Source organism: Anditalea andensis (assembly GCF_000714815.1).
GTDB classification, from domain to species: Bacteria; Bacteroidota; Bacteroidia; order Cytophagales; family Cyclobacteriaceae; genus Anditalea; species Anditalea andensis.
This window is the reverse complement of sequence record NZ_JMIH01000014.1, coordinates 1-57,671: the sequence shown is the minus strand read 5'-3', so window position 1 is coordinate 57,671 and position 57,671 is coordinate 1. Positions and strand designations below refer to the sequence as shown.

Sequence of the window (57,671 nt, the reverse complement as noted above, 5' to 3'; positions counted from 1 at the left end):
TAATAAAAATATCAGGAGAGTCATCAAAATTAACCTTTTGGTAACCCTTTGACTCGAACATCCTGCTGATCGTAGATGTCTCTGAATAATTTAATTTACAGCCAAGTGTATAAAATGCTACCTTCTTCAAATCTCTTTCTAAGCTTAATTGTATGTGCAAAGATAATAGGAATACTTGTGGATATCAATATTCAAAATATATAGGCTGTTTTAATAAAAAAACGAGAATTGGAAGAAATTTGCCCTTATTTTGCATGAAATGATGTATTTTTTTTAAAAGTTGGTTGAAGATTTAGCCGTTTTTGCTATTTTTAAATATAATTCTTTATTTTTGAATATAAATAAATAACCACATCTATAAAAAATGGCGACTTTAAGACAAGAAGCACTAAAAATGGTGCAGAACAGAGAACGAGTAACTGCGGTAGCTCCTTCTTCTAAAATATCAGATTATTTTGGATCACAAGTTTTTACGCTTGCAGAGATGAAAGAATCTCTAGCTCCTTCCGTTTATAGCAAAATAAGTAATGCTATAGAAAAAGGTGGAAAGATAGATAAAAACACTGCGGACGAGGTGGCATCTGCAGTAAAAACATGGGCCCTTTCTAAAGGTGTAACCCATTATACCCATTGGTTTCAACCATTGACTGGATCTACTGCTGAGAAGCATGATACTTTTTTTGACGCTAATGCAGGTATAGAAAAATTTAAAGGATCTGCACTTGTTCAGCAGGAGCCAGATGCATCCTCTTTTCCTAATGGAGGGATAAGATCTACTTTTGAAGCAAGGGGCTATACAGCCTGGGATCCTACTTCTCCCATCTTTATTTTTGATAAAACCCTTTGTATTCCTACTATATTTGTAGCCTTTACAGGGGAGGCACTAGATTATAAGACTCCTTTATTGAAGTCAATAGAAGCAGTAAATAATGCAGCCGTGACCACCTGTCAGTTATTCGACAGAAATGTGAGAAAAATCACTCCTTCATTAGGAGTGGAACAGGAGTATTTTGTTATAGATAGAGGTCTTTTTGCTACCAGACCCGATCTGATTATGGCAGGCAGGACGGTATTTGGGCACAATCCTGCTAGGGGACAACAGCTTGATGACCATTACTTCGGATCTATCCCTACGAGAGTAAAGGATTTTATGCAGGATTTTGAAGTGGAAGCATTGAGACTTGGGATTCCTGTATCTACTAGGCACAATGAGGTAGCTCCAGGACAATTTGAAGTAGCACCCTTATTCGAAGAAATTAACAAGGCCACTGATCACAATCAGCTATTAATGGACCTGATGACCAAAGTTGCTGAAAAGCACCACTTAAAAGTTTTGTTTCATGAAAAACCTTTTGCTGGTCTAAATGGTAGTGGAAAACATAACAACTGGTCTTTGATCACGGATACCGGAGTAAATCTTTTTCAGCCTAGTAATTCTGCCAGAGAAAACCTACAGTTTCTTACGTTTTTGGTAGCTACTATCAAGGCTGTGCATGACTATGATGACCTTCTAAGAGCCAGTATTGCTTCTGCGGGCAATGATTGGAGATTGGGTGCTAATGAAGCTCCTCCTGCTATCATTTCAGTTTTCCTTGGATCTACCCTTACCAGTGTTCTGAATGAATTAGAGGAAAATGGTGAACTGAAGATAGAAAAAGGTGAAAACATGTACATGAAACTGGGAATCAGTAAAATCCCGGAAATTATCCTTGACAATACGGATAGAAACAGGACTTCTCCTTTTGCTTTTACTGGTAACAAATTTGAATTTAGAGCGGTAGGTTCCCATGCCAATGTAGCTGGTCCTATGGCTGTATTGAATGTGATAGTAGCAGATACCCTGAAAACATTTAACGCTGATGTGAAAAATGAAATGGGTAAAGGCAAAGAAAAGAAAATCGCCATCGTCAATGTTTTAAGGAAATACATAAAAGAAACCAAAAGGATCCGATTTGAAGGTGACGGTTATTCTGAAGAATGGGCAGAAGAAGCTCAAAAAAGAGGCTTATCCAATTTGAAAAGTACTCCTTTTGCTTTGGATGTATTCAAAACTGATAAAAGTAAAGATCTTTTTGCAAGACATAAAATATTCAATCACCTTGAATTAGATGCGCGACATGAAATTATGTTGGAAAACTATATCATGAAAGTACAGATTGAATCTAGGGTAATGGGAGATCTGGCACTTAACCATATCATCCCTACGGCTGTAAATTATCAAAATAAACTGATAGAAAATGCCAAAGGTCTAAAGGAACTTGGTTTGGATAATGATGCAGCAGTGGAGACCATCAAAGAAATAAGCGGTCACTTAGAATCCATAAAGACAAACATCAATCAAATGACTGACGCTCGAAGAAGGCTTAACAAAATAAGCGATATCGAAGAAAAGGCAAAGGGTTACAGTACAGATGTAAAAGATGCATTCTTTGATAAAATCAGATATTCAGTCGATAAGCTTGAATTACTGGTGGATGATGAGTATTGGCCACTGGTTAAATATCGTGAAATGCTTTTCTTGAAGTAAAAGCATTGCAATAGCAAAAACTGTTTCGAAAGCAAAAGACTAAATCAATTTTTTCTTCTGTTTTTGAAGCAGTTTTTTTATGTTCAAAAAGAATGATGTATTTAAAGGATTGTTTATTATTGTAATTCACTTTTAAAAGAAAAAAATGATAGCACTAGAAGCAGAAGATAAATCGGGTATTTTTACTCTTGTATCTGATTTCTTGGATAAGGAAGGGTATCTTGTCATAAATAAAGATGATAGCCGTCCCTGGGGAGGTTTTTTTGTCATAGATGAAAATCAGCTGATGAAATTCAAAAACCAATTTTTTTCTGACGTCCAGTTGGATACCGAGCAGCTCTCCCAAAAACTAAGTCCCAAAATTTTACTTGTCTCTCCAAATAAACGCCTTTCTTGGCAATATCATCACAGAAGAGCTGAAATATGGAAATTGGTAGCTGGTGAAGGTGGAATAGTCAGAAGTGATGATGATGTAGAAGGGTCAGTATCAGCATTGGAAATAGGTGAAACAATCAGATTAAGACAAGGTGAACGTCATAGGCTGATTGGATTGAATGGATGGGGCATGGTAGCAGAAATATGGATGCATGTAGATCCCCAGCATCCGTCTGATGAGGAAGATATCATCAGGGTGCAGGATGATTTTAATAGGTGATCAGTATGGGATTCATGTCAGATGATTAAATGGGCCTTATGCATTACGAGGAGGTCATACTCCGGGTAATCTATTCTTGGATCCATTTCTATATAGCTAATATGGAATAAAATTATATTACTGATCTTAAAAGTGATAAAAAGTCCCTGATGGTTTATCTGGGACTTTTTAGTTTTAATTATTTCCTCTGGATGATCGGCTGTTGCTCCTTGATGAAGACTGGCCTGCCTGTGGTGTGGCACTTGATCTATTCGACCGTCTAGAATTTTCTACTGAGGTAGGTGCGGCAGTTCTGGCAGCTGACCTTTGACTATTGTTTTGGCGTACATTTGGAGCAGTATTGCTCTGTCTGGTTTGGGCAGGGGCATTGATCTGTCGCTGTTGTGCAGGGGCCGTTTGCCTGTTTTGTGCTGGCTGTGAAGCAGCATTCACTCTTGGAGCAGGATTTCTTTGGCTTGGTTGAGCTGTTTGCTGTCTCGGCGTCGGAGTAGCTTCCCTGTTGTTGACATTGGTTTGTCTTCCAGGGGAGCTTACCCTATTTTGAGCCGGGGCAGATCTCTGCGTATTAGCCGGAGCTTCAGTCCTAGCAGGTGAGGTTCTGGCGGGGGCTGCTGTTCTTGCAGGTGCTGTGGCCTCTTTAGACCTTACTGCGTTCTGCCTTACATTTGAACCGCTAGGCTGAGAGGCACTTCTAGCTTCTCCACTATTACTCCGATTCGCCTCTTGGCGGACATTGCTTTGCCTCTGATTATTGCGAGGGGCCACAGACCTCGCCGTGTTTCTATTATATTCAGTAGAAGCTACTACTCTGCTAGGCCTGGCTTGTGTGACAGTACCTCGCTCTACTTCTGGTCGGTACAGTGCTACGGATCTATTGCTTACAGATGCCCTTCCTGCTCGGTTTGTATTATTTACTTTGTATACGGGTATACTTCTTCTATTTACTCTCTCTAACTCTTTTCTACCGGGGCCGGAGATATAGGTTCGCTGATTATTAACATAAGTATTATTGATAATGGTGGTATGGTTATATACGTTTACCACTTGAGTTCTAGGTAGGTAATACCGGTGTATATTTCTATGTATAAGCCTTCTTTGAGGTACAAATACATAATGATTGTAAGGCATATTAAAACCAACAGAAATGTGCATTCCAGGTCCTAAAGGAGCCCATCCATAGTAGCCGCCACCTGTTCTCCAATTTACCCATGCAGGCCCCCACTCATAGCCTGGTACCCATGCCCATCCATAATAGTCAGTAAAAAACCACCTCCCATAATGAAATGGAGCCCATCCCCAATCATATTGAGATACCCAAGTGTTGCCATAGGAGGTCATTACCCAGTGACCTCTGGTAGCATACGGATGAAAATTTTGCTCGACATAGGGAATCCATACATATCCGTGATGCGGGTCTTGTACCCAGTCACCATACGGCATCAGTTCATCATAGAAGATTTGAAATGACACACCTCTAATAGATTCTGCTTCCGCACTTTTGACTGAAGTAAGGTTAAATATAGTAATCAGGAAAATTGCTCGGAGGAGAGGTGCTGCTATGTGTAAATTTAGAAGTCGAGTTTTCATGATATAGAGATTAAGTATACTATTTCTACGGATATCACGAAAATAATGTTGTTACATAGGAGATGTACAATAAATTATTTTGATTACTATCTTATTATTTATACAGTGTGAATGGAGGTAATTAGCTTTTTACCAGCTGTTTCTATATGATTTTGGTATCCCTTAATAATTGTTAAATTATTAAGGGATACCAATAGAGGTAGGGTTTGTCAGTTTAAATTCTCTTTTCTGAAACAGTTTCATCTGTTAAAGCCCTTGTTTCTACTAAAGATATAGCTCCATAAATAGCAGCGTCTTCCGTGGTGGAAACATATACATGAAGATTATTACTGATTGATTTATAGGGGAAAGTACGTATCATTTGTCTGAGGCTATCTTTAAAAAAAGGAAATGCTTTACTGATGGATCCGCCTAATACAATAGCTTCAGGAGCGTAGGCAAACATGATCTGATTTACGAGTTTCCCTACATGGGTTCCAAATTCTTGAAACACGGCCAGCGCTAAGGGATCATCATCTTGAGCCAGCTTAAAGAGTTCTTTTGAACTTAATCCGCTTCTTTTTCTGAAGAATTTGCCGCTGCAGTAATCTTCATAGGTTTTGTTCAGATAAGACGCACCTCCCCATTCTCCAGCCCCGCACTGATGGCCACCATAGAGTTTTCCGTTTGCTATAATTCCGGCACCGATACCTGTGCCGAGGGTTATGCCTACCAAATGTTGGTATTGCTGTGCCAGTTGGTGTTCTCCCAATACAAAGCAGTTAGCATCATTGTTTATGTGTACAGGGACTTCAAAAATATTCTCTAGATAGGATTTAAGATTAACTTCTTTAAAAGATGGGATATTTGCCAAGTGGTAGATAATGCCTTGGGCAGTATCTACCAATCCCGGACTACCTATCCCTATTTCTTTGAAATCGTAAGACAAATATCCTGAAATATGCTCTACAATTGTTTGGAGAACCATTTCCTGTGAAGACTCAGAAGGAGTAGGTACTTTTTTTTGATGATAAAGTTCTCCGTTTATGCCTATAGCAGAAGCTATTTTTGTTCCTCCTATATCCATTCCCAAAATGGGATAATTATTTTTTTGCTCAATTATTTTTTTCATACAATATTTCAAGATGCTACTACAAAGATCAGGATGTAATTAATGCAATATATTTACAACATTCCCTCTATAGATTTTTCCAGTTCTCTGGCATGTTCCAAAAATTCTTCTACATCCATATCTTTAAAGAAAATCAGGCCGTGGCTGGATCTTACTTTCGCTGTTTCATGTAAATAAAAGTAGTTCTTACCTAATAGTAACTGAATATCGTTGAGTTGGTTCACCCAGGTTCTTTTAGCAATGGTACTGAACTTGCCATTATGAGCATAACTTGGGAAAGATGCATTGACCTGACTGAGGTAACAATTAGCAAAAGAATCTTCCATTACCGCTATGTCTCCTAAAGAAACGGGTACGATGACATTGGCTTCATGAGGTTCAAATTTAAACCATACATTTCTATAACCGATTATTCGTAGGTTACTTAAATCTTTTTCTTTGCCCCATTTGCGGACGGCTTCAGCGGTAGCTTGTAATACCTTATAGTGCGTATCAGGACCGCTGCCTTCTGGATCCAGCGTCAGACTTATCTTGGTAGGGTTGATCTTTCTAAATAGGTCTACTATGGGTTCTACATCCCTATCCTTATCCGGTTGTTCCGTAAATATGTCTCCGGTATAAAACCCAAGCCTCAGATGGTGTACGTTTTTTACCTGCACTCCGAAATGTGCCCATACCAGCTCTTCCTCAAACTCCCTAATCATGCCCTTCAGCTTCTGGATAGTAGCAGGGTTTTTTTCTCCATCATAAGAGTTCCTCAGTATACTGATTACATCATTGATCTTTTCCCTTAGTGCAGTGACAGATTCTATTTTATAAATACCTACCAATGCCCGTACCACTCTGTGGCATAATCCGCGTAACCTTTGTTCGGGCTGCTCGGAAGCTACATTAGTCAAATAATGATAAACATCTTTATCCATTTTCAGCTTATAACCTATCTGGAAGAAGTCTTCAAAATTAACCATTTGAATCCTACCCTGGTCAAGAAGGTTTTTGGTTTCATTGAGGGTATTGATGACAAAGCTGTTTGTGACAGCCGTGAAACCTGATGTCAGTACGGAAAAGTGTGCTTGATTACTGTTTTCCTGTAATTGATTGGTCACATGGGGAAGAATGCCCAATGAAATGTCATCATGGTGAGGGCCTGTATGCAGGAGTACTTCATTTTTTTCTTTTGTAGTACCTCTATTGAGCTTATCTACTACTCTTTCCATTATCTCTTTGACTGTGTCTTCAGAAAGATTAGGGATAAGGGAAGTGTATTTATCATTTTTAAGGTCTTCTAATTTCAGTCTATGTCCATAGGTTTTTAATTTCTTGCACAAGTCTATGATAGCCTTTTCAGTCTTTTCAATAGTCCATGGGCCGGACTTATAAAAATTGTCTACACTGTCTTCTAATTTAGATGCGGCACCTTTTGTAACATAAAATCTTCCGTTTTTCAGTTTTTGTAGAACAGTGGCCGGATAGAGATTGTCCATTGGTATTTCCAGAGAATTTTTGACTATGGGTGCTTTGGCTTCACCGGCTGCAATGATAATGGCTACAGCATCAGGATTATATACGATAGTGTCCAATCCTATAGTAATGACCAGCCTGTTGGCAGAGATTTCTATACCTCCAAGATCACCTGCAGCTACTGCTTGGGTCTCAAAATTTGTTTCTGTAAGGCGGGTGACTGAATATATATGAGATCCCCTCGTATTAAAAGCAATGTGTCCATCAGGACCTATTCCTCCTAGAAAAAAGCCTATCCCTCCTTTATCTCTGATTTTCTGTTCATACTCCCCGCACCATTTATCTATGAGGTATATGGAGGTTTGCTGTAGCTGCTCCAGCTGTGTGGTCGGTTCCCTGAATCTAAGGGAAAGATCTACAGTCAAATTTGGGAAGACTTCTTTAAAGCTCAAATTATCTGCCAATGGAATTTCATCCGAGTTTATCAGTAAAGCCTTTTTGGGGTCTAACCCAAAACCTTCGATGTAATAATTGTTCACATAATGGAAAAAGCTGTTTTTTTGGGTGGAAGATATCGGGTAAAATTCATCTATCTGGACAAAATGCAGACCTGATAATTCAGGTTTCTTAACGTCCATCATATCATATTTTTTTCTGATCTCTTTACCTTTAGGACTGTCCCAGTTCTCCAATAAAAATTTTGTCCATTTAATAAAAAACTCAGGTGTTTTCCCTGTAGGTAAACTGATCACACCTTCAGGGTTTTGGGCTGCCCATTCCAAAAACCTACATGCTGTCAATAGCCCTAGTTTTGGGAAATTATCTACCGTCAAATAAGGGATTAGGGTAGTGATGGTGGGGGTTCCAGATTCTTTTAAAAACTGATTTTCTACTTTTGATAAAGGATAGTTGCTTAGCATAATGAATTCTTTTTCTAGTATAAAAAGGAATAATCTTGATGTAGGTCTATTTTAATTAACAATGTCTTCAAAGATTTTTTCAACCACTACAGCTATCCCACCTAGAAGTCCGACATTTTTACCTAGCTTGTATAGGGCTAATTCGGATTTTTCTCTGGACTTGGCCATGCTGTAGAGGTTTAATGCCTGTTGGATAGGGGTAGTGAGATATTGTTCTGCCTCGGCTACCATTCCGCCTATGATAATCAGATCCGGGTTTAGCAGCTGAATTAAGATAGAAATACCCTGTCCTAAATCCATTCCTGCTTTAGATATAATGGTAATAGCTCTTTGGTCACCCGCCAATGCGGCCTCCACTACATGGGAGGGTTCCACTGATTCTTTGCTTTTACTTACTATCCTGCTCAGAATAGAAGTCCCATCCAATTTGATGGCTTCTTCTGCCATACGGACTATGGCAGTGCCTGATGCTACTGCTTCAAGACAACCTGTCTTACCGCAAGAACAGGTGATACCCCTAGATTCAAAGAGGGGTGAATGCCCAAGTTCACCTGCAAATCCAGCCCCGCCCCTATATAGCTTACCGTCTATGATGATCCCCAGTCCTATGCCCCAACCGATGAAAACGCCCAAGACATTTTTATAATTTTGGTTTTGGCCAAATTTGAATTCAGCAAGTGTCATCGCTCTTGCATCATTCTCTATATAAACTTTAATATTGAACTGTTTCTCAAGCTTTTCTTTAAGGCTTCCTTCCCCAAAGTTTAAATAGCTGAAATTCACCCCCTGCTCAGAATCGATAAGTCCAGGCATGGATATCCCTATGGCTATAATGGTATCTCTATTTAATCCTGACCCTGATATAGTTTTTTCTATAAAATCCGATATGATCTGAAGGGTTTCTTCTTCATTGTTTAAGCTGATTTTAATAGACTCAATATCTGTAACTGTTTCATGTGCTGGGTTATATATGGCTGCACGTACTTTATATTTGCTGATGTCTAAAGAAAGGATGTAAAACGAATCTGCAGCTAGTCCGTATAGATCAGGTTTTCTTCCTCCTTGAGATTCTCCCTGACCTTGTTTCACCACCTGACCACTTTTTAATAAAGAGGTAAGCAAGGCATTTACTGTAGGTAAACTGATTCCGATTTCAGTACCTATTGAGGTAGCCGTATCATGGCTATTAGTGTACAGATGCTTAATTATCTTTATTTTGTTCAGATAATTTTTTATCTCTACTACTCCCTCTTTTTCCCCTAATATCTTACCTGGGTCAGTTAAATTCATTCTCATATCATATGAAAGTTTGAAATTATAAAATTTACACAATTAAACCAATACTTACATAAAAAAATTATTTAAGTCATGGGTTTTAAATTATTATTTTGAAATAATTTGATTTTATGTATTAAATTAACAGATAAAAATTATTTTGTTAACATATATCTACTAATTATTAATAAGAGGCTTCTTTATAGATATAAAATGCATTTAAAATGTAATAGGAGTTTATATTAGCGATATTTCCATGCTTGGTTTGCTATATTGAGTTAGTATAAAGGTATCCGGTATACAAGCATGTAGCCTTTAAAACCACCGTTGCCAATCCCCAGTATAAGTCTGATAAATCAAAAAAAAAAAGCTCCTTTCGGGAGCTTTATGTAGTTTAATAATTAAACTGTTGAAACGGCAGATCTGCTTCCGGCACCTCGAGTGGTACGACTTCGTCATTTTCAAAGATCAAAACTTCGTCCAATCTTCCGTTCCGATTATAATATTTCCACTGTCCTTCTTTCAGTCCATCTACCAGCTGTCCTTCAGAAGCTAACCTACCATTATCATGATAATATCTCCAAGTTCCTTCAGGTCTTCCTGATGCATAATTACCTTCAGATTCTTTTCGGCCGTTAACATAATACGTAATTCGGCTTCCATTTCCATCTGTCAGTGTTCCTTTTTCCAATGTCCTGGAACCGTCATAGCTATAGTATTCACCTATATTTATCAAGCGGCCATTGGACCAGGTTTCTTCTTGGGTCAATTGCTTATTATCATAGAATAACCCCCAATTTCCATCCTCAAAGCCAAAGAAATAAGAACCTACAGACCTTAACTGCCCACCATCATAATAATAAAACCATTGACCATGTTCGCTTCCCAATTGGAATTCTCCCTCTGCAATAAGGATTCCTATCCTGTTGAAAAATTTCCATAAGCCTGATTTCACATCATTTTTGTATTCACCTACACTATAGATTTCACCATCGGGAAAATAATTTGTCCATGTACCAGTCCTCACCCCATTTTCATATTGTCCCCTGACAGAGGCGTTTCCATTGCTGTGGTTTTCGATATATTCCCCTATAGGCATGCCTAACTCGTAAGTTTTGCGTTTTGCTAAGTTTCTGTTGTTATAATATTCTTCCCAAGTGCCTGCCGGTATATCATTTTCATACCTTTCTATCCTGGCTATCCTTCTGTTTTCATAATAATAAGTCCATTCTCCACTTCTGTTTCCTCTGTTGTCATAGTTGGTTTCTGATTCGGGCACACGGGTAAAAGGGAAAAAAGTCCTCCATGGGCCCACTCTTCTTCCCATATCAAACTCACCCTCTTCTTCAACTATTCCGCCGCCATATCTTTTGTAAGTTCCATGTGGCCTGTTGTTACGGTAATTTGCTTCCAAAATCATTTCCCCTGAAGCATCGAACTCTTGGTATGGCCCCTCCAATTTATCGTCTTCATATGTCTGCCTTATGGCCACTTGGCCATTGGCATAATAAGAGATCATAGGACCGGTTTTTTTGCCGTTTCTATACTCACCTTCTGTCTTAATCTGGGGATTGCGTCTTCCGGGAGTTTCGCTGGAAGGGTAGTAGGTCCTATACGGCCCCACTATGACACTATCTTCCAGTACTGATTCTAATATAAGGGAACCATCTCTGTCAAATTCTCTATATGCCCCACTTAGGTTATTGTTTTTGTATTCCGCTTCAATTCGGGGCTGGCCATTGGGATGATAGGTTACCCATCTTCCTTCGCGCCTTCCATCTGAAAAATTACCTTGCTGCAGCACTAATTTGGTAGATGGATTCATGAATTTCCACAGTCCATCCATTTTCCCTGCTTGCATTATCCCAGTACCCATTAGTGTAGAATCAGTATTGTAAAGTGTAACAGCCTGACTGTATACATTTTTATAAGGCAAAACAATTAAAGCTGTTATGATAAAGAGAATCGTGATATTCTTCATGGGTTGATTGTATAATTTATACCTTCAAAATGTTACGTCATTCATTTAAAACATGTTTCCAAATTAAATCTTTTTCTTGAATATTATATTTTAATATTATGAAAATCGAAAATTCGGTTTAATTCTCTTCCCAGTGATTTTTGTAGAGAATCAATTTCAGTGGCGATTTCAATTTTTTTGCACCACTGTAAATAGCGATACTGATGGATATGTTTTTCTATGGTATCCCCTGGATCTTCTGGGCTTATGATAGGTGTATTGGCCAGGTTGCTATAATCCCAGGGCGAACTGCCCTGAGTTAGTTTAAAGCCCTTATGAAGAAAATATTTCTGATTACTTCGGGTTTCAATAGCCAGTTCGTAACCAAAGAAAACCAAAATATATAACCCGTGTCCCCACCAATTCAGGATCCTTATATTATGACCCATTTTTTTATCAAAATTTCTAAATATATCAAGTACTTGATAGGGACATTTTTCGAGTTCATTTCCCATACTTATTTTCAATCCTTTACTTAAAGGATAATACTGTTTGATATTAATATGTGAAAGATCATTTGATAAGGTAGTAAATACTTCCTTGAACTGATTTTTGGTTTTATGTATGTCGTTAAAAATCTGCCTATTGTTCAGCAGTTCATTATTAATCTTCGACTGATCCATGGAAATATAAGTTTACCAATTTAATAAAGCAGATGCCCAGCTGAATCCGCTTCCGAAAGCTGCTAAACATATAAGGTCGCCTTCTTTGATTTTACCCTGCTCCCACGCTTCACTGATAGCTATAGGTATGGTGGCAGCAGTGGTATTGCCGTAATGCATGATATTATTGAAAACTTTTTCATCTGGGAGCCCCAATTTTTGCTGAATAAAATTGCTTATTCGAAGATTTGCCTGATGGGGAATCAGCAGGTCGATGTTTTCTTTTTGCATGCCGTTATACTGTAGCGCTTCTTCTATCACCTCTTGAAACTTGACCACTGCATGTTTAAATACGGTGTTGCCGTTCATGTGCATTTTGAAGCTGGGCTGATCTATTATTTCTTTCGAAATACGTACTTCCCTGCTGCTACCTGGATCTTTTAAGTAAAGCTCTTCAGCATAGTCTCCATCGGCATGTAAATGTGTAGACAGGATTCCATATTGCGAAGGGTCGGTTGCCTGAAGCACTACTGCTCCGGCACCATCTGCAAATATGACAGCGCTGGATCTACCATTATCGCTTTTGTCCAATGCAGATGATTGTATTTCCGCACCTACCACTAATATGTTTTTATACATACCGGTTTTGATAAACTGGTCAGCAGTAGAAAGAGCGTATAAAAATCCCGAACATGCATTTCTAATGTCCAATGCACCTATTCCTTGAAGGCCTAAATCCCTTTGTAACAATACACCGTTTCCAGGTACAAAATAATCCGGTGTGATGGTGGCGAATACTATGAAATCAATATCCTTAGTGGAAATTCCGGCTCTTTCAATAGCCATTTTAGAAGCGGCTAAAGACATGCTATTTACCGTATCTTTACCAGGTGTAAACCATCTGCGCTCCTCTATGCCGGTCCGCTCTACTATCCACTCATGGTTGGTGTTCATAATCTGGGACAGATCTTCATTGGTTACTATTTTATCAGGAAGTGAATGACCTGCACCTATTATTCTTGATTTTTTCATCATTAGCATTGTTATTTTGGGATATTTAAGTCATCCAATCTTTTTGACAGAAAAAATAACCGATCTTTTGTTTTGGTTTAATAACAAATAAAATGCTAATCTGTTAGCTAAAATTTTAATTTACCACTTTTCCCAATCTACTTGGTGGGGTGCAGTGCACTGCTTAATTTCGATATTGCCCGGGCGGAATGATCTATCAGGCATTAAGATTTGATAACAGCTTTTGGGTTTTTACATTGATTTTATCCGGTACATTCAAATTATGTTTGGTAAGGCTATTATCCAAATAAGGTGTAGTTGCCAAATTGATCCATGGGCGAGGTTTTTCGGATCAGGGATGGATTGTCATTTCCCGGCTCATTTACCTGGGTTGAAACAGGGTAACTCATCATTTCTGTATGGGATAAGGGTCCAAGGATATTTAACAGTTCTTTTTCGGAAGTATATTTACTCAGCCAGATTTTTTCTGCATCCTGGGTCAATATGACGGGCATTCTGTCATGTACCGAAGCCAAGAGCTCATTAGCCCGGGTGGTAAGGATCAGAAAGGTATGTTTAATCTCCCCCTTCTCGTTTTCGTATTCATCCCATATGCCGGCAAAGGAGAATATATGATCATTATTTAACGTAAATCGATGAGGTATCTTCGATTTTTTTCCCAATTGCTTCCATTCAAAAAAGCCATCCGCAGGGATTAAACATCTCCTTTTTTGAAAAGCATGCTTAAAAGAAGCTTTCTGAGCAATGGTTTCGGCACTTGCATTGATGAACTTTTGGCTTACCGGTTTGTTCTTGGCAAATTCTGGAGTGACTCCCCAGTAAAAGTGGGAAAACCCATTTGGGCTATCAGAAGTGATAACAGGCATCAGCTGCGTCGGTGCCACATTATATCTAGGAGAAAATGTCTCCAATAGTTCGGCTCTAAACCTCACTTCTAATTCATCTTTTGTTTTGGCAAGAGAATATCTTCCGCACATAGGGTGTTAAATTTAAAATTATGTTTGAATTTACTTATCTGAACTGATAAATTCAAATGCTCTTTTTTCAGACCAGTATTTTTGTTTTGGTCGGTGGGGACTGAATCCTACATGGCCTCCTGTTTTTGGGAACTCCATGAAGACATTTTCAAGTTTTTTGCCCAAGTCTATTGGAAAACATTTTGAACTCAAAAACGGATCGTTTTGTGCATTGATTATTAAGGTGGGGATCTTTATTCCTTCCAGATAATAAAGGGATGAGCATTGGTCATAATAGTCATGGGCATCTTTGTAACCGTGAAGCGGTCCGGTATAAATATTATCAAAATCCATCAAAGATTTTAAGTTTCTTAAACCTTTCACCTGGATGATGTCCGGATAGAGGACTGCCTTTTTTACAATTTTTGTTTTTAAAGATTTGAGAAATCTACGTGAATAGATTGTATTTTCTCTATTGGAAATTTTTTCACAAGAGCTTTCGAGATGGAGAGGGACAGAGATGGTGACTGCTTTTTTAATGCGCAGGTCTCTTTCCCGCCGTTCACCCAAGTATTTTAAGGTCAGGTTGCCTCCAAGGCTAAAGCCGATGAGGAAGATTTCTTCATAACCTTCTGCAGCGTGTTTAATCACTGTATCCAGATCATAGGTGGCTCCAGAATTGTAGAAAATGGACTGTTTATTTATATCATCACTACATCCTCTGAAGTTCCAGCAGAGGACATCATATCCTTTATGACAAAATGCATTGGCCATACCCAACATATAGGGCCTACGACTATTGCCTTCCAGCCCATGGCTGATGATCACTAGTTTACGATTATGGTTTCTGATCCAATCCAGGTCTATAAAATCATCATCTTCAGTGACTATTCTTTCTTTGAAAAATGGAAGCGGGATATTTTTTCTGAACAGGGCCGGGATAATGGTCTGCAAGTGACCGTTGAAAAGCAAGGGCGGATTACTATAAGTAATATTTCTTACTATTGGCATTAATTTACTTTTGTTGATATTATTAGTATTTTGAACCATGAAAATACTACTATTAAATTTGAATAAAGAGTTTTAAAAACTATTTTTGAAATCCTTAACAAAGATTTGCAACTAATAAGCTTATGGCCGAAATAATACGAATGCCCAAAATGAGCGATACCATGGAAGAAGGGGTAATCGCAGCTTGGTTAAAAAAAGTAGGTGACGAAGTGAAGCCTGGCGATATCCTTGCCGAGGTAGAGACCGATAAAGCCACAATGGAACTGGAATCATATGAGGAAGGGACCTTGCTGCATATAGGTGTAGAAGAAAAAGATTCTGTTCCCGTAAATGGTGTAATAGCCATCATCGGTGAGAAAGGCGAAAATATAGACGACTTGCTTAAAGAAGCTGGGAGTGGCGCTGCTGTCAAAGAGGACACTTCAGAAGATCAGCCGAAAGACGATAAAAAGACAGAAGATTCAGGTGAAAAAGAGGTTACTGAAACCAAGGATGAATCGGAAGATGGAAATGATTCAGAGGAAGTAGATACATCCAGTATCAATGCCAATCTGATTACGATGCCCAAAATGAGTGATACCATGCAGGAGGGGACTATATCCAGCTGGTTAAAGAAAGTAGGAGATGAGGTAAAATCCGGGGACATCCTTGCAGAAGTAGAAACAGATAAGGCTACCATGGAGCTTGAATCCTATGAAGACGGTATATTACTTTATGTAGGAGTAGAGGAAGGAGATTCTGTTGAAATCGATGGGGTAATTGCTATTATCGGTGAGGAAGGAGCGGACTATGAGAAACTGCTTCAGTCACATAAAAATAAATCTTCTAAGAAGGCTGAAAAACCCAACGCTGAAGAGAAAAAAACCGAACCAAAACCAGGATCAGATAAAGCTTCTAACGAGGAATCCAGTAAAAGCGGCTATGATCAGCCAGCCAGCACACCTGAAGATCAGACTACTGCGAATGGCACTGGAGACGGAGGAAGGCTGAAAGCATCACCGCTGGCTAAGAAAATGGCTGAAGAAAAAGGATATGATATTTCTTTAGTAAAAGGGACCGGTGAAGGTGGAAGGATAGTCAGAAAAGATATAGAACAGTTTGATCCGGCTAAAGCTAAACCTTCTTCTGCTACCGTCAGCCAGCCGGCTACAGTTCAATCTGCAGTAGGGGAAGAGTCCTATAGAGAGGAAAAAGTTTCTCAAATGAGAAAGACCATCGCAAAACGTCTGGCCGAAAGTAAATTTACAGCGCCACATTTCTATCTGACGATGGAAATCAATATGGACAAGGCGATGGAAGCGCGTAAAAGCATGAATGAAATTGCACCGGTTAAAATATCCTTCAATGATATGGTGATCAAAGCCGTGGCATCTGCTCTCCGTCAGCATCCTAAAGTCAATTCTTCTTGGCTAGGAGATAAAATAAGGTATAACTCCCATATCCATATAGGTATGGCAGTAGCTGTCGAAGAAGGTCTTCTGGTCCCAGTTATCAGATTTGCGGACAATAAATCGTTATCCCAGATTTCACAGGAAGCCAAGACTCTAGGCGGAAAAGCTAAAAACAAAGAGCTTCAACCAAAAGATTGGGAAGGCAATACATTCACTATATCTAATTTGGGAATGTTCGGTATCGATGAATTTACCGCCATAGTTAATCCCCCTGATGCCTGCATCATGGCTGTAGGAGGTATTAAAGAAACGGTGATCGTGAAAAATGGTCAAATGCAAGTCGGAAATGTAATGAAAGTGACCCTTTCTTGTGACCACAGAGTGGTAGATGGAGCAGTAGGTTCTGCATTCCTTCAGACATTCAAAAGTCTTTTGGAAGACCCAGTTAGAATATTAATTTAAAATAAAGATTACCCTGTCAAAAAGTCCTGATTTATCAGGACTTTTTGCTTTAGTATAGCTTTTGATAGATTCCTTAGTACAATAAGGGCTTTTTCATATAGCTGCAAGTCTTATTACAACCAAAAATAAAATTACAATGGAAAAATTGAAGTCGACCACAGTAGTGGCTATCAAACATAATGGAGAAGTAGTCATCGGTGCAGATGGACAGGCCACTTTGGGCAATACTGTAGCCAAAAGCAGTGTCAATAAAATAAGAAAGCTGCAGGGAGGTAAAATTGTCACTGGTTTTGCCGGTTCCACAGCGGATGCCTTCACTCTTTTGGAAAAATTTGAAGAAAAGCTGGGGTCTTTCAATAATAATATGAAGAGAGCCGCTGTAGAACTGGCCAAAGAATGGCGTACCGACCGCATGCTCAGTAAATTGGAAGCGATGATGATCGTAGCTGATAGTGAAGATATACTGATCATATCCGGTACAGGGGATGTGATAGAACCTGATGAGTATATCGCTACGATTGGTTCAGGAAGTATGTATGCGCAGTCAGCCGCCCGTGCCCTGAAAAAATTTGCCTCTCATTTATCGGCAGAAGAGATGGTAAGGGAAAGTTTGGGTATAGCAGCAGATGTATGTATTTACACTAATCATAATTTAGTCATTCAAAAAGTAGAATAGGTAGATAATAAATTTATCGCATATTGATATACTTGAACCTATTAAATCCAGGGATGGCCCTCGTTGCAGAGTGATCCCATTTCTGGATTTTTAGAGTGTATTGGGGGTTTTAACCTTTGTGTTAACCATTATTTTATATACATATTTCTACTCTTTATAAGTATACGAATTTAATAAAACGATCTTAACATCGTTAATACCCCCCATGATATACATGTGGGCTTATGGTGATGTAGGTATAAGCAGATGTTTCAATAATATATTTAAAAGCATTTTTTTATCAAGAGGCTTGGTGGTGTAATCATTCAGGCCTGCTTGGATGCATTTCTCCTTTTCCCCGCTTAGGGCGCTGGCTGTCAAAGCTATGATAGGCAGGGAAGATCCTTCGGTATGTATTTTTCTTATTTTTTGGGTGGCCTCATAACCATTCATGTTGGGCATTTGTATATCCATCAATATAAGGTCAAGCTTTTTCTTTAAAAAAATATTTACAGCTTCTTCTCCGTCTGAAGCCTCGTATAATTTTACTTTGGGTATAAACTGTTTGACCAGCTTTTTGGTAAGCAGCATGTTTACAGGGTTGTCTTCTGCTATCAGTATGTTTACTTCCAAATCGGATAAAAGTAGTGTTGCTTCTTGTTCTGTTAAGTTGACAGGGGTTAACATCTTAACATCATTATGTAAACTTTCAGGTAGAATATCTAATTGCTCAAGTTTGATATCACAAAAAAAAGTGCTCCCTGATCCGATTTCACTCACCAGAGAAAGCTTCGAGCCCATTAGGGCCAATATTCTATTAGAAATAGTCAGTCCAAGGCCTGTGCCCCCGTATTTTCGGGTAGTTGAATTATCTTCTTGGGAGAAGGCTTCAAAAATCTTTTCCTTGTTGTGTTCCGATATTCCGATTCCCGTATCCTTTACTGAGAATCGGATCATGCTGAAATTTCTTTCTAAATCTAGAATCTTTTCAATTTTTAATTCAATAGCGCCTTTATCTGTAAATTTAATAGCATTGCCCAATAAGTTAATCAAAACCTGCCTTAGTCTCAATTCATCTGCCAGTACCATAGCGGGAGTGTCTTTGGTAATGTTAAAATTGAGGGATACATTTTTTTGATAGGCTTGAAATGCTATTAAATCAATGGAAGAAGAGCCAAGTAAATCTAAATTGGTAGGGGATAGCTCCATCTTCATTTTTCCAGCTTCAATTTTTGAAAAATCGAGTATATCATTTATAATATCTATCAATGAAATGGCAGATTGATTGATCAATCCTACATACTGTTTTTGTTCATTATTGAGTGCTGTGGAGGAAAGCAGCTCCGAAAAACCGATAACCCCATTTAAGGGTGTTCGGATTTCATGGCTCATAACTGAAATAAAATCAGATTTGGCTGTATTGGCCATTTCTGCCACTTGTTTTGCTTTTTTTATTCTTTTCAAACTGATCAGGGTAATTATAATAAGGCAAAGCATAAAGCCAGATGCATATACAAATATGTTTCTTTCATAGATTTGCTTTTTGAGCTGTTCGGCAGCTAGAAGTTCTTTGTTTTTAATTTCCAAATTCACTTCTTTCATTTTTTGGTCAAAAGCAAACTTGGCTTCCATTCGCCCCATGTTCTTCGAATTGATCTGGTTGGATAAGGAATCTGACCAAGCAGCATATAGCCGTTGGTATCGGTATGCCTGTTCCCAGTGCTGTTGGTTGGCATGAAGAATGGCCATTTCATTAAATAAGGCCACAATATGGTCTTTATATTCATGCTCCAAGCTAATTTCTATACCTTCTTGTAGATATCGGTTAGCAAGGGAATAGTTTCCTAGCTTTAAATACAGTCTTCCAAGTCTTACGTTACAGGATACCTGATTGGATTTGGACTGGAACTCCTTTAATATTTTGTAAGACTGTAGATAGTGTTCCAAGGCTTTTTCTGTTTCGCCTTTTGCGGAATAAATATCTCCATAAGTCCTATGGGAAAAACCAAGAAACAGCGGATTTGTGCTTTCATCTTTTATACCAGGTATACTGTCTAGAATGCTGATGGCCTTGTCATATTCACCTAACATGTATTGGAGATAAGCCATATTGTTCAGGGCCCGTTTAGAATTATCCAGATCATTTATTTTAAGGCTTTCTTCGTAGGCATAGGTGATATACTGCAATGCTGATAGGTGATCCTTACTCCCGTCACTATATATGGCGCCAATATTGAACGCCGCCCTTATGTTTATTTTAGGAGATTTTAATTTACCTGCTTTGATATAGGCTTCTAATGAATACTCCAAAGCTTTGTCATAATTGTCTTGGCGGTAGTTAATCCACCCTAAGTTTATAAGGGCTTCTGTTTCTCCTTTTTCATAATTAATAGATCTGGCAAGGACCAAGGCATCATTAGATAAGTTACGGCTTTTAAAGATTTCGTTCTCTACATTTTTTTCTGCCCATATGTTCAAACTGTCAACTTGCTGAATGATCTGTTTTTGGAACATAGGGTCTTGATTTTCCCCATTCATTCCTGTGAGAAATACAAAAAGGGAACAACAGGAAATAAAGAGAATAAGCTTCCCTTTCCACTGTTTCAAAAGAAATGATCCATATGTAAAAATGTGCTTCAAGATGATTTTTTATAGTACATATGCATTAATAACATACTCTCATTTTAAAAAATTAGTATTGTTTTCAGAAGGTAAATTATATAAATTAATTATATTAATAATATTTTTTGAGAGAAAAAAATATAATATTTTGAAATGCATATTTATAAAATTAAATAGCATAAAATACACTATTAAATTAGGGGGAAATAATATCCCCCCAAAAAAACTGCTTTCATTTTGATAGGTTAGATTCCACGGCAGGTATGTTAACTTCATTGACGACAATCTCAGTGATGTATTTTTTTGTTCCTTGTTTATCTGTATAGGATCGGTTTATCAATCTACCTTCGATGGAGACTTCTGTTCCCTTATCTGTTTTGGTTTCAAAAAAATCAGCCTGCTTACCCCAGGCTACTATATTGTGCCATTGCGTATCCGTAATCCATTCTCCCTGTTGGTTCTTTCGGCTTTCATTGGTGGCCAGGCTGAGTCTGGCCATTTTTTTGTTCCCTTCGAAGACTTTTACCTCTACCTTGTTGCCTATTCTTCCGGTTAATCTTACACTGTTCCTGATCATGATTTCTATTGTTTTATAGGTTAGGAATAAATTTTAATTAATAGTTCAAAGATGAGGGGTGAAAATAGTTTTATACGGTAATTTTTCGTTTATATCTGATTGTAAACGACTATAATTATTTGTTTTTAAATGATGATTAGTTATATTGAACATATTTTTATGTTCAAATAACTTTTTATTGATATGGAAACTAAACTTTGTCTAAAATGTAAAAAGCCTTTGAAAGGTCGGTCTGACAAAAAATTTTGCGATGACCTATGCAGAAACAGTTTTAATAATCAGGCCAAAGCATCTTCTAATAATTATGTTAGGAATATTTCCAATGCTTTAAGAAAGAATAGAAGTATTCTGGAGGGTTTTCTGCATGATCAGAAAACCTTAAAAGTAACCCGTGAAAACATGATTGACAAAGGCTTTCAATTCAAATATCATACTGATATCTTTATCAATAAGAACCGGACCTCATATTATTTCTGCTTTGAATATGGTTACCTTGAATTAGACAATGATATGTATCTGATTGTCCGGCGTAACGACTGAGTGAAGTTTGGATTACATCCCATTAATCCTAGGTGACATTATCCAGTAAATAAAAGTTGAAAAAATACGGATATGCCGGTGTATAATAGCGTGCATGCGGTTACCTAATCATATGCAGATACCTATACATTTTCCATTCTGGATTCGAACGAATTATCTGATTCATCTTCCAAGTTTCTTTCAAGATAGTCTTTTATGTACAGTTCTCTGATGATTACCTGTATAGCAGCTACGAGCGGTGTAGCCATTATGACACCGAGGCCTCCAGCTAATATACCCAGCAGTATAAGTGAGGCCAAAGTAATGACCGGAGATATGGCCACTGTTTTCTTATAGATGTAAGGAACCAATACATAGCTCTCTACCTGCTGTATGACCAAATAAAATATGGCAACATACAATGCCGTCATTGGTCCGTCCAGAAAAGCCAGGAGGACTGCAGGTAGAGCGGCTATTAAAGGTCCAATATTAGGTATAAAATCTGCTAAGAAGGCCAAAAAACCTAATGCAAAGGCGGCAGGTACACCAAATAGCATTAAGCCAATTGCGGATGCAGTGCCTATAAAAAGCATGGCGATAAATTTGCCCAAAAGCCAAGATTTTAAAGCATGGTAAACTTGTTCCATGACATTTTCCAGCCTATGGCGATATCTTGGAGCCACTAAGACTACCACTCCCTGTACATAAAGCCTTGGTGATACCGCAAAAAATATCCCGATGATTAATATTATCAATATATCTGTAATTACCCCCAGGGTGGTAGTAGCAAATCGCCTGGCCATATTCATCAATTCCTCATCCTCAGGCATCAATTCTTCAGGATCATCTGGGATCCGTTCAAATATAGCGCCTCCTACAGTGGTCTGCTGTATCTCTGATTTGAGTCTTTCCCAGGCCTGGGGTGCCTGTTCCTGTATATCTTCGGACTGCTCCACTACTGTAGGGATGATCAAAATAATGATGCCTGCCAGTATGCCTATAAATAGAAATAGGCTTATACCTACTCCAATACCATCTGAGACTTTAAGTTTATCCTTAAAGAAATTAGTCCCCGCACGTAATAACACACCCAATAATATAGCAGCGAAAATTAGCAGGAAAAATTTTATGGCGTACCCTATCAGCCAGAAACCTAATGATAACAAAATAATTACAAATGCTGCTGCTAAGACTTTACTAATGAATGCGGATCTATCTGGCATATATCGAATAATTGAAAAAGATTAATTATAATGTTTAATACTTCTATATAAAAGGCCTTAAAACAGATTCGAATAATCTTTTCACCTTATTTAATATAAGGCTTATTGATTACAATTGTTTAAGAATAAAACAACTTATCTGATATAAATACCGATTCTTTTGGCCTTTCATGTAATTAGATATGGTGACTTTATAGTTTGGCAAGTTTCTTCTCCCTTTTTCTATCATCATACTGAGGACATCCCGCCCCTGGCCAATAGGCAGTTCAGATAAAAAAAAGGCATACCGATAATGTATGCTAGGCCTGATGGGCATCATGATATCTTATTTATGAAAGGGAAACAAATGGAGCAATAGATTAATATAACTTATTTTATATATTAGAGCTTATTTTATTTGATCCCTGCATTTTATGAATCACAAATATTTATTTGCCACTATTAGCTTTGGATTTTTATTTAATTTATCGATGGCTCAGAATACATATATCCATGCAGGTAAATTTGTAGATGTCCGGGAAAATCGACTGCTGGATACCATGACCATAATTATAGATGAGGATATTATCCTGGCAGTGGAAAAGGGATTTATAAAAGGCAACCCTGGAGATAAGGTAATAGACTTAAGAAGATATACTGTGATGCCAGGTCTGATGGATATGCACGTCCATATAGAAAGTCAGACCAGTCCAAATCAGTTTGCTGAAAGGATGACCAGTAATGAAGCTGATATTGCCTATAATGCGGCAGGGTATGCTGAGACTACACTGATGTCAGGATTTACCACTGTCAGGGATTTGGGAGGTTCTGGGGTTAATATTTCACTTAAACATGCCATAGCCGCAGGCAAAGTGGTAGGACCGAGAATATATACAGCAGGTAAATCTATAGCCCCTACCGGTGGGCATGCTGATCCTACTAATGGTTTAAAGCGTTCAATGATGGGTGACCCAGGTCCTACAGATGGAGTGATCAATGGTGAAAGTGATTCCCGTAAGGCAGTTCGCCATCAGGTGAAGCTGGGGGCGGACCTTATAAAAATTACGGCCACCGGTGGGGTGCTGAGCGTGGCAAGAGACGGTTCTGCCCCGCAGTTTCAGCAGGATGAAATCAATGCTGTCATTCAGACGGCCAAAGATTTTGGTATCCATGTCGCCGCACATGCCCATGGTGATGAAGGAATGAAGCGTGCTATAGCAGGAGGTATCCATTCTATAGAACATGGTACGATGATGTCAGAAGCAACCATGCAACTGATGATATCTCAAAATACTTGGTATGTCCCTACGATCACCGCTGGCATGTCTGCAGCAGCCTATGCACGCATACCTGGATATTACCATCCATTGGTAAAGGCCAAAGCCGAAACAATAGGTGCACAGATCCAAACAACTTTTGAAAAAGCTTATCAAAGAGGAGTTAAAATTGCCTTTGGTACAGATGCTGGGGTATTTCCGCACGGTGAAAACTATCGAGAGTTTATTTACATGACTGAAGTAGGTATGCCTAATCTGGAAGCTATTCAGACGGCGACGCTGAGAGGGGCAGAGCTACTGGGGTTAGTGGACAAAGTAGGCGTCCTGGAAGCGGGTATGTGGGCGGATATAATAGCGGTGGACGGCAATCCCGAAATGGATATACAAGTGATGAAAGAGGTGGTTTTTGTAATGAAATCAGGGAGGATATATAAAAATGAACCATGATATGGGGTCAGAAAATTCATAATGGTAAGACGGTGATAACCTTATAAATTATAATATTTACTTTTCTATCTGTTTCAACTTAAATAGACTACATTTGTAGCGAAATTTGCGAACTGAGTGGAACACCTGATTTTTACATTTTTATTCAGCATTTCCCCATTGGGAGAGGGCAGAGTAGGCATACCTTATGGGATTATAAATGGGCTTAACCCATACCTTGCTTTTGGGGTAGGGCTGATTGCTAATCTATTGGTATTTCCCCTGATGATGTTTTTGATCGATACATTTAACACCAAATTATGGAAATATAGGCCGTATAAAAAGGGGTCGATTAAACTCATGCGTAGGGCGAAAAATGGAGTAGGAGAAAAAATCCAAAAGTATGGATTTTGGGGTTTGATGGTTTTTGTTATGATCCCGCTTCCTATTACTGGAGCATATATGGGAACTATTGCCGCCAGTATTTTTAAGGTTGAAAGAAAGAAAGCTTTACTTGCCATCAGCTTAGGCGTATTGGTTTCCTGTTTTATTATAGCCTTCTTTGGCACTCAGGTCAATAAAATAGACCTTGCATTTTTCCATTAAAACCACCTCTTTTTTTTAAAATAATAAAGCATAGCGATGGTGGTAGTGATAAATATGATCCATATAAGTGGATAACTATATTTCCACTCCAACTCTGGCATGACTTTAAAATTCATTCCATATATACCGGCTATAAAGGTAAGGGGGATAAATATGGTGGCTATAATGGTCAGTGTTTTCATCACTTCATTTTGCTTGATGCTCAAATGGGTCATATATATTTCGACCAATGATGTGATGGTTTCTCTTTGAAGTTCCAGGCTTTCAAGAATTTCTACTGTATGTTCATAAATATCATTTATAAAAACACTGGTTTTCTTTTTAATGAAAGGGTGGTCGGATTTTTTCCAGGCGGATAAAATTTCCCGGAGTGGCCAGGTGCTTTTTCTGATATCTTGAAGAGCTTTTCGGTGAAGATAGATATCGGCTAGTTTGATGTTTTTATTATCCCCTATTATACCGTCTTCCAATACTTCATTTCGTTCTCCTATGAGTTCTATAAGTTTATAGTACTGATCCACCACCATATCCAGCAGTGTATAGGTAAAATAGTCAGTGCCTAGTTTCCTCATTTTACCTGAAGGGTTTTCCAGCCTTACTCTGATAGCATCAAATATATCATCTGGCTTTTCCTGAAAGGAAATGATAAAATGGTGCCCAAATAACAGGCTGATGTGTTCTGTTATGATTTCCTCCAGTCCGCTTTTGGTAAATATCATTTTAGCTGTGATAAATACAAATTCGTCAAATTCCTCCAGTTTTGGCCGCTGATTGGTATTTTGAATATCTTCCAATGTCAATGGGTGTATACTGAAAATTTTAGCGATATCCTGGAGTATAGGGGCGTTGTCTAGGCCACATACATTTAACCATAACTTGTAGGGTTGGGTGATGTATTGACTGATCTGTGAGGTACTTGTTATGTGATGTTTTTCTAGCGTATTTTCACCAAAAAGATACAATTCCATTACAGGTACGGGCTTTATTTGCTCATCCGTATTATTAAGAACCGACATTATAAAACTTTTTTGAGTTTATCTGGAGTGAGTGGTTTTTCTATAAATCCACTGACACAGTTAAATTCCTCGGCCTTTTGTCTATCCTGAAAATCTATCGAGCTGGATAAGACTATGATTTTATCTTTCCTTACATCACAAACTTTTAGATATTGGTTTAAAAAATCCCAGCCGTTCATCACTGGCATATTTATGTCCAATAAGATAAGTAAATGGCCATTTTTACCCATGGCTTGTATGGTGCAGAGAGCTTTTTCTGCCTCTAAAAACTCATCAACTTTGTGACAGATATCTAATTTGCTGATTAATCTTTTATTAATAAGATTATTAATAGGATCGTCATCAATTAGAACAATCGAATCAAATGAATACATCAATCGACAATGCTTAATTGGTTAAATTGCAATACTACTCAGCAGGTAAGTTACTATTATAATTTAAGTATAAAAATACATATTTTTTCATAATGAAGCATAAAAACATGAGTCACAAAAAACAAGATGTAAAGAGATTTATTAGGGATTTGAAAATTTATTATCCTGTAAAAAATATATTAGCTAAGGATTTATTTAAGACATAAATAGGTCTTTTTATATCATTGACGGCTTCTATCATTTTTAAATTGTATAGATAGTATTATAAATTCAAATAAAAAAGGGAAGCCAGAATGACTTCCCTTTTTTATTTTGAAGATGGGGTGTGATTACATCATTCCACCCATTCCGCCGCCGCCCATTGGAGGCATTGAAGCACCACCTTCTTCCTTCACATCTGCGATCACGCATTCAGTGGTCAAAAGAAGTGCTGCGATGGATGCTGCATTCTCTAAAGCAAGTCTGGTCACCTTAGTAGGGTCTACTACACCTGCTTCAAATAGATCTTCATAAACATCTGTTCTGGCGTTATATCCATAATTTCCAGAATTTTCTCTGATCTTATTGATTACAACTGATCCTTCTCCGCCCGCATTAGATACTATGGTCCTTAAAGGGGATTCGATGGCCTGTCTGATGATGTTGATACCGGTATCTTGATCTTCGTTATCGCCTTTTAAGGCATCTAAGGCCTTGGCAGCTCTTATAAGGGCTACCCCGCCACCTACTACCACACCTTCTTGTACAGCAGCTCTGGTCGCATGTAGGGCATCATCCACTCTGTCTTTCTTTTCTTTCATCTCTACTTCAGTAGCAGCTCCTATATAAAGGATGGCCACACCTCCAGAGATTTTAGCTAATCTCTCCTGAAGTTTCTCTCTGTCGTAGTCAGAAGTGGTTTTTTCTATCTGCGCTTTGATTTCACTCACTCTTCCCTGAATGGTGTTGGAATCTCCTGCACCATTTACCACAGTAGTAGTATCTTTATCGATATTTACCTTTTCAGCAGTACCAAGATATTCTACAGTAGCATTTTCAAGTTTATAACCTCTTTCTTCAGAGATTACAGTTCCTCCTGTTAGGATAGCGATATCCTCAAGCATTGCTTTTCTTCTGTCACCGAAACCTGGAGCTTTTACAGCAGCTACTTTCAGTGCGCCTCTGATTTTATTTACCACTAATGTAGCTAGGGCTTCACCATCTACATCTTCTGCTATGATCAAAAGTGGACGGCCTGACTGTGCCACAGGCTCCAATACAGGAAGCAATTCCTTCATGGAAGAAATCTTTTTGTCATAGATAAGGATATATGGATTCTCCAGTTCAGCTTCCATTTTCTCTGTATTGGTAGTGAAGTAAGGAGAAAGATAACCTCTGTCAAACTGCATACCTTCTACAGTTCTCACTTCAGTTTCAGTACCTTTAGCCTCTTCCACAGTGATCACACCGTCTTTGCCTACTTTGTCCATGGCATCGGCTATCATCTTACCGATCTCCTCGTCATTGTTGGCAGAGATGGTGGCCACCTGCTGAATTTCTTTTGAAGTAGAAATCTGCTTAGAAGTATTTCTAAGCTCTTCTACTACTGCTGCTACGGCTTTGTCTATACCTCTTTTCAGATCCATTGGATTGGCACCTGCAGCTACATTTTTGATACCTACATTAAAGATAGCCTGTGTAAGTACAGTAGCAGTAGTAGTACCATCACCTGCATCATCAGCAGTTTTAGAAGCTACTTCTTTTACCAACTGTGCTCCCATGTTTTCGATGGGTTCGTCCAGTTCTATTTCCTTAGCCACTGTCACACCATCTTTTGTGATAGTGGGAGCACCAAACTTTTTATCAATGATTACATTGCGACCTTTTGGTCCCAAAGTTACTTTTACTGCGTCAGCAAGAGCATCTACGCCTTTTTTAAGCCTGTCTCTTCCGTTTGTATTGAAAAATAATTCCTTAGCCATTTTAATTAAATTTTAATTTTTTCGATTAAACTAATGTGTGGGTTTTTGTGATCTGTTTATAGAACAGCAAAAATATCAGCTTCTCTCATGATCAAATAATCGCTGCCTTCCACTGACAACTCGGTACCCGCGTACTTACCATAAAGCACAGTGTCACCTACTTTTACAGTCAATGGTTCATCTTTTTTGCCGTTTCCTACTGCTACTACAGTTCCTTTTTGTGGTTTTTCTTTGGCAGTGTCCGGGATGTAAAGTCCAGATGCAGTTTTCTCTTCGGCTGCAGCAGGTTCTACTAGCACTCTGTCTGCAAGAGGTTTGATGTTCACGTTTGACATAATGTTATTTGTTTTTTAAAGTTAGTTTCTTTTAGACCTTGCATTGCATTTCCTATGCCAAGGTAAAATCGACTGTTTTTCATGACAGAAAGGCGGAATTGGTATACAAGACATGTCATTTCAATATATATGACCAACAGCCACTGCCATTTTTGCAAATTTTTTCTAGTACCTATGTCATATTTTTTGTAAATTTTTAAAAATTTATTTAATATGAATAAACTATCAGAAAACTGGTTTTCAGAAGGACTTATTGATTTTGAATATAAAAAGTACCTTCTTCTGGCTTATTTGCAGGATGTCAAAAAACAATTTGATCAAGTCAAGCTGTATCCTTCATTAGCTGATCTTATGGTTCAACATAAAAAAATGGCTGATTTTCAAGCTGAACATGCACACTTGAGGATGTCTTTTCCTAAGAAGATCAAAGGCATCAGTAAAAATGCAACTAGCCTTGACTATGAACCTCTTATCAGGAAGAGTCAGCTTATGCAAGAATTAGAAAGTATAGTAGACTATGCTCTGCCTCATTTATTAAAGAAAATAGATGAGGGGAAATCCATTTATGACTTTATAGAGGATAATTTAGAGATTGAGCCCATCGGTATAAGGCCCATATACCAACATGAAGGGTACGCATTTTTATCGTATAAAAATGAAAGCGATATTTATATTTATAGGTATAAAGTGAGATTGTTTGAAAATAGTTTGGACGCTTTTAGGGGAGTCAGGTTGAATTTTGTGAAAACCGTTAAAAGCACGCTTTTCGATACGGAAACTAAAATTAAAATGGACTTAAGTAAAAATTATATTGATCTGCCAAATCCGGCCGTATGGAGAATTCATAGCAGGCATCATGTGCCCTTAGAGGAAAGCCTGGTTCCTATCAGCAAAAGGCTGCTTTTAAAATATGTAGCATAAAAAAATCCGGTGATTTCACCGGATTTAGTTTATGGCAAACTTTCTTTTTTCTTCATCAGCGGCTTTTCACTCGGTGTGAGGACAGGTGAAGGCATTTCTCGGGAAGGAATATATGTATCTTTGTGCATCGAAAGTGCCTCTTGCCTGGATTCATTTCTTTTTTTGATCACCTCGTCACCGGGTTTACCAAAAAGTATCTGCCATACTTCCTTTGCAGTCTCTGCTTGTCTGATGTCCTTATATATATCGATAAATTCATGAAATACGAGGTAGACAGGATTATAGGAGTCTACTTGCTTGGTGATGCCATAAGTAGGCCTGGCACCTTCGGGCATAAAGGTGCCAAACATCCTGTCCCAGATGATGAAAGTAGAACCGTAATTTTTATCAAGATAATGCTCATCACTGGCATGGTGAACCCTGTGATGGCTAGGAGTAGTGAAGATATATTCCACAGGAGCAGGGAGTTTTTGAATGTATTCAGTATGGATCCAGAATTGGTAGAGAACTGCCACTTGGTGACAAATAAAGAATACAAATGGATCAAAACCCATCATGACTACCGGTACAAAGAATATAAATTTAATGTGTTGGGTCCAGCTCAGCCTAAAGGAAACTGAAAAATTATATTTCTTCGAATTGTGATGGGTGATGTGTGTGGCCCACCAAAAACGCTGCTCATGGGCCACCCTGTGGGCCCAGTATCTAGCAAAGTCTATGGCTATAAAACACCCGATAAAAGACCACCACGTGGGAGGGATTTTCCAGGGGACTATATTCCAAAAAAATAAAACTATACCGAATATAAAAACTTTGAGGAGGGCACTAATACCTACATTAATAAATCCTATAGTAGAAGCGGCCAAAAAATCTTTTTTGTCGTAAGAATCTTTATTTTGATAAATACTGATACCCCATTCAATAAATACCAGTAAAAACATCACAGGGGCGGCCCATAGTATGACATTAGGCCATTCCATAGCCCCTATTTCTTCCAAAGTGATATAATTTTCAAACATAAATAGTAGTTTAGTAGGTTGGTGTATATTTAATCAAGCTAAAAGTTACAAAATTTGCAGAGGTTTTCCAAGTTTATAAAATCGGATATTTTATTAAAAATAACTGGAATAATTCTAAAATTCCCTTAATTGGAGATTTTTAATATTAACCATATGCCGGAGTGCTGCTTGTGAGAGCGTAAATTTAATTTTTGGAATTTTTTAAATTCAACCATCACAAAAGCCGTGATTTTTTATTTTACCCTATCACTTTTACTGGAGGCAGGAAATCACTATAAAATATACCCTGTATTTTCTCTGTATTTAATAAAAAAAAGAAGGTTACCGCATTCGCGATAACCTTCTCAAGCTTTATTTATATACTGCTTATTCTCCGTCTTCTATTTCTTCCTGTGTTTCTGGTGCCGGTTGCTGCTGAGTAGGAAGCAATTCCTGCTGCTGGGTATCACCATCAAACGTAGGAGTGAGGATTTGCTGTCTTGCTCTATCTACATTTGGCGATGCAAAATCAGTAGTACCGCTAGTGGTATAAAATGCTGTCGAAGATAAAGACAGCAGTAATATCCCAATAGCCAATACCCAGGTAGCTTTTTCAAGAATGTTTCCAGTTTTGGTGACACCCATGATCTGTGAGGCGCTTCCACCAAAAGCTGCACCTACACCACCTTTGGAATTTTGTCCTAAGATAACTAAGATCAATAAAACAGCTAGTATTAAGGTGATGCTGATTATAATAGTGAACATAATGTATATAGTTTATTCTTCTAATTGCTGAATCAAGTCCGCAAAGTAAGCTTTTTTCTCTGGAAATTTCAAAATTAATTTCTTATATATTTCTAATGCCGCAGCTTTTTTGCCCTGCTGTGTCAGTAGTTTAGCATAAGATTCTGATACTAGTCTATCATTTATTTTGGTACTGGGCAGTGATAGGTCCTGAAGTTTATTGACATCTTCATTTTCTTTAATAGCGGCTAATTTGATTGATTTTTTATTAAACGCTTTGATGATGTCATTTTGTTCCTTTTTCTTGGTATCCTTGATTTCCTGTTTTTCCTTTTTCTTGATAGAGTCGATCAGGTCGTCTCCTGTTTTTCTTCTACGATGCTTCGTAGATTTGTTTTCATTTGCATCCTTAGGTTCTGATTCCAAATCAGAAGAGGGCCTGGGGTCTGATTTTAACTTTGCCAGATTTTCTTCCAGTTGCTTTAGGATGTGCTGTCGGTTCGCGATAGGTCCTGATATAGGTGAGCTGCTTGATATATCTATATTCTTTTCTTCATTAGTGGATATACCTTCTTTATCATCTTCTTTATTTCTGTTTGAATCTGTTTTGACAGCATCTGGTAAGATCAAAACCGGCTTGTTTTCCTCTTCTACTTCATTGGAGGAAGTAACTAACTCAGGGCGGGAATTGATGTCCTCAGAGGTGGATGAAGTGACCAGCGAAGTGTCATCCTGCTTTATTTCATCATTGGAATGATTGTTTTCTAAAATTGGTTCTTCTCTATCAAGTGCCGTTTTTTTAATTGCTTTTTCAGTATTTGAATCTGCTTTTTCATGATGTGATCCTGGTAAGGTTACGGCTGCATCTGAACCATTACCCAGGTTAGTCCTCGGTTCAGTATCCGCTTTCTCAGAAGTTTCTACTGGCACAGTTCCTGAAATTATTTCTTTTGTTTCATCATGAGGATGGCCCTCTTTTGCGGTTGGCCCGATTTCAGTGACCAAAATAGTTGTAGAAGGTGTTTCAGGGCTGTTTTCTTGGGTAGTTTTTTTTACACTACTTAAGACTACGTTATCATTTTCTATAATGTATTTTAACCGGGTCCTGTCTGGACTGAGTATGGCAGCCTTATGAAGCATGACAGAAGGAAATTCTTCTTTTTGATTAAATTCATACTTAGCTGCTAAGGCTGCCGGGATCTGAAAAAACGGGAAGGAATCGTGAAGCTTCACCAATTGCTGGTAATCTTCCTTTTGAAGGCCGTTACCTTTTCCAATGAGGGCTATAAACTGGTTTGAATTCACGGTTATAATCTTTTTTAGATTCTAAGATATATTTTTTTTACCAATTGGCCACTGTAGCAGTGAAAATATCCTGTATAATGTTTTCGAAGATGACTTCTATAAGTTCAGTTTCCACTGCCAGCACTGATGTCGTTCTTGGATCATAATCCTGATAGAACGCAAAAGTCCTGTTAAGGCTTTCTTCTTCGTTTTGCAGATTGACAAAGTCCACCTGTACAGAAATACTCAGCCTCATCTGACCGGCCCTGTCCGGAAGGTTAGGGTCTTGGCTGGTGACAGTAGCCTGAGGGTCTATGCTGTACCTGGTAATTGATCCTTCAAACTGCAGATCACCTCCCGTACGGATAAGTTCCAGCTGGGTGTTTCGTTGAAAATATTCCTTCAGTGATTCAGTAAAGAGCTGTCCCATATTGGCAGGACCTCCTCCTGAATCATTGAAAAAATTTTCCACAGAGAAACTCTGGGTGACATTATAATCCAGTGTGGTTCCTGTAAAGCTGTATTCTATTCTACAGGCACTTAAAAGAAATATCGGGATCAGTAGGCAAAGAAAAGCTTTTTTATTCACTGATGTCATACTGTTTGATTTTTCTATATAGCGTACGTTCAGAAATCCCTAGGTCCTGAGCGGCATACTTCCTTTTATTGTTGTGTTTTTTTAACGCTCGAATGATCAATTCCTTTTCTTTTTTTTCAATAGAAAGTGAATGGTCATCTTCTTCATGTATAATATCTTCTATGGCTTCATCGTCATCATAGCTGTCCTGATAATTTTCATTTTCTTTCCTGTTATTACCGTTAGGGTCTATGATCATAGGCAGGGAAGAACTGGGTGCAGGAGCCTGCTCTTCAAATGATACACTGCTTTCTATATCTTCAAATAAATTTGAATGCTTATTAATTATAGATTGGTTCAGACCTCCCGACTGATAGGATTCCAGTACCAGTTTTTTTAATTCCGTCATATCCTTTTTCATGTCGAAGAGTACTTTGTATAAAATCTCTCTTTCAGAAAAATCGCTGGATTCGTTTCCTGTAGCAGATTTTATATAGGTAGAAGGAAGGCGGGACTGCTCTGTAGGCAAATATGACGATAGTGTAATGGCATCTACTTCTTTTTCCTGTTCCAGTAGACTGATCTGTTCAGCCAGGTTTTTAAGCTGTCTGATGTTACCTGGGAAAGGAAATTTTAATAACAATTTTCTAGCCTCATCATTTAATGAAATTGGTTTAACGTGATATTTTTCTGAAAAATCAGTAGTGAACTTTCTGAATAGCAGTGCTATATCATCACCACGTTCCCTAAGTGGCGGGACATAAATGGGTACGGTATTTAATCTGTAGTAAAGATCCTCTCTGAATCTTCCCTTTTCCACTGCCTTTATTAAGTTTACATTAGTAGCAGCGATCACACGGACATTTGTCTTCAGTACTTTAGAACTGCCCACTTTGATGAATTCCCCGTTTTCTAATACCCTTAAAAGCCGTGCCTGTGTCCCTAGGGGCATTTCTCCTATCTCATCCAAAAAAATAGAGCCCCCATCGGTTACTTCAAAGTATCCTTTTCTGGCTTCATGAGCTCCTGTAAAGGAGCCTTTTTCATGTCCGAAAAGCTCAGAATCTATGGTTCCTTCAGGAATGGCGCCACAGTTTATGGCGATGAATTTCCCATGCTTTCTGGCACTTAAGGAATGAATGATTTTCGAAAAGGATTCTTTTCCACTCCCGCTTTCTCCTGTGATGAGCACAGTCATCTCCGTGGGGGCCGCCTGCATGGCTACGCGTATGGCATGGTTGAGCAATGGACTGTTGCCTATGATACCATACCTTTGCTTGACCGTTAATATCTCTGAATCTTTGATCATGCTTTAAATTTATGAAACTATTTCACCGAATAGTGTCGCAGGTGTGCAGTCCGTTATTTTTACGGTGATATAATCCCCGATATTATAGTTGCCCTCTGCCAGTATGACCACTTTATTGGCTGAGTTTCTTCCTTTGTACTGCTGGGTGGACCTTTTGGAGACCCCTTCGATCAGTACTTCCTGTAGTTGACCTACATCTAGAAGATTACGTTCATGGGAATGTATGCTTTGTTTATCTATAATTTCCTGCAGCCTTCTTTTTTTTGTCTCCAGTGGAATGTCGTCAGGAAACTTTTTAGCAGCAAGGGTTCCAGGTCTTTCACTATAATAAAACATGTAAGAGAAATCAAATTTCACTATATCCATTAGCGAAAGCGTATCCTGATGTTCTTCCTCTGTCTCAGAACAGAATCCAGCGATCATATCAGAGGATATGCCACACTCCTCACCTAAGATCTGACGGATCTTGGAAACCCGTTCCAAGTACCATTCCCGATCATAAGTACGGTTCATAAGCTCTAATACTCTGCTGTTTCCGCTTTGCACGGGCAGGTGAATGTATTTACAAATATTGTCATAACTTTTCATCACATATAAAACTTCGTCTGTGATGTCTTTTGGGTGGGAGGTAGAAAACCTTACTCTGAGAGATGGGCTTACCTGGGCAACCATTTCCAACAAATTCGCGAATGTTACAATTTCCGTTCCTTTAGCCTTTTTGTTTAATCGGGCTTTGTTATTCTCCTCAGCAGACCATTTATAGCTGTCCACATTTTGTCCCAGTAAGGTCACTTCTTTATATCCTTTTTCAAAAAGTTCTCTGGCTTCCTTTATAATGGAATGTGGATCCCTACTTCTTTCCCGGCCACGGGTGAAGGGTACTACACAGAAAGAACACATGTTATCACACCCTCTCATGATGGAAATGTATGCAGATATTCCATTGGAATTTAGTCTGACTGGAGAGATATCTGCATAAGTTTCTTCTCTGGACAGGAACGTGTTGACCCCTTTAGTACCTTCTTCAGCCTGTAAAACCAAGTTGGGTAGGTCTCTGTAGGCATCTGGACCCACTACCACATCCACCAGTCTTTCCTCTTCTAACAGTTTTTCCTTTAGCCGTTCAGCCATACATCCCAAGACACCGATGGTCATATCTGGTTTTTGCTTTTTGATCGTATTGAACTGACTGAGCCGTTTTCTTACGGTGAGTTCAGCTTTTTCTCTGATCGAACACGTATTTAAAAATATCACATCAGCATCATTAAAATCTGATGTAGTATCATATCCATTCTCTTTCATAATAGAAGCCACGATTTCGCTGTCAGAAAAATTCATCTGACACCCATAGCTTTCTATGTACAGTTTTTTGTTTTTACCGGTAAATTCATTTACAGTGGTTTTGTAATCGCATGCTTGGGCATCTTCACCACTTATAATATCTATATCTTTTATAATATTGTCCATAATACAATTCGGGTACTGTAAGGATGCAAAATTAGATAATTTGCAGACAAAATGACAGTTAAAATGATTTTAAAAATACTTAAAACAGGATAGTCTTTCAAACATTCATTTTAAAGAACATAACAGGTATCTCCCATGAATTTTAGAATGCTAGTGAAGTATGATTCGAACAGATGTATGTTATTAATCTTTTTTGCAAACGTCCAAAAAGGGGTGGATGGTATAACATTGGATATAATCTTATCAAAATTTAGGTACGAAAGATTATAGAGTGGCATTTTACAAAACCCAAAAATATAGTGCATACCTGTATCGACAGTGAAAAGAAGAAAAATCAATAAATATAGCTGAAGGGTAAAAGATTACTATAGAGGGGAAAATTGATTCCATGAGTGGTTATAATTAATATGTTTGGAATGATAATTCTATTTTATTATGTATTGATATACAGTGTTTTATAACTGAGGTGGTAGATGGTTGTAATTTTTGCACTATTATTGATTATGGAGATAATTATTTGATATTTAATAAAGAATACCTTGAGTAAGGGAAAAATAATAACCGTAAAAATTCTAAAAATTTTTGGATGGATCCTGCTGGGCGTTTTCATTCTGATCATAGGTCTTCTATTATTTATAAGAAGTCCTTGGGGACAGGATATTGTGGTCACTCAGGCAACGGGATATTTAGAAGATAAATTGGGTACCAAGGTAGAGGTAGGCCGACTGTATATCACTTTTAGAGGCGATTTATATTTAGAGGATTTATACCTCGAGGATCAGCAAGGTGACACCTTAGTATATTCAAAATCATTGGAAACAGGGGTATCACTATTACCGCTTATCAAATCGGGCTCCATTAATATATCACGGTTTCACTGGGATGGATTCAGAGCCAATGTTTCGCGGGATGAGGTGACTGAGCGGTTTAATTTTGACTATATACTTGATGCATTTCTTACCGAAGACCCTTCTGAAGATCCAGTAGTAGATGATGGTCAAGAAGGAGATATGCCGGAGGTCAGCCTAGGGCCTGTCAGGCTTACTGATTTTCAAGTCAATTACCTGGATGGGGTAATGGGTATTGACACTTATTTTATAATGGGCAGTCTTTCGCTGGATATGGAGAGAATGGATCTTAATGCCATGGATTTTTATATTAATGACTTCACTTTTGAAAACAGTGATCTATATTATCGTCAGACCAAGCCATTTCAAAATTCTGAAGAGGATACCTTGGTAAATGAATCACCTATGCCGGTTCTGATCATTGATAATTTTGCCGTGAATAATGTCAAGGCATTTTATGAATCTTTACCCGATGGCATGTTAGCGGATATTAATCTTGGCCATTTTCTGGTCAACTTACCAGAAGCAGATTTGGAAAGAAATAATATCATGCTAAGGGACATTAGGTTACATGACAGTGATATTGTATTTAAAACCAGTACAGTTGATATACCAGATACTACAGAAGAAGCTGCTGAAGATGTTGAAGAAGTGGTGGGAGAATTCCAATGGCCCGAATGGCTGGTAGAAATAGGTGAGGTGTCCTTGCAAAATAATAATATACTTTATCAGGATGGAGACACATCGCCACGAATGGGGACTTTTAATCCTGAGGCTATCCACATACAGGATTTGAATTTATTGATCAATAATTTTTATTTAAAGGACCAAAGAGCAGGATTGAGGCTCGATGAGTTAAATTTCAGAGATGAAAGTGGTTTTGTTCTTGATGAATTCACCTTTAAACTGGCGGTTTCCGAAGAACAGTTTACTATAGAAGATCTTTTGATACAGACTCCCAGAAGTTTTCTGGAAGGGAATATAGCACTGCAGTATAGTTCCATACAGCAATTGATAGATGACATGGAACATGCGCAATTTGCGATGAATATTCCGCGAATGGAGATTCATTTGGATGAAGCCTATCTCTTTGCCCCTGAGCTGCGGTCAAACGAATATTTCAGGGAAGCTGCGCGGTTTCCATTAAGCGGTCAGGTAGCAGTATCTGGAGACTTTTCGGCTATAGACATACCGACATTTAGAATAAACTGGGCAAGAGATACCCGTCTTTTGGCTAGCGGAAGTGTGCGCAATCCTATGGATGTGGATAATATATTTTTAAATTTTGATAATATTCTATTTGAATCAAGCCGGAGCGAGCTAAATGGTTTTGTAGATGAAGAAGCAATGGGCGTGAGCATACCTGAATCCATACGTTTGGAAAGCACTGTCACCGGAAGCCTACAAGATATACAGGCAGACGCCGCACTTATTATTCCGGAAGGAAGGGTAATTATTGCCGGTAGCTTTAAAGACACAGATCAGATAGCTTTTAATGCTGTGCTGGATGTAATAGATCTGGACCTTGGTGAAATACTGCAAAATCCAGAAATCGGAGTGATTAGCTTTACTTTGACCTCGCAGGGGGAGGGTAGTACGATAAATGATTTAAATGCTATCCTATCATCAGATTTTAGGGCATTAGAACTATATGGTGAAAACTATGCAGGACTTTCTATAGAGGGGGAAATGCAGGATGGCCGTGGCGATCTGGCAGTAACATTGGACAATGAACATTTGGATTTTGACCTAACGGGATGGGCGATTCTGGATTCTGTTTATACCCAGGCTGAGATAATATTGGACCTTCGAGGTGCAGATCTTTTTGAGTTAGGGGCTACATCTGATGTTTTGAGAACCAGTGGTTTAATGACCCTGACTTTTGAGGGTAATTTAGACAATTATAACGTAACAGCACGATTGGAAAATGCTAATGTTCTTCAAGATAGACGTATATTTCAGCTGGGAGAATTCGGTATCACTGCCAGAATAATGGATGATTCTACCCGGGTAGATATTAATAGTGAGATATTACGTGGGCATCTGAGGTCTAACGGCAGTCCGGAAGAACTTCTCGCAGGTATACAAAGACAGTTTAATACCTACCTCTCAAATGAAGATTTCCAAACATCCATAGATACCATTTCTCTTCCTATTCAGATGGACATGCAGCTATCTGTGCAGCAGACTCCTATTTTGAATGAAGTTTTTTTAGAAGGATTGGAGCAGATGGATTCGATCGCCATATCGGTTGATTTTAATGAATATGAAAGCCGTTTCATAGCCAATATAGCATTGCCTTATTTACTCTATAGTGATATAGAGATAGATAGCCTTAATTTCACAGCTCAGGGAGAAGGGAATGAATTGACATTTAATTTTGGTCTAGCTTCATTGGAAACAGGTCCTGTATCTATGGGAAGGACTTTCTTTGATGGAGAAGTAAGAGGGGATAGACTTTTTATAGACTTTAATTCATTTGATGAAGAGGAAAGGTTAGTACACTTATCAGCAGACATAGGGTATGGAGGGGATACTGTTTCCATTCACCTAGATCCTGAAAATTTAGTTTTTAACCGTTTGCAGTGGAATATACCTCAGGATAATGAAATTATATATGCCGATCAGTTTCTGAATTTCCAAAATTTTATCTGGACCAGAGAAGGACAGGAATTGGCCATACGTACAGATATGTCTGAATACCAAAATGACCACTTAGGAGTAACATTTCAAAATTTTGAACTCAGCACATTTCTAACGCTTTTAAATCCTGACGAGCCTTTGGCCGCAGGTGTATTACAGGGCGCCCTAGTGATTGAAAATCCATTTGGAGGTACCGGTATTATAGCTGATATCAGTATAGATAATCTGGAAGCCATGGAGGTACCTTTAGGCAATCTTGCTTTAAATGCCCAATCTGTGGGAGATGATCAATATGATTTTAATTTAGCATTAAAAGATGGAGGCATTGATATGGACCTAATAGGAGATTATCGTGCACATCCAGATGGTGCCAGGCTTAATCTTAATCTGGATCTGAATGAACTGCAGATGGCGGTATTGACAGGGCTCTCTGGGGACCAGCTTAGAGATGGGGAGGGAAGTTTGTCCGGTTCCATTAGTGTACAGGGTACCACAGCCGACCCTAGTTATGAAGGGAATTTTCAATTTAATGAAGCCGCTTTTACTGTAGCCGAATTAAACAATAGATTTAGGTTGTCCAATGAAGTGTTAAGGGTTGATAACAGCGGTTTTTACCTGAATAAGTTTACAGTCTATGATGAATCCGGGGACCCTTTTATTCTGAATGGGGAGGTTCTGACGGACGACCTCACAAACCCTACCTTCGACCTCAACCTTACTGCGACAAATTTTCAACTCATAAATTCTACTGAAGATGATAATGAGCTATTTTATGGTACTGCTGCCATAAATGCGAATATAGATATCAGAGGGGATTTAAATCTACCGGATGTAAGTGGTACTTTGCGGGTGAGAGATGGGACAAATCTTACATTTATAGTTCCTGAAACGCAGCTGGATCTGGTAGAAAGGGATGGTACGGTTATATTTATAAACAAAACCAATCCTGATGATGTGATGACGCGCCCACTTCAAGAGCCTGCGTCTGGATTTGGTGGGGTAAGGCTTAGGTCTATACTGGAAATTGATAGGAATGCTGTATTTAATGTCATCGTAGATGAAAGAAGTGGTGACAATCTTCGTATTGCAGGTGAGGCTAATCTAAGTTTTGATATGGATCCAAATGGGAGGATGTATCTTTCTGGTTCCTATGAAGTGAAAGAAGGCCATTATGAAATGAGCCTTTATCAATTGGTCAATAGAAGGTTTGAAATAGATGAGGGATCTAGGATTACCTGGTCCGGCGATCCAATGGATGCTATACTGGATATAAGCGCTATTTACAGAATACGGACCTCATCATCCGAACTGATGTCTACCCAACTTAGCGGCACCGATGCAGAGACCCGTAATAGGTATAGACAAGAACTTCCATTCTTAGTATATCTGGATGTACAGGGAGAGCTATTGAGACCTGAAATCGGTTTTAGGCTGGACATGCCAGAGGATCAAAGAGGTGCTATAGGGGGGAATGTATATACCCGCGTACAGCAGGTAAACCAGCAGACGGACGAACTTAACCGTCAAGTCTTCTCATTGCTTGTACTCAATAGGTTCTTTCCAGATACAGGAGGAGATGGAACTGGCGGCGGAGCTTCTGCTATGGCACGATCAAGTGTAAGTCAGGTATTGTCAGGACAATTAAATTCTTTGGCAGGGAATGTATTGGGAGGTACGGGAGTAGAACTTGATTTTGACCTTGATAGCTATACAGATTACCAGACAGGTGCTCCCCAGGACAGGACACAGTTAAATGTTAGTGCTAGGAAAAGCCTGATGAATGAAAGGCTGGTAGTACAGGTAGGGAGTCAAATGGATATAGAGGGTAGTTCTCATAATCAGGAGCAAGCAGGGGCTGTACTGGGTAATGTGAGTGTAGAATATCTGCTTACTTCTAACGGAAGGTATAGACTCAGAGGATTTAGGAGAAACCAATTTGAAAGTATCGTGGACGGACAGCTCATCGTCACCGGAATGTCACTGATATTTAATCGTGAATTTAATAGATTAAGGGAACTATGGACCGGCCGGGATGAGACCGCTGATGAGGATGCTGTGAATCCTATTTCAGAAATCGAAGAGAAGCAACGAGAAGAGGAAGAAAAGAAAGAAGAACAAAGAAGGCAAGAAGAAAGACTGAAGGAAGAACAAAGGCAGGAAGAACAAGAAGAAAATCCAAGCAACCGTTAATCAGTGAAAATAAAATTAAATGAAAAAAATATATACGCTTATATATTCAGTATCGATTTTTTGCCTGCTTAACCAAAGCTGTAGTGTAAAAAAGTATATACCAGAAGGAGAATATCTCTATACCGGAGCCGATCTAAAACTTGTGGAGGAAGGTGATGTCAAAGATAAAAACCAGATTGAAGGAAGGTTGGAATCGCTCCTTCCTAGTGCAAACAGTGCTATTCTAGGAATGAGATTAGGTGTCTGGGCACATTATAAAGGGAGCAAAGAAGGTGCAGGCTGGATCAATAGATTTCTAAAAAGGCAGCTTGGGGAGGAGCCTATTTATCTCAGTGATGTCAATCCCATTAGAACAGAGGAGCTTCTGATGAACAGAATGGAGAACATGGGATACTTTTATGGAAGGACTGATTCAGATGTTAAAAGGCAAGGTAAATTTGCATCTATTGATTTTACCGCTTGGTTGCCGTCTCCCTATGTCATGGAAAACATCACCATAGAGCGGGATTCCCTTAAAATAGAACAAGCCATAAGAGGAGTACTGGAGGGAACGCAATTAAAGAAAGGGGATAGGTTTGACCTCCAAAAGTTAAATGCTGAACGGATTAGAATCGATGATGAATTAAAACTTATGGGTTATTATAATTTTAACTCAGATTTTTTGATTTTTGAAGCGGATACCAGTAAATATGAAGATAGAAGGTTTGATCTATATCTGAGGTATAAAGATGAAACCCCAGACAGGGCGCTATTACCTTATAGGATTCGTGATATTAGAGTATTTCCAAATTATTCGGTTTCTGAATCTGCCGCACTGCTCGATACTACAGAGGTCAATGGCATTAGTTTTATCCAAGGAGTAAAGGTATTTAGACCTGAATTGCTCGAAGAATATATATTATTTGAAGAAGGGCAAAGGTACAGTTCTCAGACTGCAAGACTTACCCGTAACCGCCTCAGCTCAATAGGGAATTATAGGTATGTAAATGTAAGGTTTACTGAACAGGATACATCTTTGATAGAAGGGGAAGGTGTACTGGATGCAGATATCTATTTATCTCCGCTTAACCGGCGCTCTGTAAGAGCTGAAATACAGGGGTTATCTAAGAGTAATAATTTTGCTGGTCCGGGGATACTATTATCATTGAGAAACAGAAACCTTTGGCTCGGTGGCGAAACATTGAATATATCTGCGAATGCTGCATATGAAACGCAGATAGCCAGCGGAGATAGAACAGGTTTGAATTCTATAGAGTTAGGATTGAAAGCAGATTTGATTTTCCCACGTGTGATTTTTCCTATTCCTATAAGTGAAAGATTTGCCTACGCTATACCCAAGACAAAAATCTCAGTGGGTGCAGAATACCTCAATAGGGTAGACCTTTACCGTTTAGTATCCTATAATGCGGCATATGGATATTTTTGGAATCAAAACAGGTTTGTATACCATGAAATAAATCCAATCAACCTGACCTTCGTCAGAATGTCCAATGCCTCTCCTCAGTTTGAAGACATCCTGGATAGTAACCCTTTTCTAAGAAGGAGCTTTGAGCAGCAATTTATAGCCGGAATCAACTATACTTTCAATTATAACCAGATGGTAGATGCATTCAGGACCCACAGTATATTTGTAGGCACCACAGTAGATCTAGCAGGCAATGCATTAAATCTTCTAAGCCGAACATTCAGTGATGATCCCAGTACTTTTTTTGGATTGGATTATGCCCAATATGCCAGGGCTGATGTTGATTTTAGATATTACCTCAGATTAAACCAAAACAATATCATTGCTACCAGACTATTTGGAGGATGGGGCATACCTTATGGCAATTCAGTCTCTCTTCCTTTTGTGAAGCAGTATTTTTCAGGTGGACCTAATAGCGTGCGAGCATTTAGAATCAGATCTCTGGGGCCTGGAACCTATAGGCCTGCCCAGTTTGATATAGGGTCATTTTTTGATCAGGCGGGCGATATAAGACTAGAGGGGAACATAGAATACCGCTTTCCTATAGTTTCTGTATTAAAGGGAGCCGTATTTCTTGATGCAGGTAATATTTGGTTGGCCAATGAAAACGAAGCTTTACCAGGGGGGAAATTTACCTCTGATTGGCACAAAGAATTAGGTATAGGTACCGGGTTTGGGCTAAGGGTGGATATTGATTTCTTTGTTATCAGATTTGATTTTGCCACACCGGTGAGAAGACCCTATATGCCTGAAAATGAAAGATGGGGAAATACATTTGATATAAGAAGCAGAGACTGGAGGAGAGAAAATCTTATATTTAACTTTGCTATTGGCTATCCATTCTAAAAAAAGCGGCTATCTATATGACAGCCGCTTTAAAATAAAAAGTTTTATTTCCTCAATCATGCATCCACATTAGCCTTTGCTTGGGATAAGGTATATAGGTAATATACCATAGCGGGTGTCACCAATCCAAAAACGAGAAGATTTCCGATTCCTTTTACTTTGCTCATCGCTATAGTAGAACCTATTATAGTAAGGGGCACACCATATTTAATTCCAAAGTCAAAATATTTTTGTCCAAGTTTCATATTATAGTTTTTTTTAGTTCAAATAGGATCAATATAAACCATAATCTATGCCAAGCCTTGCTAGAAATTTTTATATTCAATTTTCAGCTGTTTATTTTCTTCTGGCATATTAGGGGGATTATTTAAATTGGAAATCCCTACTCCAAGCAGCCGTACAGGAAATATTACCGGAGCTTGATCTAATAAAGTCTCGACTATTTCTAGAAGTTGCTCAACCCTTATTGTCTGATCATAACTTTTACTTCTTGTCTGCACAGTAAAATCATTGTATTTAATTTTAAGTGTAAGTGTGCGACCTTCTACTTTAGTACGCGCTATTCTAAGCTTTAATTCGTCAACTATTTTAATTAATGCTTCCAATAGATTCTTTCTGTCTTTTAGGTCATGGTCAAAGGTATTTTCTGCACTTAAGGATTTTCTAATTCTATTTGGTTTTACCTCACTCATGTGTATACCCCGGACAATATTGTAATAATGGATGCCTGTTTTACCAAATTGCTTCGTAAGAAATTGTAAAGAAAATTGTTTCAGGTCAAGTCCATTATAGATACCAAACCGTTTCATTTTTTCAGCAGTTTTTTCTCCTATTCCGAAAAATTTCTCAATGGGAAGTTTCTCTAGAAAGGCTTCAGCTTTGGAGGGGTGGATGACGGCCTGGCCGTTTGGTTTGTTTAAATCTGAGGCTATCTTGGCCAAGAATTTATTGTAACTGATACCTGCGGAGGCATTTAGGCCTACCTCTTCTTTAATCCTTCTTCTTATATCCTGAGCTATTATGGTGGCAGATGGGTTACCGACTTTGTTTATAGTAACATCTAAAAAAGCTTCATCCAGAGATAGCGGCTCTACCAAATCGGTATAATCAAAAAATATAGCTCTTATTTGTTGAGAAATTTCTTTGTACCGATCAAATCGGGGTTTTATAAATATTAACTCCGGGCATTTAAGTGCAGCTAATTTGCTGGACATGGCAGACCTTACCCCGAAGCGACGTGCTTCGTAACTGGCAGCGGCGACTACCCCTCTTTCTTTGTTTCCTCCTACCGCCAGTGCTTTTCCTTTTAGTTCAGGGTTATCCAACTGCTCTACAGATGCATAAAATGCATCCATGTCTATATGGATTATTTTTCTGATGTGATTATCATTCATTTAAACACTCCTCTATTGGCTGAAGCTACCGTTTCTTTATTCATTTTTTTGAATTTGACCTTTCAAGGCAGTTAAAGTTAATACAGCATTTAAATTAAGCATTATTTTGGTTTCTACATCCTATAAAAAAGACATGTATAGGGAAATCAAATTATCTTAGTTCTTTTTTTTATTTAATAAAAACCTAGTATATTTCAATCTAATATATCCAATAGGGGTATTTGGTCAAAATAAATCTTTTAAACAAAACAAAAATAAATTATACTTTGTTAATAAAACCTATGGACAGTCAACAGGAAATCAATCAGCATCTAGTAAGAATCGTAGACCTAATGGGAGGTGTAAAAGCCCAAGTAAAAGGTATGTCATACCAGGATTTTGAAGGTAATGAGCAGATAAAGGAAACTGTGTACGAGTATCTTCAGGAAATAGGTCAGGCAGCCGATGAGATAACAAGAATTAATAATTTTCCGGAAGATTTAGATGTTTTATCCAATTTGGCCAATTTTAAGGTAGCCACCTATAATCAGGTTACAGAAACCAATCACCAGATGGTATTCGGTATTATCGAAAATGATTTGGATGAAATGATAGATATAATTACAGATCACCCCTTATACCAAAACAGATTGTCATGATCGAACCCAGCATTAATTTTACAGCGAGTTTCAATGATCCTTCTCTAACTGAACAGGTTAGATCTGTATTTACTTTTGAAAAAAGGGATCTACCGTTTCTGATTGATGTTAATATAGACATAAAAAGAATCATTAGTGAAAACCGGTCCAAAATTGGGCTTACAGTTAAAATCAATATGATACACAATGATTTTAGAGTAGATGTAATCTCAGAATCTTTTTCTATGGCCTGTCTTCAGGCTCGTGAGATTATCAACATTAAGTTGAGTAAGGAATTGCGTTTTAAGGAATTTATAAATTTCGCTTCTATGTCTACTCATCAACCTGAACTTTAATTTTAATTATTAATTAAATAATAAATGATATGAAAAGTACAATAGTATTTCTTTTAAGTATATTGATTTTTACAGCATGTGGTAATCAAGGGGAGGGAGAAGGAAATGTGATTCAAGAAGTGGGTCAGGATATCAGCAGTAGGGTGGCTAATGAATACCTGGTTTTTGAAGGTGAAATACCATGTGTAGATTGTGATAGGATAGAAGTAGAGCTTTGGCTAGAAAAAGACAGTGTTCAGGAGACATCAGAGTATTGGATCAGAACCGTCCACCGTGGTACCCATACCGGTGATATAGAAGATGAGGTAGAAGGTGTGTATACTAAACTGGTTGGGTATAGAGAGGACCCTACTGCTACAGTTTACCAACTTAATCCTGGCACGAACGAGCCCCGTTATTTTTTGCTTAATGAAAATGAAGGTACTTTAAGCATGCTTGGACCTGATAGAAGAATGATGGAGGAGGATGATGATGAAAGATATGATTATAACCTCCGTTTAAAGCGTAATTGATGAGATTGTATTACAGTTGAAAGTATAAAATAATTAAAAGAAAGCTTCAGGATTATTCCCGAGGCTTTCTTTTTTTTTTAGGCATTTAAAACTTCTAAAATTGACCGAACCTTTAGCAAGCATTCTTCATATTCCTGCTCTGGCACCGAATCAAAGGTAATAGCACTACCTACTGCAAACATTATCTTAGAAGAACTGAAATCTATAAAAATGCTTCTGATGATGACATTAAAATCAAAATTACCGTCTTTGTCCAGATATCCAACAGTACCAGAAAACCACCCCCTTTTAAAATTTTCATAATGATCAATCAGTTCCATGCTTTTGATTTTTGGAGCTCCTGTCATACTGCCCATTGGAAAAGTGTTTTGGAAAACCTCTTCTATTGTGCAATTTTCATTTAAGACAGCGCTAATGGTACTTATCATTTGATGGACATGTCTGAATGAATATATCCCAAAGAGCTCCTCTACAGACACACTTCCTGTACTACTGATTTTGCTAAGATCATTACGCATAAGGTCGACAATCATGAGGTTTTCAGATCTTTCTTTTTCGCTGTTTAGGAGAGAATTCTTATATTTTTGATCCTCTAGAGGCGTGCTACCCCTCCTTATAGTTCCTTTTATGGGTTGTGCTATAATTTTACTTTTTTGCCTTTTTATAAACCTTTCGGGAGAAGCGCAGACCAATACTTGATCATTGGCTTTAAAATATGCCGAAAAGGGCATAGGAGAGGCTTCCATGAGTTTTAAAAACAGGGAGGTAGGTGCTATTTCTTTTATATCTGATTCAAAAGCTATACAATAATTTAATTCATAGACATCACCTTCTATAATTCGCTGCTTGATTTGATCGACATTTTGCAGGTATTGCTCTTTATTGGTTAATGCTTTAATTTCATCTAAAAGGATGGGATGGGTTGGCAATGGAGTGTGAAGTATTTCTTGGTATAGGATGTCAGCGGAGGGGTGATCGATAATCAATACATCATCTGATATACTTATTTTGATTTCGGGTAAAAAAAATAGTTGATCAGGATGATTTATTATTGACTTATTGTTACTCCCTAGATCTTCTATCCGATTTTTAAAGTCATAAGAAATGATGCCTACTACTTCTTTGCCACTGCTAGGTATATCATGTAGCAATATGGATTGATTTCCGGCCATCAGCTGGTCCTGAAAACCACTATAAGGATAGTGGATGTTATTGTCTGTAAAGTAGGCTACATAGGTGTATCGGTTCTCAGCCCATTTGATTAGCTTTTGCCGTAAAAATTGTTCTAAAGGTACCTTAAGCTTCATGGTACAAAAATAGCATTTAAAACAAAAGGAGGAGCCATTTAAAGCTCCTCCTTATGTAATTAAAATAAGAAAATCAATTAATTGGCTTGAATTTCAAATCCTACATTTACAGTATTGTAGATGAACTGATCTCTGGCCTTATCAGCTGCACTACTTTCGTCACCATAAGAAACTTTCCATTGGGTCCTGTCGATGTTAAAACCAGCTTTAGCGGCGATAGTTCCGTTATTATTGGTAATTGTCGCAGGGAATTTTATGTTTTTGCTGTTTCCTCTCATGGTCAGATTTCCGCTGATCCAGTGGGTAGGGTTAGCTACCATCTGCTGTGAAGATGAAGTAGGAGTATTGTCGGATTGGAATTCTTCGGTGTCTTCCACTGTATCACCACTTTGGTAAGTTTCTATATTTGTAATTTCAAAAGTGGCTTCTGGATGATTTTGGGTGTCAAAGAAATCAGCCGACTGCAAGTGTCCGTATAATTTGTCATAGTTTTCTTTGTCATCTTTAAGATCTTCGATATCCAAAGCAGTTAAATCCATAACAAACCTGCCGCCAGTTATATTTTCGCCATCTACAGTTAGTTCACCTGATTTAACAGCAATAGTACCGTAGTGTTTGCCTGCTGGTTTATATCCAGTCCAAGTAACTTTACTTGCATTAGGATTAACGCTTAGCGTTTCACCTGATCCTGCTGATACTTCCTGAGCTTCTGTGGTTTCTACTGTACTGCCTTGATTATCGCACGATGCGAGCATGAAACCTGCGGCAATTGCCAATCCGGTAAATCTTAAGAATTTCATAATTTTCGATTTTTGGTTAAATACTTAATTGATGTATATACATGTAATACAAAAGTGCATATTAAAGTTCACATTTCCATATAAAAAAATTAGTTTTGGTGAAGAAATATTTAAAGTACTTTTATATATAGTTTTAAACCATAATATGGCATTTATAATTAAAGTTAGAGATAAATCACCTTTGCTAGGTATTAATTGTTGGCTTGCGCAAAACGCAACTGTAGTGGGAGATGTGATAATGGGCAATAACTGTACAGTGTGGTTCAATGCTGTAATACGAGGAGATGTCCATGAAATAAGGATCGGTAATGATACCAATATACAAGACGGTGCAGTGATTCACTGTACCTATAAACAAGCTGGGACCTATATAGGAAATAGAGTGTCCATAGCACATAATGCCATTGTCCATGGCTGTACCATACATGATGATGTGCTTATAGGTATGGGGGCTATAGTTATGGATGGTGCCATAGTACACAGCGGTGCAGTCATAGCTGCAGGTGCTGTCGTTCTGGCCAATACTATAGTGGAAGCCGACAGTATATATGCCGGCATGCCTGCACGGAAAGTGAAAGCTACCGGAGAAAATATGAAAGCTGTAATTAAACGTACTGCTGAAAACTACCCAAAGTATGCTGGGTGGTTTGATGAACAAGAAAAGAACCAAAAAGATGAATCACTTTAACTAACGAAATTGATGGCCAGTCTTTTAGGTATAAAGGATCTATATTTTTTCAATTTAAAAAAGGGTTCAGAATTAACTGAAGCCTTTTTTAAAATAATTAAATAGTCAAATTAATTTGGAAGGTTGGCCGTATATGAGAATGGATTTTGAGTGAAGGTGGGCTATGACTATATCTCGTAAAGTAGGTTACTCATTATTCTTCACCAAATGCTTTGAGAATATCATCTTCTGTCATTTTTAACCTTAGCTTACAGTATTGTACCAGCTCGCTGGCTTCTTTTACGAGTGCAGATAGTTCATCTATGCTTTTGTTTTCGTCTTCTAAATGATGGACGATTTCCTCTATTCTGGCGAGTGCTGTGTCGTAAGTCAAGTTATCTTTCATTTTTTTCTATGGATACTATATGGCTTTCTATTATTTGGTTTAGTGTATAGGTGATCATTTTGTCACCTGCCTCTGCAGGTCTTGTGATGATGGGTGTCCCGTCTATTTCTGACCGGGTATACCCTCTTTTTAAAAAGAAGTGCGGGTTCAGTCGGTTTATGTCTTTTTCAAGGTTAGTGAGCAGGCTGATTTCATTTTTCACCAAGGTCTTACTTTGCCGTTTTACCCTACCTGATAAGTTTTCCAAAGAGGAATAATGCAGCTTGATAAAATTTAAAGATTCTGAATTGATTTTTCTTTGATAATTGACCAAACGGTCACTGGATTGAAACAGTTTGTTTTTAAATAAACTGATCAATAAATGTTCTATATCCCTAATGGCTTTATGTTCCTTCTGAAGCAGATAGCTTACTGATCTTTCTATACGCTTGAGGTGCAGGTTCAGTTTGTCTTCAAAATCCCTAAATCCCGAGAGGATGAATTCTGCCACTGCAGTAGGTGTCTTTACTTTGGTATGGGCCACCAGATCTGCTATACATTCGTCACGTTCATGTCCGATCCCTGTGATTACGGGTAATCTAAATTGTGCTATGGCCTTTCCCAGTTCATAATCATCATAACAATCCATATCCAGCTGTGCTCCACCTCCTCTGATGATGGCTACTAGTTGGAATGGGGTAGGGGACTGGGCGATTTGGGCTAATGCGTGAAGTATGGAATCTACGGCTTCATTTCCCTGCATTACTGCGGGAAAAAGCTGCCAGTTGACGGCATAATTTAATTTATTATTTTTTAATTGATCTATAAAATCGCCAAAACCTGCAGCGGTGGAGGAGCTTATTATCGCCACATTCTGCGGAACAGTGGGGAGGGGGTATTGTTTGTTCATATCCATCAGGCCTGCTTTGGTCAGCTTTTCGATCACTTCTTGCTTTTTTCTGGCCCTTTCTCCGATAGTAAAATTAGGATCGATTTCCTGAATATTCAGACTGAGCCCGTATATCTCATGAAACTGTATGTTGACCATGGCCAGAACTTTCATGCCATTCTGAAGTGATTGTCCAGTCATCGATTGAAACCTGTTGGCAATGCTCCTATACGAATAGGCCCAAATATTTGCCCTTATTTTAGCAGATATATAGTTTCCGGTCTTTTCTACAAGCTCAAGATAAGCATGGCCTTTGGGAGAACCCTTTAAATCACTTATTTCCGCTACCACCCAGTAGGTAGGAGAAAGCTGCTCGTTTAAAGTGGCTTTAATTTTATTGTTGAGCTCTAAAAGCGTCAGATGTTGCTGCATTTGTGCAAATTAATAAAAAATTGAATTGAACAGTGATTTAAGTGCATTCTTAAGTAGGCTAAAACAGAAAAAGAAGCAATTCTAAAATGAATGCTCCTTTTTTAAATATCGTTAAACCTTAATTGTACTTTTAATCATATATCAATTACTGTGCCTTCGATCTCTTGAATCACCTTGCATTCGGTATAGCTGTCGGGTAAAATCCCTATTTACTCCTCCGAGCTGTAGAGCCTGGGAAGGTGTGATCACTTCTATGATCTCTTTCATAAAGGTTTTTTCTATGTCAAGGAGGTTTTGTTGGATATCGAGTTTTCTATTGATTAATTCTGTAGCATTTTTCTCGGTAATTTCTTTGACATCCATTCTGTTTATTTTTGACATTTCCCGCATGAGTTCACGGCGTTTTTGCATGTTTTGGTTGTAAAGGGGCCAGAATTTTTCTGCCTGTCCTGGAGTGAGGCTCAGTCTATTGGTGATAAATGCTATGCGTGCTGACTCCAGTTTTTCTTTGTCAATGGAAGTGCCCTGCTGCCGGATGGAAGTTTGCCTCTGCTGAGCCATCGTAGCGGTACTGAGGGTCAGCGCTAATATGATAAGTAAATTTTTCATCTTTCTATATTTTAGTCATAGGTTAAATGGATTCCCGCATACAGTCTTGACATACATATATTCGGTGGTTTTTGCCCTCTCCATTTTACGGTTTCTTTCGTGATTAAAACCAGAAATCATCATCCATTGGATCAGGTTCTGACATATATGCCACATACTCGATTTCTATCATCTTGTCTAGAATTTCATTGGGGTCATCACTTAGTAATAGTACGTCCTCTGCCTGCCAAATTTCGCTGCTAATATATAATTCCACTTCATCTTCTATATCAGGGTCATACACTTGATAGTCAGCTTCATTGACCCAAGGCTGCTGAAGCAAAAACATAAATGACAAGCCTACCAGGAGAATAGCCGCAATAGCGGCCCTGAATATATAAACCTGCCGTATCTGAGTTTTTCTACGATCGATGACTTTCTTCGGGAGCGTGTCGAAATAACCTTCTGGTTCTTTGAATATATGACTGTTTGGTATGTTTTTCATCCGTTTATATTTTTATCCAAGGTCTTGATTTGTGCCTCGCCAGTGTGGGGATAGAATCTCCCATAGTTCCCCTTTGATAGTTATCTGGGTAATCAGGCCAATCCTCTGTGCACCGCTATTGTTATGCTCGATTTAATAGATTCTTTATTTAGACAAGACTAATGCTCCAAGGTTTATTCCGCGGTTAATTCTATTTCTAATTTTTTCACTGCATGATGATAACTTGCCTTCAATGCACCTATAGATGTTTCGGTGATAGCGGACATTTCCTCATAACTGAGGTCTTCAAAATATTTAAGATTAAACACCAGCCGTTGCTTTTCTGGAAGCCTGAGTATAGCCTTATGTAGTTTTCTTTCTATTTCGGTACCTGATATATCCGGAGAAGTATCTATGTAATTAGCCATGACTTCCTGATGGTCTTCCACGGGGAAGAAATATCTTTTTTTCTTTTTCTCTAGAAAATTCAGACTTTCATTCGTTGCTATTCTGTACAGCCATGTAAAAAGGGATGAATTTCCCTGGAATTTTAAAATATTGTTGCAGGCTTTGATAAACGTGTTTTGGGTGATATCATCGGCGTCTTCATGAATGATCACCATCTTTCTTACCACTCCATAGACCTTTCTCTGATAAGTTTCTATTAATAGACGAAATCCTTTTTCTTTGGTAAGGGGATTTGCTATCAAGTCTAAAATTTCAAGGTCAGTCAGGCTATTCATGTACTGTTTAGACAATAGGACTTGGCTTAAGTTTAAAACCTACAAAAAAATATCGAATAAGCGTAAGTTTTTATATTTGATACAAAAATTATAATACATATAAAGAGTAGTGAGCCTGTTTTTACGAGAATAGAAATTTTTTAAAAATGGGCTATGTGGTTAGATTTCAAGAATGTAATCCAAAAGACCAGCATTTTTTCCTTTGGGCCTTGTCACCAAAAGCGGAAACTTATCATTTAATTGAATTAATCTTTCAGCCATGCTGCCTATAAACAGGGCAGTGGCAGCTGTCCTTCCTTTGGCTCCTATGATGATGCCGTCTGCTGAGATCTCTATGGCCTTTTGTATGATATCTTCTACCGGATCTTCATCATCATCTTTGGTGTAAATGGGGATGATATCAAATCCTTTGGTATCTATTTTTCTAATAAATTTTTTATAATTTATTTCAGCATGGGTTTTCATGATCGCAGTAAACTCCTCATAGCTTTTACCTGTAAAGTGATAGCCAGAGGGCACAGTAAAAACATTCTGGCAAATAATTTCTACATTACGGCCATTTTTTTCAGCTATTAATATAGCTTCTTCCATGGCATCCTTTGAATAATCCGAAAAGTCGCTGGGAACCAGTATACGGTCTATTTTAGGTACGCTTTTTTCTGGGACGATCAACAAAGAACAGCTTGCTCTCCGAGCCAGCCGCTGGGTCACCACACCCGTTCCGATCATAGTCACTTTCCTGCCTACAATGATCATGTCAGCAGATTTTTCATGGGCCAACTTGAGTATCTTCTTAGAAAGCTGACCTTCTTTTACTACTAAGGCACAATTTGTATCCAGGCTTTTGTCAAAGTGATTGTCAATGATTTTTTTCATTTCACCTTTTCTTTCATCGATCATGCTGTCGATCAGATTGGGGAATTCTTTAAGCACATCCTTGGGGATGTTAAGGTTACGAATGACATTTGTAAAATAAATTTTGTCTGTCTGATTAGTCTTTGCTACGAAGGAAGCGAATTTGACCAAAGTTTCATCCATTTCGGACAGGTCAAGACAAACAATCATTTTTTTAATCTGGTACATGCTTACAGTTGTATGAACGTGCAAAAATAAATTTAAAATTATATAAATTCTTATAAATGGAAATATAATTTTGGATAGGTTAAATGTTTATACATATTTCAGATTTATATTTTGAATTTAAAATTTTATTGATAAAATATTTTAATGAAAATATTTTATCAATAAAATCATCTTTTATTAAGGAAGGTTTTATACACAAATTGTTCTATAATAGTGCGTTTCCACAGAAGATGAAATGTTTAACTAGAATAATTTAAAAAAAGCCTTTGCTTCTAAGATAAAACTTTAGAAAATCTTATTCGTATATTTGTAAAGAGTTCGGGCCTCCGACATGTTCAAACTTCACAATTAACAAAAATGCCGAGTGAAGCCTTTTATCAAAACCAGGCCTCATCCCATTCCGGTTTACCGTTAGGGACCTCGTTTCTTCGGAAGCAGGATAACAGTGGAAGGTTGCGAAATTCGGGCAGCTCAAATCTTGTCAAGTAAAGAGGTTTGTAACACTCTAGGCCCGGACTCTCTTTTTTAAAGCTAAATCTTCATTTCTTTTCTTAACCAGTTTTACATTTTATAAGCTGATCACCTATGTCTAATTAATACTATTGGATATAGGTGTACCAGTCATAACTGCCCTTTGGGTAGCAGCGATGACTGGTAATGTTCCCTCATTAATACAAAACTCTAAACCTTATCGTGCCTTCTATTCCTTTCATGGCATCTATCACTTCGTTTGAATATTTTTTATTGATATCTGTAATGACATATCCGATATTTTCATTTGTCTTTAAATACTGACCCACTATATTAATTTCATAAGAAGCTAGGATCTGGTTGATCTTAGCCAGTATTCCTGGCTCATTGTGGTGGATATGAATGAGCCGATGTGCATTTTGAAGGAAAGGCAGTTGTATATTGGGGAAATTCACACTGTTATACGTGTTGCCCGTATTGATATATTCCATTATTTTTCCAGGTACGAAACGTGCTATATTCTGCTGTGCCTCTAATGTGCTGCCCCCTATGTGGGGAGATAGTATGGTATTGGGCAGGCCTATAAGTTCTGAGGCAAAGGGCTCGTCATTGTTTTTTGGTTCCTCAGGAAATACGTCTATTGCTGTTCCTGATATTTTACCCTCCAATATTGCATCTCTTAGAGCAGCCACATCCACTACATGGCCTCTGCTTAGGTTAAGTAATATAGCTCCCGGCTTCATCAGATCTATATGCTTTTTATCTATCAGATTCCCATTTTCTTTTCTGCCGTCTACATGTAAGGAAATGATGTCACAGTTTTGAAGTAATGCTTCTAAAGAATCCACTTTTGTGGCATTGCCCAAAGCCAGTTTCTCTATAATATCATAATAGTAGACATCGAGTCCCATGTTTTCTGCCAGGACGGATAGCTGTGTGCCTATATTGCCGTAACCTATGATTCCTAGTTTTTTTCCTCTTATCTCGAAGCTTCCAGAAGCAGATTTGTCCCAGATGCCCTGATGCATTTTTATAGACTTGTCATGAAGGCCTCTCATCAGGAATATGATCTGGGCAATGGCCATCTCCACTACAGACCGTGTATTACTAAAGGGGGCATTGAAGACTGCTATTCCTTTCTTTTGACAGGTTTCCAGATCTATTTGATTGGTGCCTATACAAAATGCTCCGATTGCGATCAGGCGATTGGCGTTCTCTAGAACCTTTGTAGTGACTTGGGTTTTGGACCTTATCCCCAGCACTGATACCTTAGATATCTTTTCTGCCAGCTCCTCTTCAGACATAGCTGAGGTCATGATTTCTACGTTATAACCTTCATTTTTCATTAACTCCACCGCTATGGGGTGAACGTTTTCTAGTAGTAGTACATTAATTCTACTTTTTGGGTAGGAATATTTTTTGTTCATCTTATTGACATAAAGTATCTCATCCAGACTGGGCGCGATATGGTCTGCTTTGGCTGATACCGCTGGACGGTTGATGTTCTCTGTAAAAGCGTAAAATTTATTTGCTAGTCCTGAAGCTTTAATTTCATAATCGGTATAGCCGTCACCGATTACATAAATATCCCCTTCCAGATTCAGCTTTTTGATGGTTTCGGATTTCCCATTGTTTTTTGAGAGTAGATTGGTTCTGTCAAAATCAATGATGTTTCCGGTTTCATCGTATATGAATTCATTGGCAAATACATTTTCTTTGTTTATCCCAAATTCTTCTACAATAGGGACTATGAAATCCTTAAATCCGTTTGATATGATGTATATGTTTTCCGAATTTTCATGAAAAAACTCTTGATTGCGGTAAAAGGATTTGGATACTTTGGTCTTTAATACTTCCACCAATTCCTGAATCTGTGGTTTTTTGGCTTCCAGTATAGATATCCTTTGTTCTAAACTGTCTCTAAAAGTGAGCTTTCCTTCCATGCCAAGATCAGTTATCTCTTTTATGGCATGCAACTTTCGATCACGGTCGGCAGACCCTTCTAAGCTTATTTCACCCAGGATATCCAGGGCCTCTACTTGAGTAAACGTACTGTCAAAATCAATGATGAATTTTTTAGCAATAGACATTAGGTATATTATTATTAAGGTTTGTATCGTAAATTTAAGGATATATTAAAAAATACATGCCTTAATTAGTGATTTTACTTTTATTTTTTTTGCTTCCAATTCTAAAAGTAATCTTTAATTTTGTGTCTATCATTACTAAATATGAATTTATGAAAAAAGGCATTTATATTTTAATAGGAACTGCGCTATGGTTGTCCTCCTGTACTGGTGGCAGTAAAAATACTGATGCAGTTATTTCCGAAACGGCTTCTACTACAGGCCATTATGGAGAGTTTGTTTCTGTAGACCGGGCTGTGACTGTTTCTGAAATGTTTACTACTTTACAGCAGACCGGTTCTTTTGATGGAAAAGTAAAAGGGGAAATCAGTGAAGTATGTAAATCTAAAGGCTGCTGGATGACGCTGGAATTGCCTGATGGAAATAAAATGCGGGTAACTTTTAAAGATTACAGCTTTTTTGTACCTACCCAATCCTCTGGATATATGGCCGTAATAGAAGGGAAAGCTGCCAGAACCATTACTGATGTAGAGACCCTCCGCCATTTTGCTGAAGATGAAGGATTACCCTCCGCTGAAATCCAAAAAATCAATTCGCCCAAAGAAGAATATACCTTTGAGGCAGAAGGTGTTTTGATTCAGGAAATCTAAAAGTCCGCTAGATGATGAACATTTAAAAAAAAAATCAGTTAATCAGGAAAATGCCTAAATGATAAGATCAAACGAACTTTTAAATATACTTTAAGATGGCAATGGCTTTGGATAATTTGAGGGTAGGTAGGGTGTACCGTCTGGTAAATATGGGTGAAGAAAGAATTATAGAAATTATGGCCCGGTTAAGTGGTGAGAACTTTAAAGTAAAAGATCTGTCGACTTTAGAACTATATGAAATCGAAGAATTACTTAGGTGGGGAATCGGAAAGGATTATGACCTTGACGAAGTGAGGTGAACGAAGATCAAAAATTCTAAAAAGGGAGCATGGAT

The 57,671-nt window shown here is 38.2% G+C and carries 50 protein-coding genes (1 of these 50 running past the window's edge); 16 read left to right on the top strand and 34 right to left on the bottom strand.

Translation table 11 applies throughout. The features are described 5' to 3' along the window. Positions 1 to 130, bottom strand: the 5' end (the start) of a protein-coding gene (mtaB, locus tag EL17_RS03905) for a tRNA (N(6)-L-threonylcarbamoyladenosine(37)-C(2))-methylthiotransferase MtaB (protein WP_035072030.1). Its footprint begins 1,190 nt before the window's first position; only the first 130 of its 1,320 coding nucleotides appear in the window; the start codon lies at positions 128 to 130; its stop codon lies beyond the left edge, outside the window. A gap of 234 nt (positions 131 to 364) precedes the next feature. Here mtaB and EL17_RS03900 point away from each other — a divergent pair, with 234 nt between their 5' ends. Both EL17_RS03900 and EL17_RS03895 read left to right on the top strand, forming a co-directional pair. After that, complete coding sequence (locus tag EL17_RS03900) at positions 365 to 2,527, top strand: glutamine synthetase III family protein (protein ID WP_035070430.1); 2,163 nt, start codon at positions 365 to 367, stop codon at positions 2,525 to 2,527. 145 nt (positions 2,528 to 2,672) lie between these two features. Further along, positions 2,673 to 3,182 (top strand): cupin domain-containing protein, encoded by a 510-nt coding sequence (locus EL17_RS03895; protein ID WP_035070428.1) that lies wholly within the window; start codon positions 2,673 to 2,675, stop codon positions 3,180 to 3,182. Between the two features lie 174 nt (positions 3,183 to 3,356). Here EL17_RS03895 and EL17_RS03890 read toward each other — a convergent pair whose 3' ends face one another. The 9 genes from EL17_RS03890 to EL17_RS03850 all read right to left on the bottom strand — a co-directional run bounded on the left by EL17_RS03890 (position 3,357) and on the right by EL17_RS03850 (position 15,157). Beyond that, the gene (locus EL17_RS03890; protein ID WP_051719803.1) at positions 3,357 to 4,769 is read right to left on the bottom strand and encodes a DUF6600 domain-containing protein; all 1,413 of its coding nucleotides are present in this window, start codon (positions 4,767 to 4,769) and stop codon (positions 3,357 to 3,359) included. A 214-nt stretch (positions 4,770 to 4,983) separates the two neighbouring features. Beyond that, on the bottom strand, positions 4,984 to 5,880 hold the full coding sequence (locus EL17_RS03885) for an ROK family protein (RefSeq protein WP_051719802.1): 897 nt from the start codon (positions 5,878 to 5,880) through the stop codon (positions 4,984 to 4,986). Positions 5,881 to 5,933: 53 nt separating this feature from the next. Further along, positions 5,934 to 8,261: a PIG-L family deacetylase gene (locus EL17_RS03880; RefSeq protein WP_035070425.1), complete on the bottom strand. Its 2,328-nt coding sequence runs from the start codon at positions 8,259 to 8,261 to the stop codon at positions 5,934 to 5,936. A 51-nt stretch (positions 8,262 to 8,312) separates the two neighbouring features. Then, positions 8,313 to 9,551, bottom strand: a complete 1,239-nt coding sequence (locus tag EL17_RS03875) for an ROK family protein (RefSeq protein WP_035070422.1) — start codon at positions 9,549 to 9,551, stop codon at positions 8,313 to 8,315. A gap of 379 nt (positions 9,552 to 9,930) precedes the next feature. Continuing rightward, positions 9,931 to 11,517 carry a toxin-antitoxin system YwqK family antitoxin gene (locus EL17_RS03870; RefSeq protein WP_035070419.1) on the bottom strand — a complete coding sequence of 529 codons (1,587 nt, stop codon included), beginning with the start codon at positions 11,515 to 11,517 and terminating at the stop codon, positions 9,931 to 9,933. A gap of 83 nt (positions 11,518 to 11,600) precedes the next feature. Then, positions 11,601 to 12,179 (bottom strand): hypothetical protein, encoded by a 579-nt coding sequence (locus EL17_RS03865; protein ID WP_035070417.1) that lies wholly within the window; start codon positions 12,177 to 12,179, stop codon positions 11,601 to 11,603. A 12-nt stretch (positions 12,180 to 12,191) separates the two neighbouring features. Then, positions 12,192 to 13,190 carry a 3-oxoacyl-ACP synthase III family protein gene (locus EL17_RS03860; protein ID WP_035070412.1) on the bottom strand — a complete coding sequence of 333 codons (999 nt, stop codon included), beginning with the start codon at positions 13,188 to 13,190 and terminating at the stop codon, positions 12,192 to 12,194. Positions 13,191 to 13,468: 278 nt separating this feature from the next. Further along, positions 13,469 to 14,167 carry an SOS response-associated peptidase gene (locus EL17_RS03855; protein ID WP_035070409.1) on the bottom strand — a complete coding sequence of 233 codons (699 nt, stop codon included), beginning with the start codon at positions 14,165 to 14,167 and terminating at the stop codon, positions 13,469 to 13,471. A 30-nt stretch (positions 14,168 to 14,197) separates the two neighbouring features. After that, positions 14,198 to 15,157, bottom strand: coding sequence for a YheT family hydrolase (locus tag EL17_RS03850; RefSeq protein WP_035072024.1), 960 nt, complete (start codon positions 15,155 to 15,157; stop codon positions 14,198 to 14,200). A gap of 122 nt (positions 15,158 to 15,279) precedes the next feature. Between EL17_RS03850 and EL17_RS03845 the strand changes: the two genes are divergently transcribed. Next, positions 15,280 to 17,010, top strand: coding sequence for a pyruvate dehydrogenase complex dihydrolipoamide acetyltransferase (locus EL17_RS03845; RefSeq protein WP_035070406.1), 1,731 nt, complete (start codon positions 15,280 to 15,282; stop codon positions 17,008 to 17,010). Positions 17,011 to 17,146: 136 nt separating this feature from the next. Beyond that, complete coding sequence (hslV, locus tag EL17_RS03840; protein ID WP_035070403.1) at positions 17,147 to 17,686, top strand: ATP-dependent protease subunit HslV; 540 nt, start codon at positions 17,147 to 17,149, stop codon at positions 17,684 to 17,686. A 222-nt stretch (positions 17,687 to 17,908) separates the two neighbouring features. On the opposite strand, the gene EL17_RS22515 is transcribed toward hslV, so the two are convergent. Continuing rightward, entirely contained in the window at positions 17,909 to 20,305 is a 2,397-nt protein-coding gene (locus EL17_RS22515; protein WP_205623533.1) for a tetratricopeptide repeat-containing hybrid sensor histidine kinase/response regulator, read from the bottom strand. Between the two features lie 214 nt (positions 20,306 to 20,519). Then, positions 20,520 to 20,864, bottom strand: coding sequence for a single-stranded DNA-binding protein (locus tag EL17_RS03825; RefSeq protein WP_035070397.1), 345 nt, complete (start codon positions 20,862 to 20,864; stop codon positions 20,520 to 20,522). A gap of 183 nt (positions 20,865 to 21,047) precedes the next feature. Between EL17_RS03825 and EL17_RS03820 the strand changes: the two genes are divergently transcribed. Beyond that, entirely contained in the window at positions 21,048 to 21,404 is a 357-nt protein-coding gene (locus tag EL17_RS03820) for a hypothetical protein (protein WP_035070395.1), read from the top strand. 122 nt (positions 21,405 to 21,526) lie between these two features. Here the strand turns inward: EL17_RS03820 and EL17_RS03815 are convergent, their stop codons facing one another. Next, complete coding sequence (locus EL17_RS03815) at positions 21,527 to 22,606, bottom strand: AI-2E family transporter (protein WP_035070392.1); 1,080 nt, start codon at positions 22,604 to 22,606, stop codon at positions 21,527 to 21,529. 413 nt (positions 22,607 to 23,019) lie between these two features. On the opposite strand from EL17_RS03815, the gene EL17_RS03805 reads away from it, so the two are divergent. Together EL17_RS03805 and EL17_RS03800 are read left to right on the top strand one after the other, a co-directional pair. Beyond that, complete coding sequence (locus EL17_RS03805) at positions 23,020 to 24,309, top strand: metal-dependent hydrolase family protein (RefSeq protein WP_035070386.1); 1,290 nt, start codon at positions 23,020 to 23,022, stop codon at positions 24,307 to 24,309. 117 nt (positions 24,310 to 24,426) lie between these two features. Next, entirely contained in the window at positions 24,427 to 24,894 is a 468-nt protein-coding gene (locus EL17_RS03800) for a COG2426 family protein (protein ID WP_035070383.1), read from the top strand. Here EL17_RS03800 and corA read toward each other — a convergent pair. The 4 genes from corA to EL17_RS03780 all read right to left on the bottom strand — a co-directional run bounded on the left by corA (position 24,891) and on the right by EL17_RS03780 (position 28,580). Further along, entirely contained in the window at positions 24,891 to 25,910 is a 1,020-nt protein-coding gene (corA, locus tag EL17_RS03795; RefSeq protein WP_164674949.1) for a magnesium/cobalt transporter CorA, read from the bottom strand. The genes EL17_RS03800 and corA overlap by 4 nt on opposite strands. Beyond that, complete coding sequence (locus EL17_RS03790; RefSeq protein ID WP_035070378.1) at positions 25,910 to 26,284, bottom strand: response regulator; 375 nt, start codon at positions 26,282 to 26,284, stop codon at positions 25,910 to 25,912. Before EL17_RS03790 ends, corA begins: the two co-directional genes overlap by 1 nt. A 329-nt stretch (positions 26,285 to 26,613) precedes the next feature. After that, positions 26,614 to 28,245: a chaperonin GroEL gene (gene groL, locus EL17_RS03785; RefSeq protein ID WP_035070373.1), complete on the bottom strand. Its 1,632-nt coding sequence runs from the start codon at positions 28,243 to 28,245 to the stop codon at positions 26,614 to 26,616. 56 nt (positions 28,246 to 28,301) lie between these two features. Beyond that, entirely contained in the window at positions 28,302 to 28,580 is a 279-nt protein-coding gene (locus tag EL17_RS03780; protein ID WP_035070368.1) for a co-chaperone GroES, read from the bottom strand. A gap of 213 nt (positions 28,581 to 28,793) precedes the next feature. On the opposite strand from EL17_RS03780, the gene EL17_RS03775 reads away from it, so the two are divergent. Then, positions 28,794 to 29,501: a hypothetical protein gene (locus EL17_RS03775; RefSeq protein WP_035070366.1), complete on the top strand. Its 708-nt coding sequence runs from the start codon at positions 28,794 to 28,796 to the stop codon at positions 29,499 to 29,501. Between the two features lie 29 nt (positions 29,502 to 29,530). Here the strand turns inward: EL17_RS03775 and EL17_RS03770 are convergent, their stop codons facing one another. The 6 genes from EL17_RS03770 to miaB form a co-directional block, all read right to left on the bottom strand. Further along, positions 29,531 to 30,520 (bottom strand): sterol desaturase family protein, encoded by a 990-nt coding sequence (locus EL17_RS03770; protein WP_035070362.1) that lies wholly within the window; start codon positions 30,518 to 30,520, stop codon positions 29,531 to 29,533. Between the two features lie 366 nt (positions 30,521 to 30,886). Continuing rightward, the gene (gene secG / locus EL17_RS03765) at positions 30,887 to 31,264 is read right to left on the bottom strand and encodes a preprotein translocase subunit SecG (protein WP_035070359.1); all 378 of its coding nucleotides are present in this window, start codon (positions 31,262 to 31,264) and stop codon (positions 30,887 to 30,889) included. Positions 31,265 to 31,276: 12 nt separating this feature from the next. Further along, a complete protein-coding gene (locus EL17_RS22510) occupies positions 31,277 to 32,548 on the bottom strand; it encodes a hypothetical protein (RefSeq protein WP_051719800.1) in 1,272 nt (423 codons plus the stop codon). A gap of 37 nt (positions 32,549 to 32,585) precedes the next feature. Continuing rightward, positions 32,586 to 33,125: an LPS assembly lipoprotein LptE gene (lptE, locus tag EL17_RS03750; protein ID WP_035070356.1), complete on the bottom strand. Its 540-nt coding sequence runs from the start codon at positions 33,123 to 33,125 to the stop codon at positions 32,586 to 32,588. Continuing rightward, positions 33,109 to 34,413, bottom strand: coding sequence for a sigma-54 interaction domain-containing protein (locus EL17_RS03745; protein WP_035070351.1), 1,305 nt, complete (start codon positions 34,411 to 34,413; stop codon positions 33,109 to 33,111). The genes lptE and EL17_RS03745 overlap by 17 nt, the downstream gene beginning before the upstream one ends. 9 nt (positions 34,414 to 34,422) lie before the next feature. Further along, positions 34,423 to 35,880, bottom strand: a complete 1,458-nt coding sequence (gene miaB / locus EL17_RS03740) for a tRNA (N6-isopentenyl adenosine(37)-C2)-methylthiotransferase MiaB (protein WP_035070348.1) — start codon at positions 35,878 to 35,880, stop codon at positions 34,423 to 34,425. A 539-nt stretch (positions 35,881 to 36,419) separates the two neighbouring features. Here miaB and EL17_RS03735 point away from each other — a divergent pair. Together EL17_RS03735 and tamL are read left to right on the top strand one after the other, a co-directional pair. Beyond that, on the top strand, positions 36,420 to 41,561 hold the full coding sequence (locus tag EL17_RS03735) for a translocation/assembly module TamB domain-containing protein (protein WP_035070343.1): 5,142 nt from the start codon (positions 36,420 to 36,422) through the stop codon (positions 41,559 to 41,561). A gap of 19 nt (positions 41,562 to 41,580) precedes the next feature. After that, the gene (tamL, locus tag EL17_RS03730; protein WP_035070336.1) at positions 41,581 to 43,872 is read left to right on the top strand and encodes a translocation and assembly module lipoprotein TamL; all 2,292 of its coding nucleotides are present in this window, start codon (positions 41,581 to 41,583) and stop codon (positions 43,870 to 43,872) included. A 56-nt stretch (positions 43,873 to 43,928) separates the two neighbouring features. Here tamL and EL17_RS03725 read toward each other — a convergent pair whose 3' ends face one another. Then, a complete protein-coding gene (locus EL17_RS03725; protein ID WP_035070332.1) occupies positions 43,929 to 44,117 on the bottom strand; it encodes a hypothetical protein in 189 nt (62 codons plus the stop codon). A gap of 60 nt (positions 44,118 to 44,177) precedes the next feature. Beyond that, positions 44,178 to 45,266, bottom strand: a complete 1,089-nt coding sequence (gene dinB, locus EL17_RS03720; RefSeq protein WP_035070327.1) for a DNA polymerase IV — start codon at positions 45,264 to 45,266, stop codon at positions 44,178 to 44,180. Positions 45,267 to 45,532: 266 nt separating this feature from the next. Here dinB and EL17_RS03715 point away from each other — a divergent pair, with 266 nt between their 5' ends. Genes EL17_RS03715 through EL17_RS03705 form a run of 3 tightly spaced genes read left to right on the top strand, consistent with a single transcriptional unit; the run spans position 45,533 to position 46,751 of the window. Next, positions 45,533 to 45,904, top strand: a complete 372-nt coding sequence (locus EL17_RS03715) for a hypothetical protein (protein WP_205623532.1) — start codon at positions 45,533 to 45,535, stop codon at positions 45,902 to 45,904. Next, positions 45,901 to 46,239, top strand: coding sequence for a hypothetical protein (locus EL17_RS03710; RefSeq protein WP_035070317.1), 339 nt, complete (start codon positions 45,901 to 45,903; stop codon positions 46,237 to 46,239). The genes EL17_RS03715 and EL17_RS03710 overlap by 4 nt, the downstream gene beginning before the upstream one ends. Before the next feature lie 29 nt (positions 46,240 to 46,268). After that, entirely contained in the window at positions 46,269 to 46,751 is a 483-nt protein-coding gene (locus EL17_RS03705; protein ID WP_035070312.1) for a copper resistance protein NlpE N-terminal domain-containing protein, read from the top strand. A 77-nt stretch (positions 46,752 to 46,828) separates the two neighbouring features. Here EL17_RS03705 and EL17_RS03700 read toward each other — a convergent pair whose 3' ends face one another. Both EL17_RS03700 and EL17_RS03695 read right to left on the bottom strand, forming a co-directional pair. Further along, on the bottom strand, positions 46,829 to 48,058 hold the full coding sequence (locus EL17_RS03700) for an anthranilate synthase component I family protein (RefSeq protein ID WP_035070309.1): 1,230 nt from the start codon (positions 48,056 to 48,058) through the stop codon (positions 46,829 to 46,831). Positions 48,059 to 48,135: 77 nt separating this feature from the next. After that, positions 48,136 to 48,858: a YceI family protein gene (locus EL17_RS03695; RefSeq protein ID WP_035070306.1), complete on the bottom strand. Its 723-nt coding sequence runs from the start codon at positions 48,856 to 48,858 to the stop codon at positions 48,136 to 48,138. 145 nt (positions 48,859 to 49,003) lie between these two features. On the opposite strand from EL17_RS03695, the gene EL17_RS03690 reads away from it, so the two are divergent. Then, complete coding sequence (locus tag EL17_RS03690) at positions 49,004 to 49,546, top strand: gamma carbonic anhydrase family protein (protein ID WP_035072005.1); 543 nt, start codon at positions 49,004 to 49,006, stop codon at positions 49,544 to 49,546. A 193-nt stretch (positions 49,547 to 49,739) separates the two neighbouring features. Here the strand turns inward: EL17_RS03690 and xseB are convergent, their stop codons facing one another. The 7 genes from xseB to serA form a co-directional block, all read right to left on the bottom strand. Then, positions 49,740 to 49,931: an exodeoxyribonuclease VII small subunit gene (xseB, locus tag EL17_RS03685; protein WP_035070303.1), complete on the bottom strand. Its 192-nt coding sequence runs from the start codon at positions 49,929 to 49,931 to the stop codon at positions 49,740 to 49,742. After that, positions 49,921 to 51,231 carry an exodeoxyribonuclease VII large subunit gene (gene xseA, locus EL17_RS03680; protein ID WP_035070300.1) on the bottom strand — a complete coding sequence of 437 codons (1,311 nt, stop codon included), beginning with the start codon at positions 51,229 to 51,231 and terminating at the stop codon, positions 49,921 to 49,923. The genes xseB and xseA overlap by 11 nt, the downstream gene beginning before the upstream one ends. Positions 51,232 to 51,372: 141 nt before the next feature. Next, positions 51,373 to 51,840 (bottom strand): Spy/CpxP family protein refolding chaperone, encoded by a 468-nt coding sequence (locus EL17_RS03675; protein ID WP_035070297.1) that lies wholly within the window; start codon positions 51,838 to 51,840, stop codon positions 51,373 to 51,375. A gap of 103 nt (positions 51,841 to 51,943) precedes the next feature. Beyond that, a complete protein-coding gene (locus EL17_RS03670) occupies positions 51,944 to 52,324 on the bottom strand; it encodes a hypothetical protein (protein WP_035070295.1) in 381 nt (126 codons plus the stop codon). A 173-nt stretch (positions 52,325 to 52,497) separates the two neighbouring features. Beyond that, entirely contained in the window at positions 52,498 to 53,046 is a 549-nt protein-coding gene (locus EL17_RS03665; protein ID WP_084166110.1) for an RNA polymerase sigma factor, read from the bottom strand. Positions 53,047 to 53,205: 159 nt separating this feature from the next. Next, a complete protein-coding gene (locus tag EL17_RS03660; protein ID WP_035070292.1) occupies positions 53,206 to 54,129 on the bottom strand; it encodes a universal stress protein in 924 nt (307 codons plus the stop codon). 668 nt (positions 54,130 to 54,797) lie between these two features. Next, positions 54,798 to 56,690: a phosphoglycerate dehydrogenase gene (serA, locus tag EL17_RS03655; protein WP_035070289.1), complete on the bottom strand. Its 1,893-nt coding sequence runs from the start codon at positions 56,688 to 56,690 to the stop codon at positions 54,798 to 54,800. Between the two features lie 149 nt (positions 56,691 to 56,839). Between serA and EL17_RS03650 the strand changes: the two genes are divergently transcribed. Together EL17_RS03650 and EL17_RS03645 are read left to right on the top strand one after the other, a co-directional pair. Next, positions 56,840 to 57,337 (top strand): DUF4920 domain-containing protein, encoded by a 498-nt coding sequence (locus tag EL17_RS03650; protein ID WP_035070287.1) that lies wholly within the window; start codon positions 56,840 to 56,842, stop codon positions 57,335 to 57,337. A gap of 95 nt (positions 57,338 to 57,432) precedes the next feature. Then, positions 57,433 to 57,636, top strand: coding sequence for a hypothetical protein (locus EL17_RS03645; RefSeq protein ID WP_035070282.1), 204 nt, complete (start codon positions 57,433 to 57,435; stop codon positions 57,634 to 57,636). Positions 57,637 to 57,671: the final 35 nt, after the last annotated feature.

Coding starts and splice junctions, on each gene's coding strand:
- EL17_RS03900 (WP_035070430.1), top strand. CDS start 365: ATGGCGACTTTAAGACAAGAAGCACTAAAAATGGTGCAGAACAGAGAA.
- EL17_RS03895 (WP_035070428.1), top strand. CDS start 2,673: ATGATAGCACTAGAAGCAGAAGATAAATCGGGTATTTTTACTCTTGTA.
- EL17_RS03890 (WP_051719803.1), bottom strand. CDS start 4,769: ATGAAAACTCGACTTCTAAATTTACACATAGCAGCACCTCTCCTCCGA.
- EL17_RS03885 (WP_051719802.1), bottom strand. CDS start 5,880: ATGAAAAAAATAATTGAGCAAAAAAATAATTATCCCATTTTGGGAATG.
- EL17_RS03880 (WP_035070425.1), bottom strand. CDS start 8,261: ATGCTAAGCAACTATCCTTTATCAAAAGTAGAAAATCAGTTTTTAAAA.
- EL17_RS03875 (WP_035070422.1), bottom strand. CDS start 9,551: ATGAATTTAACTGACCCAGGTAAGATATTAGGGGAAAAAGAGGGAGTA.
- EL17_RS03870 (WP_035070419.1), bottom strand. CDS start 11,517: ATGAAGAATATCACGATTCTCTTTATCATAACAGCTTTAATTGTTTTG.
- EL17_RS03865 (WP_035070417.1), bottom strand. CDS start 12,179: ATGGATCAGTCGAAGATTAATAATGAACTGCTGAACAATAGGCAGATT.
- EL17_RS03860 (WP_035070412.1), bottom strand. CDS start 13,190: ATGAAAAAATCAAGAATAATAGGTGCAGGTCATTCACTTCCTGATAAA.
- EL17_RS03855 (WP_035070409.1), bottom strand. CDS start 14,167: ATGTGCGGAAGATATTCTCTTGCCAAAACAAAAGATGAATTAGAAGTG.
- EL17_RS03850 (WP_035072024.1), bottom strand. CDS start 15,157: ATGCCAATAGTAAGAAATATTACTTATAGTAATCCGCCCTTGCTTTTC.
- EL17_RS03845 (WP_035070406.1), top strand. CDS start 15,280: ATGGCCGAAATAATACGAATGCCCAAAATGAGCGATACCATGGAAGAA.
- hslV (WP_035070403.1), top strand. CDS start 17,147: ATGGAAAAATTGAAGTCGACCACAGTAGTGGCTATCAAACATAATGGA.
- EL17_RS03825 (WP_035070397.1), bottom strand. CDS start 20,864: ATGATCAGGAACAGTGTAAGATTAACCGGAAGAATAGGCAACAAGGTA.
- EL17_RS03820 (WP_035070395.1), top strand. CDS start 21,048: ATGGAAACTAAACTTTGTCTAAAATGTAAAAAGCCTTTGAAAGGTCGG.
- EL17_RS03815 (WP_035070392.1), bottom strand. CDS start 22,606: ATGCCAGATAGATCCGCATTCATTAGTAAAGTCTTAGCAGCAGCATTT.
- EL17_RS03805 (WP_035070386.1), top strand. CDS start 23,020: ATGAATCACAAATATTTATTTGCCACTATTAGCTTTGGATTTTTATTT.
- corA (WP_164674949.1), bottom strand. CDS start 25,910: ATGTCGGTTCTTAATAATACGGATGAGCAAATAAAGCCCGTACCTGTA.
- EL17_RS03790 (WP_035070378.1), bottom strand. CDS start 26,284: ATGTATTCATTTGATTCGATTGTTCTAATTGATGACGATCCTATTAAT.
- groL (WP_035070373.1), bottom strand. CDS start 28,245: ATGGCTAAGGAATTATTTTTCAATACAAACGGAAGAGACAGGCTTAAA.
- EL17_RS03780 (WP_035070368.1), bottom strand. CDS start 28,580: ATGTCAAACGTGAACATCAAACCTCTTGCAGACAGAGTGCTAGTAGAA.
- EL17_RS03775 (WP_035070366.1), top strand. CDS start 28,794: ATGAATAAACTATCAGAAAACTGGTTTTCAGAAGGACTTATTGATTTT.
- EL17_RS03770 (WP_035070362.1), bottom strand. CDS start 30,520: ATGTTTGAAAATTATATCACTTTGGAAGAAATAGGGGCTATGGAATGG.
- secG (WP_035070359.1), bottom strand. CDS start 31,264: ATGTTCACTATTATAATCAGCATCACCTTAATACTAGCTGTTTTATTG.
- lptE (WP_035070356.1), bottom strand. CDS start 33,125: ATGACATCAGTGAATAAAAAAGCTTTTCTTTGCCTACTGATCCCGATA.
- EL17_RS03745 (WP_035070351.1), bottom strand. CDS start 34,413: ATGATCAAAGATTCAGAGATATTAACGGTCAAGCAAAGGTATGGTATC.
- miaB (WP_035070348.1), bottom strand. CDS start 35,880: ATGGACAATATTATAAAAGATATAGATATTATAAGTGGTGAAGATGCC.
- tamL (WP_035070336.1), top strand. CDS start 41,581: ATGAAAAAAATATATACGCTTATATATTCAGTATCGATTTTTTGCCTG.
- EL17_RS03725 (WP_035070332.1), bottom strand. CDS start 44,117: ATGAAACTTGGACAAAAATATTTTGACTTTGGAATTAAATATGGTGTG.
- dinB (WP_035070327.1), bottom strand. CDS start 45,266: ATGAATGATAATCACATCAGAAAAATAATCCATATAGACATGGATGCA.
- EL17_RS03710 (WP_035070317.1), top strand. CDS start 45,901: ATGATCGAACCCAGCATTAATTTTACAGCGAGTTTCAATGATCCTTCT.
- EL17_RS03705 (WP_035070312.1), top strand. CDS start 46,269: ATGAAAAGTACAATAGTATTTCTTTTAAGTATATTGATTTTTACAGCA.
- EL17_RS03700 (WP_035070309.1), bottom strand. CDS start 48,058: ATGAAGCTTAAGGTACCTTTAGAACAATTTTTACGGCAAAAGCTAATC.
- EL17_RS03695 (WP_035070306.1), bottom strand. CDS start 48,858: ATGAAATTCTTAAGATTTACCGGATTGGCAATTGCCGCAGGTTTCATG.
- EL17_RS03690 (WP_035072005.1), top strand. CDS start 49,004: ATGGCATTTATAATTAAAGTTAGAGATAAATCACCTTTGCTAGGTATT.
- xseB (WP_035070303.1), bottom strand. CDS start 49,931: ATGAAAGATAACTTGACTTACGACACAGCACTCGCCAGAATAGAGGAA.
- xseA (WP_035070300.1), bottom strand. CDS start 51,231: ATGCAGCAACATCTGACGCTTTTAGAGCTCAACAATAAAATTAAAGCC.
- EL17_RS03675 (WP_035070297.1), bottom strand. CDS start 51,840: ATGAAAAATTTACTTATCATATTAGCGCTGACCCTCAGTACCGCTACG.
- EL17_RS03670 (WP_035070295.1), bottom strand. CDS start 52,324: ATGAAAAACATACCAAACAGTCATATATTCAAAGAACCAGAAGGTTAT.
- EL17_RS03665 (WP_084166110.1), bottom strand. CDS start 53,046: ATGAATAGCCTGACTGACCTTGAAATTTTAGACTTGATAGCAAATCCC.
- EL17_RS03660 (WP_035070292.1), bottom strand. CDS start 54,129: ATGTACCAGATTAAAAAAATGATTGTTTGTCTTGACCTGTCCGAAATG.
- serA (WP_035070289.1), bottom strand. CDS start 56,690: ATGTCTATTGCTAAAAAATTCATCATTGATTTTGACAGTACGTTTACT.
- EL17_RS03650 (WP_035070287.1), top strand. CDS start 56,840: ATGAAAAAAGGCATTTATATTTTAATAGGAACTGCGCTATGGTTGTCC.
- EL17_RS03645 (WP_035070282.1), top strand. CDS start 57,433: ATGGCAATGGCTTTGGATAATTTGAGGGTAGGTAGGGTGTACCGTCTG.